This window comes from Streptomyces sp. NPDC048331 (genome assembly GCF_043201215.1).
In the GTDB taxonomy this organism is placed as follows: Bacteria; Actinomycetota; Actinomycetes; order Streptomycetales; family Streptomycetaceae; genus Streptomyces.
On record NZ_JBICYT010000050.1, the window covers coordinates 1 to 46641 of the forward strand.

Annotated in this window: 43 protein-coding genes; 25 read left to right on the plus strand and 18 right to left on the minus strand. The window is 72.2% G+C overall.

The annotated features are described in order from the left end of the window. The first annotated feature begins 446 nt into the window (after positions 1-446). Entirely contained in the window at positions 447-1193 is a 747-nt protein-coding gene (locus ACGFYY_RS37625) for an enoyl-CoA hydratase family protein (RefSeq protein WP_393716548.1), read from the plus strand. Further along, complete coding sequence (locus ACGFYY_RS37630) at positions 1181-1768, plus strand: TetR/AcrR family transcriptional regulator (protein WP_365275903.1); 588 nt, start codon at positions 1181-1183, stop codon at positions 1766-1768. Before ACGFYY_RS37625 ends, ACGFYY_RS37630 begins: the two co-directional genes overlap by 13 nt. Positions 1769-1833: 65 nt before the next feature. Here ACGFYY_RS37630 and ACGFYY_RS37635 read toward each other — a convergent pair whose 3' ends face one another. Next, a complete protein-coding gene (locus ACGFYY_RS37635; RefSeq protein ID WP_365275901.1) occupies positions 1834-2940 on the minus strand; it encodes a citrate synthase 2 in 1107 nt (368 codons plus the stop codon). A gap of 200 nt (positions 2941-3140) precedes the next feature. Here ACGFYY_RS37635 and pdxH point away from each other — a divergent pair, with 200 nt between their 5' ends. Continuing rightward, positions 3141-3803 (plus strand): pyridoxamine 5'-phosphate oxidase, encoded by a 663-nt coding sequence (gene pdxH, locus ACGFYY_RS37640; protein ID WP_393716551.1) that lies wholly within the window; start codon positions 3141-3143, stop codon positions 3801-3803. A 417-nt stretch (positions 3804-4220) separates the two neighbouring features. Then, positions 4221-5552 (plus strand): PAS domain-containing protein, encoded by a 1332-nt coding sequence (locus tag ACGFYY_RS37645; RefSeq protein ID WP_393716553.1) that lies wholly within the window; start codon positions 4221-4223, stop codon positions 5550-5552. A gap of 18 nt (positions 5553-5570) precedes the next feature. On the opposite strand, the gene ACGFYY_RS37650 is transcribed toward ACGFYY_RS37645, so the two are convergent. Further along, the gene (locus tag ACGFYY_RS37650) at positions 5571-6326 is read right to left on the minus strand and encodes an SIS domain-containing protein (protein ID WP_393716555.1); all 756 of its coding nucleotides are present in this window, start codon (positions 6324-6326) and stop codon (positions 5571-5573) included. 257 nt (positions 6327-6583) lie between these two features. On the opposite strand from ACGFYY_RS37650, the gene ACGFYY_RS37655 reads away from it, so the two are divergent. From ACGFYY_RS37655 to ACGFYY_RS37665, 3 genes are all read left to right on the plus strand, one after another. Further along, a complete protein-coding gene (locus tag ACGFYY_RS37655) occupies positions 6584-7276 on the plus strand; it encodes a metal-dependent transcriptional regulator (RefSeq protein WP_365275889.1) in 693 nt (230 codons plus the stop codon). A gap of 374 nt (positions 7277-7650) precedes the next feature. After that, complete coding sequence (locus ACGFYY_RS37660; RefSeq protein WP_393716557.1) at positions 7651-8529, plus strand: alpha/beta fold hydrolase; 879 nt, start codon at positions 7651-7653, stop codon at positions 8527-8529. Between the two features lie 168 nt (positions 8530-8697). Next, entirely contained in the window at positions 8698-9216 is a 519-nt protein-coding gene (locus tag ACGFYY_RS37665; RefSeq protein ID WP_393716559.1) for a hypothetical protein, read from the plus strand. A 108-nt stretch (positions 9217-9324) separates the two neighbouring features. Here ACGFYY_RS37665 and ACGFYY_RS37670 read toward each other — a convergent pair whose 3' ends face one another. From ACGFYY_RS37670 to ACGFYY_RS37680, 3 genes are all read right to left on the minus strand, one after another. Beyond that, positions 9325-11037, minus strand: coding sequence for a transporter (locus ACGFYY_RS37670; RefSeq protein WP_393716561.1), 1713 nt, complete (start codon positions 11035-11037; stop codon positions 9325-9327). Beyond that, entirely contained in the window at positions 11034-11873 is an 840-nt protein-coding gene (locus tag ACGFYY_RS37675; RefSeq protein ID WP_365275862.1) for an ABC transporter ATP-binding protein, read from the minus strand. The genes ACGFYY_RS37670 and ACGFYY_RS37675 overlap by 4 nt, the downstream gene beginning before the upstream one ends. A gap of 186 nt (positions 11874-12059) precedes the next feature. Continuing rightward, entirely contained in the window at positions 12060-12740 is a 681-nt protein-coding gene (locus ACGFYY_RS37680; RefSeq protein ID WP_365275909.1) for a bifunctional DNA primase/polymerase, read from the minus strand. Positions 12741-12962: 222 nt separating this feature from the next. Here ACGFYY_RS37680 and ACGFYY_RS37685 point away from each other — a divergent pair, with 222 nt between their 5' ends. Together ACGFYY_RS37685 and ACGFYY_RS37690 are read left to right on the plus strand one after the other, a co-directional pair. Beyond that, entirely contained in the window at positions 12963-14342 is a 1380-nt protein-coding gene (locus ACGFYY_RS37685; protein WP_365275859.1) for a transcriptional regulator, read from the plus strand. A 131-nt stretch (positions 14343-14473) separates the two neighbouring features. Next, positions 14474-15808, plus strand: a complete 1335-nt coding sequence (locus tag ACGFYY_RS37690) for a hypothetical protein (RefSeq protein ID WP_393716564.1) — start codon at positions 14474-14476, stop codon at positions 15806-15808. Positions 15809-15868: 60 nt separating this feature from the next. Here ACGFYY_RS37690 and ACGFYY_RS37695 read toward each other — a convergent pair whose 3' ends face one another. Then, positions 15869-17158: an ABC transporter substrate-binding protein gene (locus ACGFYY_RS37695; protein ID WP_393716566.1), complete on the minus strand. Its 1290-nt coding sequence runs from the start codon at positions 17156-17158 to the stop codon at positions 15869-15871. A 201-nt stretch (positions 17159-17359) separates the two neighbouring features. Here ACGFYY_RS37695 and ACGFYY_RS37700 point away from each other — a divergent pair, with 201 nt between their 5' ends. Together ACGFYY_RS37700 and purU are read left to right on the plus strand one after the other, a co-directional pair. After that, positions 17360-17806 carry a hypothetical protein gene (locus ACGFYY_RS37700; protein ID WP_030774087.1) on the plus strand — a complete coding sequence of 149 codons (447 nt, stop codon included), beginning with the start codon at positions 17360-17362 and terminating at the stop codon, positions 17804-17806. 14 nt (positions 17807-17820) lie between these two features. Further along, positions 17821-18699 (plus strand): formyltetrahydrofolate deformylase, encoded by an 879-nt coding sequence (gene purU, locus ACGFYY_RS37705; protein ID WP_365275851.1) that lies wholly within the window; start codon positions 17821-17823, stop codon positions 18697-18699. A gap of 209 nt (positions 18700-18908) precedes the next feature. Here purU and ACGFYY_RS37710 read toward each other — a convergent pair whose 3' ends face one another. Further along, positions 18909-19427 (minus strand): EF-hand domain-containing protein, encoded by a 519-nt coding sequence (locus ACGFYY_RS37710; protein WP_030774093.1) that lies wholly within the window; start codon positions 19425-19427, stop codon positions 18909-18911. A 301-nt stretch (positions 19428-19728) separates the two neighbouring features. Here ACGFYY_RS37710 and ACGFYY_RS37715 point away from each other — a divergent pair, with 301 nt between their 5' ends. Then, positions 19729-20292, plus strand: coding sequence for a sigma-70 family RNA polymerase sigma factor (locus ACGFYY_RS37715; RefSeq protein ID WP_030732432.1), 564 nt, complete (start codon positions 19729-19731; stop codon positions 20290-20292). Beyond that, positions 20289-21593, plus strand: a complete 1305-nt coding sequence (locus ACGFYY_RS37720) for a zf-HC2 domain-containing protein (RefSeq protein WP_393716569.1) — start codon at positions 20289-20291, stop codon at positions 21591-21593. The genes ACGFYY_RS37715 and ACGFYY_RS37720 overlap by 4 nt, the downstream gene beginning before the upstream one ends. Positions 21594-22968: 1375 nt before the next feature. On the opposite strand, the gene ACGFYY_RS37725 is transcribed toward ACGFYY_RS37720, so the two are convergent. After that, a complete protein-coding gene (locus ACGFYY_RS37725; protein WP_393716571.1) occupies positions 22969-24534 on the minus strand; it encodes an AMP-binding protein in 1566 nt (521 codons plus the stop codon). Between the two features lie 145 nt (positions 24535-24679). Between ACGFYY_RS37725 and ACGFYY_RS37730 the strand changes: the two genes are divergently transcribed. The 4 genes from ACGFYY_RS37730 (at position 24680) to ACGFYY_RS37745 (ending at position 28805) form a co-directional block, all read left to right on the plus strand. Then, positions 24680-25885 (plus strand): amidohydrolase family protein, encoded by a 1206-nt coding sequence (locus ACGFYY_RS37730; protein WP_365276687.1) that lies wholly within the window; start codon positions 24680-24682, stop codon positions 25883-25885. Beyond that, on the plus strand, positions 25885-27042 hold the full coding sequence (locus tag ACGFYY_RS37735) for an acyl-CoA dehydrogenase (protein ID WP_393716573.1): 1158 nt from the start codon (positions 25885-25887) through the stop codon (positions 27040-27042). The genes ACGFYY_RS37730 and ACGFYY_RS37735 overlap by 1 nt, the downstream gene beginning before the upstream one ends. A gap of 5 nt (positions 27043-27047) precedes the next feature. Further along, positions 27048-27944, plus strand: coding sequence for an acyl-CoA dehydrogenase family protein (locus ACGFYY_RS37740; protein ID WP_393716575.1), 897 nt, complete (start codon positions 27048-27050; stop codon positions 27942-27944). A gap of 384 nt (positions 27945-28328) precedes the next feature. Next, a complete protein-coding gene (locus tag ACGFYY_RS37745) occupies positions 28329-28805 on the plus strand; it encodes an ATP-binding protein (protein WP_314251800.1) in 477 nt (158 codons plus the stop codon). Positions 28806-29032: 227 nt separating this feature from the next. Here ACGFYY_RS37745 and ACGFYY_RS37750 read toward each other — a convergent pair whose 3' ends face one another. The 3 genes from ACGFYY_RS37750 to ACGFYY_RS37760 all read right to left on the minus strand — a co-directional run bounded on the left by ACGFYY_RS37750 (position 29033) and on the right by ACGFYY_RS37760 (position 31641). Further along, positions 29033-29650, minus strand: coding sequence for a TOPRIM nucleotidyl transferase/hydrolase domain-containing protein (locus ACGFYY_RS37750; protein WP_393716578.1), 618 nt, complete (start codon positions 29648-29650; stop codon positions 29033-29035). Positions 29651-29886: 236 nt separating this feature from the next. Then, positions 29887-30573 (minus strand): hypothetical protein, encoded by a 687-nt coding sequence (locus ACGFYY_RS37755; protein ID WP_393716580.1) that lies wholly within the window; start codon positions 30571-30573, stop codon positions 29887-29889. A 141-nt stretch (positions 30574-30714) separates the two neighbouring features. Next, a complete protein-coding gene (locus ACGFYY_RS37760) occupies positions 30715-31641 on the minus strand; it encodes a cyclase family protein (RefSeq protein WP_393716582.1) in 927 nt (308 codons plus the stop codon). A 120-nt stretch (positions 31642-31761) separates the two neighbouring features. Between ACGFYY_RS37760 and ACGFYY_RS37765 the strand changes: the two genes are divergently transcribed. Genes ACGFYY_RS37765 through ACGFYY_RS37775 form a run of 3 tightly spaced genes read left to right on the plus strand, consistent with a single transcriptional unit; the run spans position 31762 to position 35006 of the window. Then, entirely contained in the window at positions 31762-32673 is a 912-nt protein-coding gene (locus tag ACGFYY_RS37765; protein WP_393716584.1) for an SDR family oxidoreductase, read from the plus strand. A 30-nt stretch (positions 32674-32703) separates the two neighbouring features. Then, positions 32704-33942, plus strand: a complete 1239-nt coding sequence (locus ACGFYY_RS37770) for an acyl-CoA dehydrogenase family protein (protein WP_393716586.1) — start codon at positions 32704-32706, stop codon at positions 33940-33942. Beyond that, positions 33939-35006 (plus strand): Zn-dependent alcohol dehydrogenase, encoded by a 1068-nt coding sequence (locus ACGFYY_RS37775; RefSeq protein ID WP_365276710.1) that lies wholly within the window; start codon positions 33939-33941, stop codon positions 35004-35006. The genes ACGFYY_RS37770 and ACGFYY_RS37775 overlap by 4 nt, the downstream gene beginning before the upstream one ends. A gap of 144 nt (positions 35007-35150) precedes the next feature. On the opposite strand, the gene ACGFYY_RS37780 is transcribed toward ACGFYY_RS37775, so the two are convergent. Next, a complete protein-coding gene (locus ACGFYY_RS37780) occupies positions 35151-36083 on the minus strand; it encodes a serine hydrolase (protein WP_365276713.1) in 933 nt (310 codons plus the stop codon). A 173-nt stretch (positions 36084-36256) separates the two neighbouring features. After that, on the minus strand, positions 36257-36874 hold the full coding sequence (locus ACGFYY_RS37785; protein ID WP_393716607.1) for a flavin reductase family protein: 618 nt from the start codon (positions 36872-36874) through the stop codon (positions 36257-36259). Between the two features lie 257 nt (positions 36875-37131). Here ACGFYY_RS37785 and ACGFYY_RS37790 point away from each other — a divergent pair, with 257 nt between their 5' ends. From ACGFYY_RS37790 to ACGFYY_RS37800, 3 genes are all read left to right on the plus strand, one after another. Then, positions 37132-37953, plus strand: coding sequence for a hypothetical protein (locus ACGFYY_RS37790; protein WP_393716589.1), 822 nt, complete (start codon positions 37132-37134; stop codon positions 37951-37953). Between the two features lie 38 nt (positions 37954-37991). Beyond that, positions 37992-38747 carry a hypothetical protein gene (locus tag ACGFYY_RS37795; RefSeq protein ID WP_393716591.1) on the plus strand — a complete coding sequence of 252 codons (756 nt, stop codon included), beginning with the start codon at positions 37992-37994 and terminating at the stop codon, positions 38745-38747. A 97-nt stretch (positions 38748-38844) separates the two neighbouring features. Next, complete coding sequence (locus tag ACGFYY_RS37800) at positions 38845-39630, plus strand: VOC family protein (protein WP_365276722.1); 786 nt, start codon at positions 38845-38847, stop codon at positions 39628-39630. A 19-nt stretch (positions 39631-39649) separates the two neighbouring features. Here the strand turns inward: ACGFYY_RS37800 and ACGFYY_RS37805 are convergent, their stop codons facing one another. The 4 genes from ACGFYY_RS37805 to ACGFYY_RS37820 all read right to left on the minus strand — a co-directional run bounded on the left by ACGFYY_RS37805 (position 39650) and on the right by ACGFYY_RS37820 (position 44607). Beyond that, positions 39650-40441, minus strand: coding sequence for an enoyl-CoA hydratase/isomerase family protein (locus ACGFYY_RS37805; RefSeq protein ID WP_393716593.1), 792 nt, complete (start codon positions 40439-40441; stop codon positions 39650-39652). Between the two features lie 91 nt (positions 40442-40532). Continuing rightward, positions 40533-42767: an acetate--CoA ligase family protein gene (locus ACGFYY_RS37810; protein WP_393716595.1), complete on the minus strand. Its 2235-nt coding sequence runs from the start codon at positions 42765-42767 to the stop codon at positions 40533-40535. A gap of 200 nt (positions 42768-42967) precedes the next feature. Next, positions 42968-43414 carry a hypothetical protein gene (locus ACGFYY_RS37815; RefSeq protein ID WP_393716597.1) on the minus strand — a complete coding sequence of 149 codons (447 nt, stop codon included), beginning with the start codon at positions 43412-43414 and terminating at the stop codon, positions 42968-42970. Further along, positions 43411-44607 carry a flavin-containing monooxygenase gene (locus ACGFYY_RS37820; RefSeq protein WP_393716599.1) on the minus strand — a complete coding sequence of 399 codons (1197 nt, stop codon included), beginning with the start codon at positions 44605-44607 and terminating at the stop codon, positions 43411-43413. Before ACGFYY_RS37820 ends, ACGFYY_RS37815 begins: the two co-directional genes overlap by 4 nt. A 237-nt stretch (positions 44608-44844) precedes the next feature. Between ACGFYY_RS37820 and ACGFYY_RS37825 the strand changes: the two genes are divergently transcribed. After that, positions 44845-45297, plus strand: a complete 453-nt coding sequence (locus ACGFYY_RS37825) for a DoxX family protein (RefSeq protein WP_393716601.1) — start codon at positions 44845-44847, stop codon at positions 45295-45297. After that, positions 45294-45725, plus strand: a complete 432-nt coding sequence (locus ACGFYY_RS37830) for a Zn-ribbon domain-containing OB-fold protein (protein ID WP_393716603.1) — start codon at positions 45294-45296, stop codon at positions 45723-45725. Before ACGFYY_RS37825 ends, ACGFYY_RS37830 begins: the two co-directional genes overlap by 4 nt. A gap of 13 nt (positions 45726-45738) precedes the next feature. Here the strand turns inward: ACGFYY_RS37830 and ACGFYY_RS37835 are convergent, their stop codons facing one another. Continuing rightward, entirely contained in the window at positions 45739-46449 is a 711-nt protein-coding gene (locus tag ACGFYY_RS37835; protein WP_393716605.1) for a pyridoxal 5'-phosphate synthase, read from the minus strand. Between the last annotated feature and the right edge of the window lie 192 nt (positions 46450-46641).

A 46641-nucleotide genomic window follows, 5' to 3' on the forward strand; every position in this document is an offset into this window, starting at 1 on the left:
CGCCCCTTCGGCCCGTGGCGGTCGAAGTCGCCCGTGGGGCGGGGACACGGAGGAGGGTCCCCGCAGGACGAGGCGCGACCTGGGCCGTCTTGCCGGGACAGGCCAGCACGCGCCGAGCCGAGGAGACCCTCCTGCGGGGCCCCGGCCCACACCACCAGCCCCGCCGGCGTTTGAGGCGCAGCCCCGGGCGCAGCCCAAGTCGTACCGCACACCGCCGAGCACCCCGCAGGGGCACGGCGCAGCCCGAGCCGTACCGCGCACCGCCGAGCACCCCGCAGGGGCACGGCAGCCCGAGCCGTACCGCATACCGCCGAGCACCCCGCAGGGGCACGGCAGCCCAAGTCGTACCGCACACCGCCGAGCACCCCGCAGGGGACCCCGCAGGGGACACGTACCCTCCCCGGAGGGGCGAAGTACCCCCATCCGCAGACCACTCCGGAGGAGACATGGCCTCACTCGTGCACGCCGCCCGGGCGACCGGCATCGCCACCCTCACCCTGGACTCCCCGGGCAACCGCAACGCCCTCTCCGCCGACCTCGTCGCAGAACTCCGTACCGCCCTCGCCACCGCCTCCGCGGACCCCGGCGTCCGGGCCGTCGTCCTCACCCACACCGGCAACACCTTCTGCGCGGGCGCCGACCTCAAGTCCCCCTGCGATCCGGCCGACTTCCTCGCTCTGCTCCGCGAGATCGCCGAGCTGCCCGAGCCCGTGGTCGCCCGGGTCACCGGACACGTCCGGGCCGGCGGCCTCGGGCTGCTCGGCGTCTGCGACATCGCCGCCGCCGGGCCGCGGTCCTCGTACGCCTTCACCGAGACCCATCTGGGCCTGGCCCCCGCGGTGATCTCCATGCCGCTGCTGCCGCGCCTCGACCCGCGTGCCGCCTCCCGCTACTTCCTCACCGCCGAGGCCTTCGACGCCGCCGAGGCCGCCCGGATCGGCCTGCTCACCCTGCACGCCGCCGAGGGCGAGGACGTGGACGCGGCTCTGGAGCCCGTACTCGCCGGCCTGCGCAAGGCCTCCCCGCAGGGACTGGCCGCCACCAAGGCGCTGACCTCCGCGGCCGTGCGCGAGGCCCTCGCCCGCGACGGCGCCCGACTCACCGAGCTGTCCGCCGGACTCTTCGCCTCCGCCGAGGCCCGCGAGGGCATCACCGCCCGCTTCGAGCGCCGGGAACCGTCATGGTCGCTGTGACGGGCCCCAAGCAGGCGCGTAGCCGCGTCACCCGCCGCCACCTCCTGGAGGCGGCCGTGTCCTGCCTGGCGGAGCACGGCTGGGCCGGATCCACCGTCTCCGTCGTCGCCGAGCGGGCCGGGGTCTCCCGTGGCGCCGCCCAGCACCATTTCCCGACCCGCGAGGACCTGTTCACCGCGGCCGTCGAGTACGTCGCCGAGGAGCGGTCCACCGCCCTGCGCGACCTGTTCCACGCCGGCCCGGCCGCCCGCCCCGTCGTGGTGGAGGCACTGGTCGACCTGTACACCGGCGCCCTGTTCCGGGCCGCGCTCCAGTTGTGGGTGGCCGCCTCCAACGAGGAGCAGCTGCGCCCCCGGGTCACCGAACTGGAGGCCCGGGTCGGCCGCGAGACCCACCGCATCGCCGTCGAGCTGCTGGGCGCCGACGAGTCGGTGCCGGGCGTACGGGAGACCGTGCAGGGCCTGCTGGACATGGCGCGGGGCCTCGGCCTGGCCAACGTGCTCACCGACGACACGGCCCGCCGGGCCCGGGTGGTCGCCCAATGGTCGCGGATCCTGGACGCGGTCCTGGGCTGAAGCGGCGGGAACGCGCAGGGCGCCGCACCCCGCACGCGGGATACGGCGCCCTGCTCGTGCACCTGTCAGGCGGTGTCGGCGATGTCCGCGTAACCCTCGATCTCCTGCGGGTTGCGCCGGCCCGGTCCGATGTAGCGGGCCGAGGGCCGCACGAGGCGGCCCGTGCGCTTCTGCTCCAGGATGTGCGCCGACCAGCCGGCGGTCCGGGCGCAGCTGAACATCGACGTGAACATGTGCGCCGGAACCTCGGCGAAGTCCAGCATGATCGCGGCCCAGAACTCGACGTTCGTGGCGAGCACCCGGTCGGGACGGCGCGCGTGCAGCTCCTCCAGCGCGGCCTTCTCCAGCGCGGCGGCAACCTCGTAGCGCGGCGCGTCGAGCTCCTTGGCCGTGCGCCGCAGGACGCGGGCGCGCGGGTCCTCGGCGCGGTAGACGCGGTGCCCGAAGCCCATCAGCCGCTCGCCCTTGTCGAGGGCCTTCTTCACGTACGCCACGGCGTCGCCGGTGCGCTCGATCTCCTCGATCATGCCGAGTACGCGGGAGGGCGCCCCGCCGTGCAGCGGCCCCGACATGGCGCCGACCGCGCCGGACAGCGCGGCGGCGACGTCCGCGCCGGTGGACGCGATCACCCGCGCGGTGAAGGTGGAGGCGTTCATGCCGTGCTCGGCGGCCGAGGTCCAGTACGCGTCGACGGCCTTGACGTGCCGCGGGTCCGGCTCGCCCCGCCAGCGGATCATGAACCGTTCGACGACGGACTCGGCCTTGTCGATCTCCCGCTGCGGCACCATGGGCAGGCCCTGGCCGCGGGCGGACTGGGCGACGTACGACAGGGCCATCACGGCCGCGCGCGCGAGGTCGTCCCGGGCGGTCTGCACGTCGATGTCCAGCAGCGGTTTCAGACCCCACACGGGGGCGAGCATCGCGAGTGCGGACTGCACGTCGACACGGATGTCACCGGAGTGGACCGGGATGGGGAAGGGCTCGGCGGCCGGCAGGCCCGGGTTGAAAGCACCGTCGACCAGCAGGCCCCAGACGTTCCCGAAGGAGACGTGGCCGACGAGGTCTTCGATGTCGACCCCCCGGTAGCGGAGCGACCCGCCTTCCTTGTCGGGCTCGGCGATCTCCGTCTCGAACGCGACGACCCCTTCGAGCCCGGGTACGAAGTCGGACATCAGGCGGCTCCTCAGATAGTGCGAACACGCGCGGCTCCCGGCGTGACTCGCGGTCCGGCGCGGTCATCCCCGTTGATGCCCGGCACGGCCGTCGGTCACCCACTCGGGGACCTTCGGACCGGCCCCAAGATTTTGGCCGTTCCGCCCCGACTGCGGAAGCGTGACATACGGCACACCGTCGCCGGTCCGGCTGCGGCAGGATGGCGAGCGTGACCGATCAGGACATTGACCCCGCCATGATGCGCAAGCAGTACCGCTCGGAGATCGTCGACGAGGGGAGCCTCGCCGAGAATCCGATGGACCAGTTCGCCCTCTGGTTCCAGCAGGCCGCCGACTCGCACCTCTTCGAACCGAACGCGATGGTGGTCTCGACGGCCACCCCCGACGGGCGACCGAGTTCGCGGACGGTGCTGATGAAGCAGTTCGACGGCCGGGGCTTCGTCTTCTTCACCAACTACGCCTCCCGCAAGGGCCGCGAGCTGGCCGAGAACCCGCACGTCGCCCTGCTCTTCCCCTGGCATCCGATCGCCCGCCAGGTGATCGTCACCGGTACGGCGGCCCGGATCGGCCGCGACGAGACGGCGGCGTACTTCCGCTCCCGCCCGCACGGCTCCCAGCTGGGCGCCTGGGCCAGCGAGCAGTCCAGTGTGATCGAATCCCGCGCGGAGCTGGACCGGCGCTACGCCGAGCTGGAGGCCCGCTACCCGGAGGGCGAGCAGGTGCCGGTCCCGCCGGAGTGGGGCGGCCTGCGCGTGGTCCCGGAGGCGGTGGAGTTCTGGCAGGGCCACGAGAACCGCCTGCACGACCGCCTGCGCTACGTCCTGGACGGCGACACGTGGCGCATGGAGAGGCTCTGCCCGTAGGGCCGATCGGCCCGGAGAACGCAGACGACCCGCGGGCTCGGGTTTCTCTCCTGCAGTGAGAGAAGCCGGCCGGACGTACCGGCGAGCCCGCGGGTCGGGTGACTGCTTGGGATTGGCGCCGGGCGATCCGCCGGGCACCGCACTGGGTGCGCTACTGACGACGGGCCCTAGCCCGCAGCCACCTCACGCGTCCGGTTTCCGTGCATTGCGGCAACCACCTCCCTTCTCGTGTACGTCCGAGCCTAGGCAGGCACCGCGGTCGCCACAACCGTTTTATTTCTCCGGCGGGAGGACCCGCTCCTACGTCGCCTGAGCGGATTTCCCGCACCTAATCCGCCGAAAGCGGTGTGGGGTGCGTCACGTTCCAGTTCAATGATCTGACGTGCCGCACACGCGAACACCTGCAGGGGGTCCCAGGTGAGTGCTTACGGACGTGACGAGACCGCCGACGATCTGCTCGCCGCGCTGTTGGACGGGATGGACGCCGCCTTGTGCGCGTTCGACTCCGACGGGGTGATCACCCACTGGAACCGGGAGGCCGAGCGGATCCTCGGCTGGACCTCCGCCGAGGCCGTGGGGCGCAAGGGCTTCGAGGGCTGGGCAGTGCGGGCCGCCGACGCGCACGACGTCCAGGACCGGCTGATGTCCGCCCAGCACGTGCCCGGCCGCCAGGTGCACGAGTTCGCGCTGCTGACCAAGGACGGCGGGCGCGTCCTCGTACGGACCCAGTCCGCCGGGGTGCCGGGCGCGGACGGGAAACCCGCCGGGGTGTACTGCGCCTTCAGCGAGGTGCACGCCCAGATCGACCTGGAACGCTCCATCGCGCTGAGCGAGGCCCTGATGGAGGACGCCTCGTGGGGCGTCGTCCTGGTCGACGTAGACCTGCGGCCCGCCGTGGTCAACGCGCACGCCGCCCGCGCCTTCGGGAGCGGCCGCACCGCACTGCTCGGACGGCCCCTGGGGGAACTGCTCACCCAGGGCGTCGAGGAGCTGGAGGGCGCGCTGCAGCACGTGCTCGCCGAGGGGGCCCCGCCCGCGCCGGTCGAGATGTGGGTGTCGGTGCGCACGCCGGAGGGGGTGCGGCGCAGGTGCTGGCGGTGCGGGTTCCTGAGGCTGGCGTCGCCGCTCGCGGAGGAGCCGGTACCACTGGGTGTGGGCTGGCTGTTCCAGGACGTCACCGAGGCCCGTCAGGAGCAACTGGACACCGCGCAGCTACGGTTCCGTTCGCACCAGCTCCATCGCGCGGGGCGGGCCGCCGCCGAGTGCGAGGACCCGGCCGAGGCGGCTGCCGTACGCCTGGACTTCGCCCTCGCCGGCTTCGCCGAGTACGCGCTGCTGGACGTACTGGATCCCACGGCCGACCCGGAGCGGCGCAGGCTCGTACGGTCCGCGGCGTCGCCTCCGGGGCTGCCGGGGCCCGGATCGATCCCGGTCCGGTACGTGGCCGGGCACCCGGCGTTGCAGGCCCTGGACCGGATCGGTTCGGTGCGCACCAGTGCCCCGCGGGGGGAGGCGGACGCGGAGTGGGCGCGGGTCCGCCGGTGGCCCGAGGGCGCCGCGCACGTGCTGTGCACGGTGCTGCGCAGCCGGGGGCGGACCCTGGGGGTGCTGACGTTCGTGCGCGGGCCCTCGCGGGTGGCCTTCGAGCGCCCCGACGCGGAGTACGCGGAGGAGGTCGCGGCCCGGGTCGCGGCCGATCTGGACCTGGCGGCGCCTCCGGACGGCCGCCGCCCGGAGGGGACGGACTGAGGGACGGGCGAGGGCGGCTCAGTGCCGGAAGAAGATCCGGTCGCCGTACTCCTGCATCACGCGGCCGTTCCACTCGTGGCCGCCGTCGACGTTGCCCGAGCGCAGCAGCGGGGGTTCCACCCCGCGGGCGGCGAGCTCGCCGGCCGCCGTCGCCATGACCGCCTGCATGATCGCGCTGGTCACGACGGTGGAGGCGGGGGCGAAGGGTGCGTCGATGCCGTCGATGCTCAGCTCGGCGTCACCGACCGCGATCTTGCTGTCGAGGACGACGTCGCAGTGGTCCTTGAGGAAGGTGCCGGAGAGGTGTCGGGACTTGGTCTCGGTCGCGTACGCCACCGAGGTCACGCCGATGACCTTGAGGCCGATGGCGCGGGCGTTCATCGCCATCTCGACGGGCAGGGCGTTGCGCCCGGAGAGGGAGATGATCACGAGGACGTCGCCGTCGGAGGCGGGACTGCTGTCGAGGACGGCGCCGGCCAGGCCGTCGACCCGTTCCAGGGCGCTGCCCAGGGTCGCGGGCATGACGTCGATACCGGCGGTGCCCGGGACGGCGAGGAAGTTCATCAGGGCGAGGCCGCCGGCCCGGTAGACGACGTCCTGGGCGGGCAGCGAGGAATGTCCGGCGCCGAAGGCGAAGAGCCTGTTGCCGGCCGCGACCGCGTCGGCGATGAGGGAGCCGGCCTCGGCGATGTGCGGGGCCTCCTCGTCCCGTACCCGCTCCAGCAGACCGATGGCGGCATCGAAGAACTGACCGGCCAGCTTGCTCTCGCTCATACGCCGATGGCCCTTCCAGGGGTGGGGGAGCGTCCGTGTCCGCCGCTCACCGTGCGGTCTGGACCAAGGGCGTGTCAATACGAACGTCAATCCCGCGCCGAATGCTCTGGTCGCACGCCCCGGACAACCCCGGACGATCTTCCCGGGGATGTCCGGGAGATGTCCGGGAGCGGTCTTGACCCACGGCACGGGACGGTTGTCGGCCCGATGCGTCAGAATTGGGGGCAGGGCCAGCGCACGCAATCCGAGGGGCACGAATGTCCGGACTGATCGATACCACGGAGATGTATCTCCGCACCATCCTCGAGCTGGAAGAGGAAGGCGTGGTCCCTATGCGCGCCCGGATCGCCGAGCGGCTCGACCAGAGCGGTCCGACGGTGAGCCAGACGGTGGCGCGCATGGAGCGCGACGGCCTGGTGGCCGTCGCCAGCGACCGTCACCTGGAGCTGACGGAGGAGGGCCGCCGACTGGCCACGCGTGTCATGCGCAAGCACCGGCTCGCGGAGTGTCTGCTCGTCGACGTCATCGGCCTGGAGTGGGAGCAGGTGCACGCGGAGGCCTGCCGGTGGGAGCACGTGATGAGCGAGGCGGTGGAGCGGCGGGTGCTGGAGCTGCTGCGTCACCCGACCGAGTCGCCGTACGGGAACCCGATCCCGGGGCTGGAGGAGCTGGGTGAGAAGGCCGAGGCGGACCCGTTCCTCGAGGACGGCATGGTCTCGCTGTCCGAGCTCGCCCCGGGCACCGAGGGCAAGACGGTGGTCGTCCGGCGGATCGGCGAGCCGATCCAGACGGACGCCCAGCTGATGTATACGCTCCGGCGGGCGGGCGTGCAGCCCGGCTCGGTGGTGAGCGTGACGGAGTCCCCGGGTGGTGTGCTGGTCGGCAGTGGCGGTGAGGCTGCCGAGCTGGACGTCGAGGTCGCCTCGCACGTGTTCGTGGCGAAGCGCTGACCCCCGGCGCGTCGGCGTTCGCGTCGGCGTGGAGCGGATGTGTCCGATGGACGGTTCCGTACGGGCCGTGATCCAGGGGTCCTGCCCCACGGGTCGTGACCCGTACGGATGACCAGCCCTTGGTGTGGGCGGTCCCGGCGCCTTTCGGCGCCGGGACCGGTCCTCCCCTTGTGACCTGGAGCCCCGAGCTCTCAAGGTCGTCCCCTTCGGACCGTCTTCCCCGAGCGGCCCGCCTCCCTGTTGAAAGGATCTCCATCGGCAGCGGCGGCCAATCCTTGAGCAAGGTCACTCGAAAGAGCGGTGTTGTGGGCGAGAAACCCGTTTTCGAATACGGGTTCGATAGTCTGGCGGGGAGCGAAGGGGGTGCATCTGCGGTGGTACAGCGCGTCGATGTGACAGGGGCCGACGGAGTCCGCCTGGCCGCCTGGGAGTTCCGCGAAGCGGCGGCCGAGCCCGACACCCGCCCCGGGGTGCTGTTACTGCACGGCCTGATGGGGCGTGCCTTCCACTGGGCCGGCACCGCCCGCTGGCTCCGCGAGCGCCGCCGCGTCGTGGCCCTGGACCAGCGCGGACACGGCCAGAGCGCCCGCCCGCCCGCCGCCCCCGACGGCACCCCCACCTCCCTGGGCCGCGACGCCTTCGTGGCCGACGCCGAAGCGGCCGTCGAGCAGCTCGGCCTCGCCCCCGTGACCCTCATCGGCCACTCCATGGGCGCCCTCACCACCTGGCAGCTCGCGGCCCGCCGCCCGGAGCTGGTGGAAGCCGTGGTCATCTGCGACATGCGCGCCTCCGCCCTGGGCGCGGCCTCCCAGCAGGAATGGGAGGACTGGTTCCACCACTGGCCCCTGCCCTTCCCCACCCAGGACGCGGCCCGCCGCTGGTTCGGCGAGGACGACCCCCGGGTGGAACGCCCCGATCCAGGCCGTGGCGCCTTCTTCGCCGAGGTCATGCACGAGGCCTCGGACGGTTGGCGTCCGGTCTTCTCCCGCCGCCAGATGCTGACGGCCCGCGAGACCTGGGTCCACGACGCCCACTGGGAGGAGCTCGCACAGGTCCGCTGCCCGACGCTGGTGGTCCGAGGCCTGGACGGCGAGCTGGGCCGGGCCGAGGCCCAGGAAATGGTCCGCGTGCTTCCGGCCGGCCAGTACGCGGAGATCCCCGACGCGGGCCACTACCTCCACTACGACCAGCCGACGGCCTGGCGCGAAGTCCTGGAACCCTTCCTCGACGGCATCAAGGCCGAAGCCCCCTGACCACGTCGACGGTTCCGCCCCCTCTCGCACCGGCAGGGGGCGGAACCGTGCGCAACGGTCCGCGGCCCGGCTGTCAGCGATCTGTCAGCGGGGTGTTCGGGTGCTGTCAGGGGGCGGCCTCATGGTGACGGCGTCGCCAGGCAAGCACCGAGAAACGAGGAACCCCCGATGAACGCCGTCGCCGCCCTGCAGCTCCTGATCGCCCTCGCCTTCCTGAGCATTCCCGTCGTCCGCAGCCGCTACGGCGCCGGCGCCCAGGCCGCCGTCGAGGCCGAGCTGGGGCGCCAGGGGGTGCGCACGAGCGTCATGGCCGAGAACGGCATGCGGCTCGACGCGGGTGGGCACGAGACCTGGGCCCCTGTCGGGATCGCGGTGGCCCTGGTCCTGCCCGCCGTGCTCGCGCTCGCCGGGAACGCGTGGAGCGGGACGCTCTCCTGGGTGGTCCAGCCGCTCGTCATCCTCGTGAACTGCGTGATCCTCTACTCGAACCTCACCGCGGTGCCGTCCGTGACCGCCGCCTTCGCCCGGTCCGAGGACGCCGAACTGCGGCGCATCGACGTCCGGGCCATGCTCCGCGCCGCCGAGGACGGCTTCCCCGACTGGGTGATGCCCTACCTCCAGAACCTCCGGCACGTCGTCGTCTTCGCGGGCTCGATCGCCGTACTCGTCCTGCTCGTCGCCCACTGACCCCGGACCCACGGGAACGGGCCGGCCTCCACCCCCGCGAGGGGAGGGAGGCCGGCCCGTTCCGGCGTCGTCGGCTTCGGCAGGCGGTCGGCCGACGGTGGTCAGCGGTCAGCCCTTGCTGACCGCCCACAGGATCTCCGGGAGCTTGCGCGCCACCGTCGGGGCCGCGAGCCGCAGGCCCGCCCAGGTGGCCAGGGTGCCCCAGGCCACCCCCAGCGGGAGCACGATCCAGGAGAGGTCCTGGTGGTCACCCGCCTTGACCCAGATCGTCAGGGCGATCACCGGGGTGGCGATCACCGCCGAGACCAGCATTCCGGAGAAGATGCCGCCCCAGGCGAGCCCGCCCTGCCCCGGGGCGACGTTCTTGAAGGCGCCGTCCGACGGGATCGAGTAGGGGAAGCGGGCCGAGGCCAGTGCCCCCGTGCAGAGCATCGAGCCCAGCAGGGCCAGGGCCAGGCCGGTGGCCGCCGGTAGGGCGGACCAGTCACCGATGATCGCGGCCGTGATCGCGGTGACCAGGATCGTGTACGGGACGGTGACCAGGGCCAGCGCGGCGGCCCGCGCCCGCAGTTCCACGTACGCGTCGCGCGTGGACGAGATGGTCTGCGCGACCATCCAGAACGCGGAGGTGTCCTGGCCGAACTGGTTGTACATCTGCATGCCGAGCATGCCCGCGCCGAAGCAGCCGAGGTAGACGGATCCCGTGCCCTGGAGGGCGTTGAAGACCGGGACGATCAGGCCGATCGCCAGCGCGGTCACCCAGGACGCCTTGGTCTTCGGGTCGCGGACGGCGTAGCGCAGCGTGCGCTGCATGGTCGCGCCCGTCCGGCCGGCGGGCAGCAGGGACCCCAGGCCGCCCGCCCCGCGGTCCTTCATCGGCCGGGCCGCCGCGATGGTCGATCCGTCCGGGGTGACCATCAGCTTGGTCAGGGTCCGCTCCCAGAACCACAGGAGGCCGGCCACGGCGGCCAGGGTCAGGGCCAGTTGGGCGGCCGCCACCCCGTACGCGCCCTCGCTCGCCGAGTCCACCATGCCGACGGCGGTCGCCGGCGGCAGCCAGCGCAGCACGGCCTCGGCGGGTTCCAGGGCAGCCAGGCCGCCCGCCTCGAACAGGCTCTGGCTGGCGAAGTTGGCGAGCTGCCCGCCCACGGCGATCAGCAGCCCGCTGAGCACGGCCAGGTCGCGCCCCTTGCGGCTGGTCAGCAGCCGCACGTTGGCCGTGGCCACGGCCCGCGCGAGGGCCACGCAGCCGAGCACCAGCAGGGGCGCGGCCACCACGCCCGCCACCGCGCCGGCGACGCCCCGCGCGACGGCCAGTACGGAGCCGACGGCCAGGCACAGCGTGAACAGCGGCCCGATGCCGATCAGCGAGGAGACGAGGAGGGCCCGTACGAGCGGACGCGGGCGCAGCGGCAGCATCACCAGCCGGCTCGGGTCGAGGGTCTCGTCCCCGGTGGGGAAGAACAGCGGCATGAAGGTCCAGCCGAGGGCCAGGACGGCGGCCAGTACGACGACGACGGTGCCCGCGTGGGCGTTCCCGTGCAGCAGGGCCAGGCCGAGCGTCACGAAGAAGCCGACGACCAGGGCCAGGGCGAGCGTCGAGAAGTAGGCGGCCTTGCGCTTCGAGGAGCCCTTCAGGCCGTTGCGCAGCAGCGACAGCTTGAGGCGGACGAAGACCGGGGTCAGCGGGATCGACGCGCCGGACGAGGCGGCTCCGACGGTACCGGTGGGCCCGCTGGACCCGGCGGGTCCCTTGGCTCCGGTGGCGGAGGCGGTCACGGTGCCGGCCGGGCCGGCGGCGGGGTCGGCGGGCGAGGTCATCGCGATCCCGCCCCGGAGCCGCCGAGCCACTCCAGCGATTCCCCGGCCGCGTCGCGCCCGTGCGCGCCGACCAGTTCGAGGAAGGCGGCCTGTAGCGAGGGCGCGGAGCCCCGTACGTCGGCCAGCGGGCCCGCGGCGCGGATCCGGCCGGCGGCCATCACGGCCACCCAGTCGCACAGCGACTCGACGAGCTCCATCACGTGGGAGGAGAAGATGACGGTGGCACCGGAGGCGGTGTAGCGCTCCAGCACCCCGCGGATGGTCTGCGCCGACACCGGGTCGACGCCCTCGAACGGCTCGTCCAGGAAGAGAACTTCGGGGTTGTGCAGCAGGGCGGCCGCCAGGCCGATCTTCTTGCGCATACCGGTCGAGTAGTCCACGACCAGCTTGTGCTGCGAGCCCGCGAGGTCGAGGACCTCCAGCAGTTGCGTCGCCCGCTTGTCGGTCTCCTCGCCCGGCAGCCCGCGCAGCCGGCCCATGTAGCCGAGCAGTTCGCGGCCCGACAGCCGCTCGAAGAGCCGCAGCCCCTCGGGCAGTACGCCGATCCGCGCCTTCACCTCGGTCGGGTCCGCCCACACGTCGTGCCCCGCGACGTGGACCCGCCCCATGTCGGGGCGCAGCAGGCCGGTCACCATCGACAGCGTGGTCGTCTTGCCCGCCCCGTTCGGGCCCACGAGTCCGATGAACTGCCCGGCGGGCAGCTCCAGGTCGATCCCGGCGACGGCCACCTGCTCGCCGAACCGCTTCCACAGACCTTCCACCCGCACGGCGGGCGGCGCGGATCGCGCGCCACCCGTGCCGTACGTCCCACCCGTCGCATCGCCCTGGTCCGGCATGCGCCTGCCTCTCATTACGTCCCCGTTGGTCGTTCCTTCTTCACCATAGGAGGAGGGGGAGAGGCTTGAGCAGTTACTTATGTCATCAGTTTCCGCCCTGATTTCGCATGTCCGGCGGGCGGTTCAGGAGGCCGGTTCAGAGGTCGGTTCAGAGGCCGGTTCCGGCGGGCGCGTGTCGTGGATCGCTCAGCCCTGGCGGCGCTTGCGGTCCGCCGCGGCCTCGCTGCCGCACGCGTACGCCAGCGCGTCGATCAGCTCCTCCGTGTCCGGCAGCCACCGGTTGGCCGGCGTGGGCCGGCGCGCCCACTGGACGGAGCCCCGGCCGCCGAAGCGGGTGGGCGGCGCCGCCACGTACTCGCCCTCGCCCCGCGCGACGAGGTCGATCGTGGCGGCCGGCCAGCCCAGCTTGCGCACCAGGTCGGGCACCTTGACGCCGGCGCCCGGCAGGACGAAGAACAGCATCCGGTGGTCGGGGGTGAGGGTGACCGGCCCGAGGGTGCGTTCCATCCGCTCCAGCCGGGCCAGCGCGAGGAATCCGGCCGACTCGGGCACGTCCAGCGCGTCGAACGTCCGGCCCGTGGGCAGCAGGATCGAGGCCTGCGGGTGCTTCGCCCAGATCCGTCGGACCTGCACCGCGCTGCCGGTGGCCTGCGCCGCCCAGTCCTTCACCGCCGGGTGGGCGCCGGGCGTCGGGCAGTCCGCGGCCCCGCAGGAGCACAGCTCGCGGCCGTCCGCGGGTTCCAACCAGGTGCCGGCGAAGACATCCCAGTGCCGTTCTTCCGCGTACCGCACGGCATGGTCCAGCAGCTGCTCGCCGCGCTGCTTGGGGATGGGTGCGGTCTCCGTGACTCCGATGGTCTCTTCCACGCCCATCACAACTCCTCGGGTCACCCGGGGTTACGGGCGTAAACCGAGGGGCGGCCGGAGCATCGATCCTGCATACGGGGCGCACTGATGCACGCGTGGGGGCGCGTAGGAGGCCGGGGCGCCGGAGTTGGGTAGCGACACGACGCAGAGCGGAAGATTCTCCGCACATCAGGCGGGAAGTGATCATTCCAACGGATCACCCGCGGTCAGCAGGGGGTTTTCATGGCAGCCAGGCCTCTCGTCGCCCGCCAGCCGAACGAACGGCTGCAGGCGCTCATCCAGGAAGCCGGGTGCTCCAACGCCGGGCTCGCCCGGCGCGTGAACATGTGCGGGGCCGAGCACGGCCTCGATCTCCGCTACGACAAGACCTCCGTGGCCCGGTGGCTGCGCGGCCAGCAGCCACGCGGTCGGGCTCCCGGAATCATCGCCGAGGCGCTCGGGCGCAAACTGGGCCGGACCGTCACCATCGACGAGATCGGCATGGCCAACGGGAAGAACCTCGCCTCCGGCGTCGGCCTGCAGTTCTCCCCGACCGTCATCGGCGCCATCGAGCAGGTCTGCGAGCTGTGGCGCAGCGACGTCGGCCGGCGCGACTTCCTCGCCGGCTCCAGCGTGGCCGCCTCCGCGCTCGTGGAGCCGAGCCGGGACTGGCTGATCACCGGGGCCGACACCCAGGTGGCCCGCAGCGGCGGCTCGCGCGTCGGCATGCCGGACGTGGAGGCGGTCCGTGCGACCACCGAGGCCCTCAAGGACCTCGACCACCGCTTCGGCAGCGGGCACGTCCGGCCGGTGGTCGTGCACTACCTCAACTCGGTGGTGTCCGGGCTGATCGGCGGCTCGTACCGGGAGCCCGTCGGGCGGGCCCTGTTCGCGGCGGTCGCCCGGCTGACCGAGCTGGCCGGCTACATGGCGGTGGACACGGGCCAGCCGGGTCTGGCCCAGCGCTACTACATCCAGGCGCTACGCCTCGCCCAGGCGGCGGGGGACCGGGCGTACGGGGGCTACGTGCTCGCGGCGTCCATGAGCCACCTCGCCGCCGAACTGGGCAATCCGCGGGAGATCGCGCAGCTGGCCCGGGCCGCCCAGGAAGGGACGCGCGGGCAGGTCACCCCGCGGGTCGAGGCCATGTTCTACGCGGCCGAGGCGCGCGGGCACGCCCTGCTCGGGGACACCCGGGCGACGGCGGTGCTGTCGGGGCGGGCGGTGAGCGCGCTGGAGCGGGCGGAGCCGGAGTCGGGGGACGACCCGGTGTGGATCCGCCACTTCGACGCGGCCTACCTCGCGGACGAGCTGGCGCACTGCCACCGCGACCTGGGGCAGGCGGACGCGGCGGCCCGGCGGGCGGAGGAGGCCCTGCGGGGCCTCCCGGCCGGCAAGGCGCGCCGCCGGGCCATCGGGCTGCTGCTGCTGGCGGCGGCGCAGGTGCAGCAGCGGGAGGTGGAGCAGGCCTGTCTGACGGCGACGCGGGCGGCGGAACTGCTGGAGGGGCTCCGCTCGAACCGGGGCGTGGAGTACCTGGACGACTTCCGGACGCGGCTGGAGCCGTACCGGGAGGAGGCGGCGGTGCGGGAGTTCGCGGCGCGGCTGGAGGTGACGGCGTAGCGGCGACCGCCGGAGCTCTCGACCCGGACCCCGGCCGGACGGGGTTCGGGGTGCTCTCCCGGTGGCGGTGCGTGACCGGGTAGCGTGACCGACGGTTCCGTAGGGTCGGGCGAGTCGGAGAAGGAGTCCCGGTGACGCAGAACGGACAAGGGGGCGCCCCCCAGCCGGGTGGCCCGTGGGGTCCGGACCCGGCGTCCGGGTATCCGGCGTACCCGGAGCAGCAGACGCCCCAGCAGGCGCAGCCGCAGTATCCGGAGCAGCAGCAGGCGTACCAGCAGCAGTCGCCGACCGGGGCCGCGTACGGATATCCGCCGGCCCATCCCGGCCCGGAGGCCACGCCCGGTCATGTGCTCGGGCCGGGCTACGAGGGGCCGGGGGAGCCGCACGGCTACGGCTACCCCCCGCTGCCCGAGGCCGCGACCCAGTACATCCCGCCGGTCCCGGCGGCTCCCGCCCATGAGGAGGCGGCGACGCAGTACATCGCGCCGGTTCCGGCGGCTCCCGCGCACGAGGAGGCGGCGACGCAGTACATCGCGCCGGTTCCGGCGGCTCCCGCGCACGAGGAGGCGGCGACCCAGTACATCCCGCCGGTCCCCGCCGCTCCTGCCGACGGGTTCGACGGACTCTTCCGGGGCGACGACTCCGCCGGGCACACCCAGCACCTGCCGCCCGTGCAGGAGCCGGTGCTGCGCCAACCGCCGCCGCGCCCCCACCCGCAGCGCCCGCAGCGCCCGCAGCAGCCCCAGTACCAGCAGCCGCATCCGCAACAGCCGCAGTACCAGCAGTCACACCCGCAGCAGCAGTACGCCCCGCCCCCGCCGCCCTCGGAGGCGGGGCGCAAGGTCTCGCCCGCGATCATCGCCGCGGTGGTCATCGGCCTGGCCGTCGTCGGGCTCGGCGTCGGTTCGCTGCTCGCCGACGACAAGCCGCAGAACAACGATCCGGGCGCGGTCGCCGCCGCTCCGACGGCGAGCGGCGGTTCCGCGGCCCCCGGTGGCGAGGCTCCGGTCGACCCGGCCCGCCCGCAGGCCGTCCAGCTGGACAAGCTCCTCGCGGACAGCAACGACAGCCGAGCCGCGGTGATCAAGGCCGTGGAGGACATCAAGGGCTGCAACAACCTCGACCAGGCGGCAGCCGACCTGCGCGACGCGGCCCGCCAGCGCGAGGAGCTGGTCACCCGCCTCCAGGAGCTGAAGCTGGACCAGCTCCCGGACCACGCGAAGCTGTCCGCGTCCCTGACCAAGGCCTGGCAGTCGTCGGCGGACGCCGACGACAGCTACGCGGCCTGGGCGGACGACGTGGACGACGACAAGTGCAAGGACGGCAAGGCCAAGGCCACCAAGAACGCCAACGACGGCAACCGGTCGAGCGGCGAGGCGACGAAGGCCAAGGAGTCCGCCGCGACCATGTGGAACGCGATCGCGGGCAAGTACGGGCTCACCAAGCGGGACAAGTCCCAGCTCTGAGACGGGTCACGGGTCGACCCGGGTCCCGGGGGCGGGTCCCGGGTCGGGGCCGGGCTCGCGTCAGGCCGTGGGCGGGGCCGTCACCAGGGTCGGGGTCATGTCCAGGGACCGCTCGCCGGGCTGCGCCACGAGCCGCCCGGCCTGCACGATCTGGAAGGTGACCTGGCCGTTGACGATGCGGGGGAAGCCGGCGACGGCGCGCATGTCCTGGTAGCGCCAGCTCAGCTTCGGGGTGAGACCGCCGGTGTCGACCGGCTGCGACTCGTTCAGGGCGCGCTTGACCTTGTGGCCGGTGAGCTGCTCGCCCTCCTCGAACCGCTTGAGGACCTCGCTGAGCACGGTGTACGCGATCCAGGTGGTCTGCGCCCCGCTGTCGTCGGGGTCGACCGTGTCGTCGCCGAAGGCGAACTCGGAGACCACCTTCCGCATGGGCTCCCAGAGCGGATCGGCGGCCACCGGGTACCAGCTGGTCAGGTACGCGCCCTCGAAGGGGCTCTCCTTGCCGCCCGTGCGGTCCACCAGGGCCTGGCTGACGCTGCCCAGGACGGAGGAGATCTGCGGCTTCTTGCGCTGGGCGTCGGTCCGGCGGAAGGCGTCGAAGAAGGTCTCGGTGCGCTCGCCGAGGACGGCGGTCACGCAGCCCTTCTCCTTTTCCTTCTCCTTGCCGGTGCCGCTGGTGTGCGCGAGGGCCTCGCGGGCCTCGGGGCCGAAGTCGGCCGAGTCCTCGGCGGCCCGGATGTCGTAGGCGTCCGCCATCTTGTTGGCCCGCAGCCCGGCGTTGAGCAGGACCGGGAGGGTGTCGCCCGCGAGGGTGTCGGGACGGACCAGGGCGACCTGGTTGCAGGCGCGCCCCAGCTGGTGGCCGGCCCCGGCGATCAGGACGGGCTGGCCGCCGTTGATCGGGTAGGACAGGGGGGACTGGAACTCCTCGGAGGAGACTCCGTAGCCCCCGATGAAGGGGATGCCCTCCGCCTCCAGCGGTGCCATGAAGGCCCGGCCGTGCTGACTGTAGGAGCCGACGACGGCGACGGCCTTCTCGGCGACGGCTTTGCGGGCGCAGTCGGCGGCGCCGGAGGCGGAGTTCTTCTCGTTGCAGGTCAGTACGCGAAGTTTGCGGCCGTTGATCCCGCCCTTGGAGTTGACCCAGCGCTCGTACGCCTTGGCCATGCCGGTCATTCCCGGCATGTTGGTCGCCTTGGTGTCCTCCGGCGCGAAGGTCAGGACGGTGACGGTGGCCCCGGAGCCCCCCGAGCCCCCGGGGAGCGCCCCGCACCCGCCTATGAGACACATACCCAACGCCGTGGCCACGAAGGTGCGGGAGAGGGACACGGCGCGTCGCGAGTTGGTCATGTCCATGCACCATTCCGCCCCACCGGTAACTGTCGAGTGAGATGGACACAACATCGGGTGACGTCCAGGTGAATTACGGGGGCACGTCCCCGCTCCCCGTGGGCGCTTCAAGATCGCGCTGACCAGGAACGTACGATCGAAAGCGTGACATTCGCCCAAGGTTCGACGAACCCTTCCCGACGCGGTGGCCGCTCCTCCACCATGGGCGGCATGCCCCTCAACGACATGCCCTGGTGGCGCTGGCGCAGCAACGTGCGCTCGGCGCTGCACATGCTCTCCGACCCGGTCTTCCACGAGGACACCTGGCTGACCGGCGACGAGGCGTACGGCGACATCACCGACGCCGTGTACCGGCTCGTCGAGGACACCTGGCTCGACAGCTGGTCCGCCGAGAAGTACGTCGGCACGATCTTCCGCGACTCGCAGGAGGCGGCCGTCGTCGACCTCGCCGTGCTGCGGGTGCTCCGCATCCTCCACCAGGTCGGGCCCGACGCCCCCGTCTCCGCCTACCTGGAACACCACGCGTGGCCCGAGGCGGTACGTGCCGCGCGCGAGGCCCACGTACGGTTGGCGGAAGCCGACGGGGACGACCCCGATGTGCGGCCCACCTCGCTGGATGCGTTGAAGATCCTCACCCGCGCGGTGTGAAAGGCTGTGCGGTCATGAGCGACCCGCACACCGAGGCCCAGGCCCAGCCCCAGTACGTCCTGACCATGTCCTGCCCCGACAAGCAGGGCATCGTGCATGCCGTGTCGAGTTACCTCTTCATGACCGGATGCAACATCGTGGACAGCCAGCAGTTCGGAGACCGGGAGACCGGGCTCTTCTTCATGCGGGTGCACTTCGAGGCCGAGCCCCCGGTGACGGTCGAGAAGCTGCGCGCCAGCTTCGCCGCGATCGGCGACTCCTTCAAGATGGACTGGCAGATCCACCGCTCCGAGGAGCGCATGCGGATCATCCTCATGGTGTCCAAGTTCGGGCACTGCCTGAACGACCTGCTGTTCCGTTCGAGCATCGGCGCCCTGCCGGTCGAGATCGCGGCCGTGGTCTCCAACCACACCGATTTCGCCGAACTGGTCTCCTCCTACGACATCCCGTTCGTGCACATCCCCGTCACCAAGGACACGAAGGCGGAGGCGGAGGCACAACTGCTGGAGCTGGTGCGCGCCGAGAACGTCGACCTGGTCGTCCTGGCGCGTTACATGCAGGTGCTCTCCGACAAGCTGTGCACCGAACTGAGCGGGCGGATCATCAACATCCACCACTCGTTCCTGCCGAGCTTCAAGGGCGCGAAGCCGTACCACCAGGCGCACGCGCGAGGTGTGAAGCTGATCGGCGCGACCGCGCACTACGTGACGGCGAACCTCGACGAGGGGCCGATCATCGAGCAGGAGGTCGAGCGGGTGGGCCACGAGGTGACGCCGGACCAGCTGGTGGCGATCGGCCGCGACGTGGAGTGCCAGGCGCTCGCGCGCGCGGTGAAGTGGCACAGCGAACACCGCGTCCTCCTGAACGGCGCCCGCACGGTCGTCTTCGCGTAGCGAGCCCAGCCCGGCCGCACCACGCCGGGCAATTCAGCCCCGCCGGCGTTCGAGGCGCGGGGTCCGGGGCGGCGCCCCGGAAGGCCGGGCCGCACAGATCCACCGAGCCTCGCACCAGCGGGTCCGGGCGGGTCGGGGCAGGTCCGGACGGTCCGCCCGGGTCGGCGGGGCCGAGGCCCCGCCGTCCTCCGCCGAGCGCGCCGCAGGCGTCACGCGTCGGGGGCCTCCACACCGCAATAGCCCGCGAAGGCCGCCAGGATCTCGTCCTCCGAGATGCGGCCGTCGCTGTCCGCGTCCAGGGCGGCCGCCACCTCGGTGGCCAGCTCCGGGGCGGTGCCCAGCACGCGCAGCACCCGGGCCGCGTTCGGTGGGGTCGCGCCGCCGCCGTCCTCGTCCGCCACCGCGATCACGGCCCGCAGGAACGGCCGCGCGATCTCCGCGAACCGCTCCGGGTTGTCGCGCAGCCGCTTCGCGGCCCCGGTGATGAACTCCTCGCGGGACACCCGCTGGTCCCCGTCGACGTCCGCGATGCCGGCCATGCCCTGCCAGAAGGCCTCGGCGCCCGCGAAGACGGCCTGGCCCTTGTCCGACCGGGCGGTGGTACCGAATTCGGCCAGGACGGCCTTCGCGGCAGCGCTGAAGTCCTCCCGGTCGATATAGCCGGACCCGTCCTGGTCGAAGGTGGCGAATCGGGCGGCGATCTTGCGCTCGTATTCTGCGCTGTCCATTTCGGCGTTCCGCCTTCACATGTGCAGTGGGGTTCAGATCAAGACAAGGCAGGAGCGTAAGGCCTACGTGGCCTGTGCGTTAAGCGAAGTGGTCAAGGAGGCGGCCGCATCGAACCCGCGCACGGGGAGCGCGGTGGGGCGCGTACACCTGTCCCCATGTGCCGTCACCCGTACCACCGTTCACGCCCTGCCACGCACCTATCACGCAGGGCGCACTTCCAGGGTGAGGTTCTTCCAAAACAGGCGCGATACGCCATGTGCCCACTACATTCGATGCGTCGACACACGGCTGGGGGCATTCATGCCGAAGGACGCACCACCGCGCTGGGACCGCCGCATGCAGCAGCGACTCGCCCGTGGCGAGGCCGCCGCGCTCGGGGAGCTGTACGACCGCTTCGCCTCGCTCGTGCACAGCCTGGCGCACCGGGTACTGGGCGACGAGAAGGCGGCGGACCGGATCACCCGAGAGGTCTTCGGGTACATCTGGGAGAACCCGGACGCCTACGACCCCAAGCAGGGCTCCATGCGCTCCTGGGTCGCCCGGATCACCCAGGGCCAGGCGGTGGCCCGGCTGCGCCAGGCCGAACTGGGCCGGGGCTCCCGCGAGGAGCTGGAGCAGAAGGTGCGCAGCGCCAACGCGGCCGCCCGCGCCGACTACATCGTCACCTCGATGCCCGCGCCCCTGCGCGCCGCGCTGGAACTCGCGTACTTCAAGCGGCGCGACTACCGGCAGGCCGCCGCCGACCTGCAGATCAGTGAGGACGAGGCGCGGCGCAGGCTGCGGCTCGGACTGCAGCTGCTGTCGACGGCCAACGCCCTCCCGCAGGAGGAAACCGCCCGGTCCGGATATGGAACGCCTCGATGAACGGCCCTCCCCAGTCGCCCGATGACGGATACGAGCGTCTCGGCGGGCAGGCGCGGATACCTGGTCCGCGCGGGGCCGCCGACGACCTCGACCCGGGACGCGCGCCGAGGTCGGTGCCGCCGCTGCCCCCGATGCCGTCGGCTCCGATGCCGCCGACGCCTCCGCCGACGCCGGCCGAGCTGCCGCCGGTCGCGCCGCCTCCGCCCTCCCACGCCGTGCTGAAGTCCCTGCTCGGGGCGTGGGCCCTGGCGGCCTGCTCGGCCGAGGAGACCCAGGCGGTGGAGGACCACCTCACCGAGTGCGCGCCCTGCGCGGAGGAGGCCCTGCGGCTGCGCGACGCGGTGGGGCTGCTGCACCCGGAGGAGAACCTCGACCTGAAACCGCTGCTGCGCTCGCGCGTCCTCGAGGACTGCCTGGGCAAGCGGCCGGCCCGCATTCCGGTGCCGGTGTGGGCGAGTCCGTACGACACCGAGACCGCGCGGCTCGACGCGCTGCTCCAGGACTTCGGGGACTCGGAATGGCACACCCCGGTACGGCTCAAGTGGTTCGAGGAGGAACGGCGCCGGTCGCAGCGGACCACGGTGGCGGGGGTGATCGGCCACCTGCTCACGGTCGACGGGTTGATCGCCTCGGCGCTCGGGCTCGACGACCCGCTGGGGCCGGACGCGCCGAAGGGCGGTCCGACCGTGCGCACGGAGCACTTCTGGGGCGCGTCGGTGAACCCGATCACGCGGCAGGTCCGCGACCCGTGGCGGGAACAGGGCCACACGCTGGTCCGTACCGTCTCCTTCGCCGGCCGGGGAGTCGCCGAGCTGGCCGTGGACTACGGCGGCTTCGCCCTGCCGCTCGGCGACGCGTTCCTGGAACGCGCCTTCGAGTGCTGGGTACACGCGTGGGACATCGCGGAGGCGGTGGACTACCCGTACGAACCGCCGTCCGGGCCGCACCTGCACGGGATGATCGACCTGGCGGCGCGGCTCCTGCCGGGCGCGCTGGCGCAGCGTCGGCGCGCGGGTCTGGCGGCCCCGGTCCGGGGCCTGGTCGCGGCGGGCGCGCCGGGGCGGACCCTGCACCTGGAGATCGAGGGCTCGGGCGGCGGAGGTTGGGACATCGCGCTGGACTCACCGGGAGCGAAACCGTCGCCGGAACGCACGGTGGCGGAGATCGCCCTGGACGGCATCGAGTTCTGCCAGCTGGCCGCCGGGCACATCTCCCCGGAGGAAGCGGCGGTGGGCCAACACGGCGACCGCGAGGCGATCCGCGACGTCCTGTTCGCGGCGGCGTCGCTGAGCAGGCTGTAGGGGGTCGGGGGTACGGGGCCTTGCGCGGGACGGGGCCTTCACCCCCGGGTGCGGGATGGGTCCGGGGCGGCGGGGGCCGCTCGGGCGGGACCGTGAAGCCGGGCGGGGGTGTGGTGTGCGGAAGCCGGCCGGGCGGCATCAGGGGTGGGTATGGGGGTTTCCCGTCAGTCCCATCGTCCCTCCGGGTCGGGCCGGTCCCTCAAGGGCGCTCCTCCTTCGTCGTCGCGTCGCTTCGCGATGGCCTACGGCCACCCTTGACCGACCGTCCCGCCCCGGAGAAACGAAAGCCTGCCGAGAAGCCCCCAAAAGAACGAGCCGGTCCAAGGTCATAGGGACGGGGCGATCAGAGATGTCCGACCCGGTCGGGCGTGGGGGCGTTCCCGAGACGGGGCCCATGGGAGCAGCGCGCGGTGTCGGGGGAAGCGCGTCCGATCGCTACGCGCTCCTCACCTCTCGGCGTCCGCCGACCGTCTTGGGCTGGACATAGGCCGCCCACGAGCTCGGTCCGTTGCCCGACCTGCGTCCGACGACCGTCTTGGGTTGGACATAGGCCGCCCACGCCCCTGGGGTGCTCCCCATGCGGGGCGTCCGACGACCGTCCGGGGTACACGGGCGTGGAAGCACGGCTGTTCCGTGGTGGATGCGGGTCAGCGCGCGTGGGCGGTCCGGAAGACCGAAAGATTGCCCTTATTGCCCCACTTTGAGGGTGGGTTGGTGGTGCCGGGCTCGCGCTGACCCGGATCCACCACGGAATAGCCGAGCTGTCGGCCGTCCGCCCCTCTCATCGCCTCTCGTCAGCCCCTGACGGCCGCCGGTCGCGGTCACCGAGAAGCACCCAAGGGGGATGGCGGCCTATGTCCGGCCCCGGTCAGCCTTCAGCCGCCTCCCATCGGACGCGCCTGCGGGTCGTGGGCGGCCTATGTCCAGCCACAGACGGTCGTCGGACGCTGAGAGGTGGGGAGCGGGTAGCGATCGGGCGCGCCCCACCCGACCCAGGGCAGGAACTGGATGGGCCTCGTCTCGGGATCGCCCTCACCGGAGCAGGGTCGGGGGGCTGTGATGTCCCCGCCCCTCAGGCCTTGGACCGGCTCGTTCTTTTGGGGGCTTCTCGGCAGTCTTTCGTTTCTCCGGGGCGGGACGGTCGGTCAAGGGTGGCCGCAGGCCATCGCGAAGCGACGCGACGAAGGAGCGCCCTTGAGGGACCGACCCGACCCGGAGGGACGATGGGACTGACGGGAAACCCCCATACACATCCCTGATGCCGGTCGAGAGGACCCTGCCGTCCCCGCCCCGTCGCGTCTGCCTGATGCCGCCCCAGCAGCTCCCGCTGCCCGAAGCCGCCGCCCGGCTCCCGCTCCCCGGAGCCCCCGCCGCGTCACGCGAACCGCTCTCGCAGCTTGTATTTCAGGACCTTGCGCAGGGCCTCGTTGCGGGGGAGGGATTCCAGGAGTTCCAGTTGTTCCGGGAGTTTGTGGGTTGCCAGGCCTTGGGTGCGGAGGTAGGCCGTCAGTTGGGGGAGGGTGAGGGGGGCTGCTCCGTCGGGTTGTTCGACGACCGCGCAGACGCGTTCGCCGCGGGTCGGGTCCGGGAGGCCGATGACCGCCACGTCCGTGATGCCCGGGAGTTGGTGGAGGAGGTCCTCGATCTCCTTCGCCGAGATGTTCTCGCCCTTGCGGATGATGACGTCCTTGCTGCGGCCGGTGAGCACCAGGTAGCCGTCCTCGGTCAGGTGGCCGAGGTCGCCCGTGACGAGGTAGCCGTCGGGGTCGAAGACGTCCTTCGACCCGGGCCCGTTCAGGTAGCCCTGGCAGACGGCCTCGCCCCGGAGCCGGACCTCGCCGTCGGTGTTCGGGGGCAGCTCGGTGCCGTCCGGGGCGGTGATGCGGATGGACATGCCCGCCGGGGGGCGGCCCTCGGTGGTGGCGAGGTTCTCGGGGGTGTCGTCCGGGGCGCCCATGGTGATCATCGGGACCTCGGTCATGCCGTAGCCGTGGGTCAGCTGGCAGCGCAGCTCCCGTACGACGGCGTGGTAGATCTCGGGCGGCTTGGGGGCGCCGCCGCCCGCCAGGAGGCGCAGGGTGGGGATCAGCGGGATGTCCGGGGCCTTGCGCTGTTCGGTGAGGAACAGGGAGTAGAAGGCGGTCGATCCACCGGCCACGGTGACGCCGTGGCGGCGGTAGCCGTCGAGGGCGTCCGGCATGGCGAACTTCTCGAAGAGGACGGCGGGGAAGCCGTAGAGGAGCAGCATCACCAGGTAGTCCGGTCCGCCTATGTGCGCGTACGGGAAGGCGATGGAGCCGACGTCGGACGGGCGTAGGCGTAGGGCGTGGGCGAGGCAGGAGCCGCCGGCGATCAGGGAGCGGTCGGTGTGCAGGACGCCTTTGGGGTCGGAGGTGGTGCCGGAGGTCCAGTAGATCCAGCGGACGGAGGTGCCGTCCGTGGGGGGCGGGGGCAGGATGGTGGGGTCGCCGTCGGGGAGGGTGGCGTAGGCCTCGAAGGTGCCGCGCGCGCCGAGGCGGGCGGCCATGGCGGTGTGGTCGAAGCCGCGCCAAGCGCCGGGGACGGCGAAGTACTCGGCCTTGGATTCGCGGAGGGCGAAGCCGACCTCGCGGTCCCGGTAGAAGGGGATGACGGGGGTCTGGACGGCGCCGATGCGGGCGAGGGCGGCGGAGAGCAGCACGGTCTCGATGCGGGTGGGGAGCTGCCAGGCGACGACGGTGCCGGGGCGTACGCCCATGTCGTGCAGGCCGGCGGCGACGCGTTCGGAGCGGTCGCGCAGTTCGCCGAAGGTGAGCCGGCGGTCGTGTGCGGGGTCGGCCGTCGGGTCGTCCGTGGCTTCGACGAGGGCGGTGGTGTCCGGGGTCAGTGCGGCCCGGCGGGAGATCAGTTCCCACAGGGTGCGGGACCGGCTCAGTTCTGTCGCGGTCGTGGTGTCCGTCATCCCAGATCTCCCTTTGGCCGAAGGTTGAGCTGACGGATAGTCAGATCTGGCGCAGAGCGTAGAGCGCCGACGCTTGTCGGTCCAGGGGTGGCGGGGCTAGCTTGTTTCTGACGATCCATCAGATCGATGCATTGGGGAGACTGTCATGGAACCGGGACTGCCTCGGATCATCAGCGTCGACGACCACGTGATCGAGCCCGCGCACCTCTTCGACGTCTGGCTGCCCGCCAAATACCGCGATCGTGGCCCCAAGGCCCTCACCGCCGGCATCGGCGAGCTCGCCTACACCGGCGGCAAGTACGTCATCACCATGGACCCCGACGGCCCGCCGACCGACTGGTGGATCTACGAGGACCTGAAGTTCCCGTACAAGCGCAACATCGCCGCCGTCGGCTTCGACCGCGACGACATGACCCTGGAGGGCATCACCCGCGAGGAGATGCGCCGCGGCTGCTGGGACCCCAAGGCGCGCCTCGCCGACATGGACCTCAACCACGTCGAGGCCTCGCTGTGCTTCCCGACCTTCCCGCGCTTCTGCGGCCAGACCTTCGCCGAGGCCCACGACAAGGAGGTCGCCCTCGCCTGCGTCCGCGCCTACAACGACTGGATGGTCGAGGAGTGGTGCGGCGACAGCGGCGGCCGGCTGATCCCGCTGTGCATCATCCCGCTGTGGGACATCGACCTGGCGGTGGCGGAGATCCGGCGCAACGCGGCCCGGGGGGTGAAGGCCGTCACCTTCTCCGAGATCCCCACCTACCTCGGGCTCCCCTCCATCCACAGCGGTTACTGGGACCCCTTCTTCGCCGTCTGCCAGGAGACGGGCACGGTGGTCAACATGCACATCGGGTCCAGTTCCCAGATGCCCGCGGCCTCCCCCGACGCACCCCCCGCCGTCCAGGCCTCGCTCAGCTTCAACAACGCCATGGCCTCGATGATGGACTTCCTCTTCAGCGGCGTCCTGGTGAAGTTCCCGACGCTCAAGCTCGCCTACAGCGAGGGCCAGATGGGCTGGATCCCCTACGCCCTGGAGCGGGCCGACGACGTCTGGGAGGAGCACCGCGCCTGGGGCGGGGTCCGCGACCTGATCCCCGAGCCGCCGTCCACGTACTACTACCGGCAGATGTTCTGCTGCTTCTTCCGCGACAAGCACGGCATCGCCTCCCTCGACGTCGTCGGCCGCGACAACGCCACCTTCGAGACCGACTACCCGCACGTGGACTCGACCTTCCCGCACACCAAGGAGGTCGCCCTCGACCACGTGAAGGGCCTCGACGACGAGACGATCTACAAGCTCATGCGCGGCAACGCCATCCGCATGCTCGGCCTCGACCTGGACAGGAGCCGCCGCTGATGGACCTGACCTACACCGAGCAGGAGCGGGACTTCCGGGCCCGGCTGCGCGAATGGCTCGCCAAGGTGCTCCCCGAGCTGCCCGCCAGGCCGTCCCCCGACGACTGGCCGGGCCGACGCGCCTACGACGCCGGCTGGCAGCGCAGGCTGTACGAGGCCGGGTACGCGGGCCTGCACTGGCCGGTGGACGCGGGCGGCCCCGGCGCCACCCCGACCCAGCACCTGATCTTCCTGGAGGAGACCGAGCGCGCCGGAGCCCCCTACGTCGGCGCGAACTTCGTCGGGCTGCTGCACGCCGGCCCGACGATCGCCGCCGAGGGCACGGCGGCGCAGCGGGCGCGCTGGCTGCCGCCCGTCCTGCGCGGTGACGAGGTGTGGTGCCAGGGGTTCAGCGAGCCGGACGCGGGCTCCGACCTGGCCTCCCTGCGGACGCGAGCCGTGCGCGACGGCGACGACTACGTGATCACCGGGTCGAAGATCTGGACCTCGCACGCGGAGGTCGCCGACTGGTGCGAGCTGCTGGTCCGCACCGATCCCGCGGCGCCCAAGCACCGGGGGATCTCCTGGCTGGCCATGCCGATGGACGCGCCGGGGGTGACGGTACGACCGCTGCGCACGCTCGCCGGGTCGACGGAGTTCGCGGAGATGTTCCTCGACGAGGTCCGGGTCCCGGTGGGGAACCGGGTGGGCGCGGAGAACGACGGCTGGCGCGTCACCATGGTCACGCTGTCCTTCGAGCGCGGTACCGCCTTCGTCGGCGAGGTGGTCGCCTGCCGCCGGACCCTGGGGGAACTGGCCCGGACGGCGAAGGCGAACGGCCGCTGGGACGATCCGGTGCTGCGGCGCCGGCTGGGACGGCTGTACGGGGAGTTCGGCGCGCTGTGGCGGCTCACCCAGTGGAACGTGAGCGAGGCCGAGCGATCGGCGGGCGGGGTCCCCGGCATCGGCGGCTCGGTCTTCAAGCTCGCCTACTCGCACGCCCGCCAGGAGCTGTACGACACGGCGGCCGAGGTCCTCGGGGCCCAGTCGTTGGACCTGGAGCAGGAATGGGTCCTGGACCGGCTCTCGTCCCTCTCGTACACGATCGCGGCGGGCACCTCGCAGATCCAGCGGAACATCGTCGCCGAGCGGATCCTCGGCCTCCCGAAGGGCCGGTGAGGGGCATGGACTTCCAGCCGACCGAGGACCAGAAGGCTCTGCGGGCGGGCGTACGGGGCCTGCTGGCGGGCCGGTACGGACGCGACGCGCTACGGGCGTCGGTGGACTCGGGCGTGGGCGTGGACCGCGCGCTGTGGCGGGAGCTCGGCGAGGCGGGCTTCTTCGCGCTCCGCCTGCCGGAATCGGAGGGCGGTGTGGGGCTGGGGCTGCCGGAGGCGGTGCTGGTCTTCGAGGAGGCCGGGCGGGCGCTGGTGCCGGGCCCGCTGGTGGCCACGCACCTGGCCGCCGGGGTGGTCCCGGGGGCGGCGGCGGGGACGGCGGTGGTGAGCGCCTTCGACCTGGGCGGGCCGCTGGTGGCCCACCTGGGGGACGCGGACGCGGTGCTGGGGGCGTCCGAGGTGCCGGCGGGCGAGCCGGTGCGCTCGGTGGACCCGCTGACTCCGCTGCACCGGGTGGCGGTGGCGGGCGACTCCTCGGCGTACCGGGAGGCGGGGGCGCTGCTGACGGCCGCGCTGCAGGTCGGGAGCGCGCTGCGGACGGTGGAGCTGGCGGTGCGGTACGCGGGTGAGCGCGAGCAGTTCGGGCAGCCGATCGGGGCGTTCCAGGCGGTCAAGCACCTGTGCGCGCGGATGCTGGTACGGGCGGAGGTGGCCCGTACGGCGGTCTACGCGGCGGCGGTGACGGGGGAGGCGGGCGAGGTGGCCGCGGCCAAGCTCCTCGCCGACGAGGCGGCGGTGCGCGGTGCCCGGGACTGCCTTCAGGTGCACGGCGGGATGGGCTTCACCTGGGAGGCGGACGTGCACCTGCACCTGAAGCGGGCCTGGGTGCGGGCCGAGCAGTGGCGGACGGCGGCGCAGGGGGAGGAGGTGCTGGCGCGGGAGTTGTTGGACTCGACGGGATAGGCCGGGCCGGGCGGGGTATGTGATCAAGGCAGGGGGTCGGCCGGGCGCCCTCGGTGGGCGTAGCTCACCGTGATGCGGAGGCACGGGAAGGACGACGCGGGACGCATGTCCGATTACAGAGAGTTGATATCGGTTTGTGTCCTTCGCCCAACCCCTTGCGACCCGGAAGCGGGGGACCGCTCCGGTACGCTCCCACGAATGCGAGCGGTTGAGCGGCGCAGGCGTCGCACAGTATGCACCACGCCCACTCCTTCGCGCAGGAATATGCCCGAAGCGCTTGTCGTGGTGACTGTATGTCAACCATGCTGCTACGGAAGGGGGTCACAGTCGGTGATCCCGTCCTGTCGCGAGGCGAAGTGTCCGCCGGTTCGGATGGTGTGAGCGGTGCAGGTGCTTCAGGTTCAGCTGGAGGTCGGAGCGGATCCCGCCGAGGTCGGCCGGGCCCGCCGGTGGGCACGTTCCCGGTTGGCCGGGTCGGGCATAGGGGACGACGAGCCGCTCGCCGAGACGCTGATCCTGCTGATCTCCGAGCTGGTCACGAACGCGGTCGTGCACACGGGCTGTCCGGCCGTGCTGCGGATGCTGTTCGGGGGGCCGGGGGTGCGGGTCGAGGTGGCCGACGCGAGCGACCGGGCGCCGAACCGCCGGCAGGCGTGCGGCGAGGACACCGGCGGGCGTGGCCTGGAGCTGGTCGACGGCCTGGCGGACCGCTGGGGCTGGCAGCGCGAGGGTGCGGGCAAACGGATCTGGTGCGAGATCGACCGCGCGCAGAAATCGACGTCGGACTGCGCCTCCGAGCGGCCCTCGGACGGCCCGTCGGAATTTCATACCCCGCCCCGGGAACCGCGCGTGTACCTCTAACGAGGTGTTGACGGTTCGTCACATCTTGATCACCCTGGTGTGGAGCGATTCGACGCGAGGGGACGCCAAGGCAGGCCTTGACGAGTGCGGGTCGTGGGGTGGCGGCTGCCGTGCCGCGCTCGGGGCGTGCACGCGCGCCGCCGCCACCCGCAACACCTGCACGGCCTCCTCCCTGAGGGAGGAGGCCGGACCGGGGTTCACGGGCGGGCGGTTCGCAGGCGGGCCGTTCACAGGCTCGCGAGGAGGTCGTCCAGCGCGGCCGGTACCCGTGCGAGGTCGAGGGCCTCGACGAGGAGGCGGCCGTAGCGGATCTTGCGGCCCTTCGTCGTGCCGAGGAAGCGCCGCAGCTGCTGCTCCGCGGGCCGACCGCGCTGGGCGGGCTGGCGTACGAAGGTCTCCCAGGAGCGGAGCTCGCCCTCGGCCCGCAGGATCTCCTCGATCCGCGTGGTGCCCAGTGCACGGATGAGTTCGTCCTCCAGGTCCGCCACGCACACGAAGAAGCCCTCACGCGGTGCGCCGGCCCGCTCCAGTGCGCGGTCGTAGAAGGGTTGTTCGCGTTCGTCGCTCAGGCCCGTCAGGCGCAGGCCGAGGCCCGGCGGGCCGAGGAGCCCGGTGTAGCGGGCCACGCTCATCGCGCCGCCCATCGGTACGACGCACACGCCCTCGGCGGCCAGGTCGCGGCCGCGCCGCTCGGCGAGCGCCTCGACGGCCGCGTGGTCGCTGGGCCCTTCCAGCAGCACCGCCGTCCGTACGCCGAGGCGGGCGGCCAGCTCGCGTGCGGCCTCGCCGGTACCGCCGCTCGCCCAGTCGTCGACCGCTTCCCGGAATGCCCGCATGTCCGCCATGGGGTGAGTCTGCGCCTTCGTGGATGCCGGGGGCGCGGAATTTTCCGCCGGGGCCGGCTCCTGAGCCGGCGGTCAGGGTGGATCGGTCGCCGAACCGCCGTGTCGGCATGAGGTCTTTTCCATCGGCGGCAGCAGTGCCGCGAGCGGCGGGGGAAGTACGGACCGAGCCGGGGGCGGAGACGTCCCACGGCGGTGGCGTCGCAACGCACGCCACCGCCGCCAGGGTCGAGGGCCGTCTAGCCGTCGGTGCAGATCACGTCGTACGGGCGGCCGATCGCCATGGTCAGCTCGATCGGGTCGGTGGTGCCGGAGGGGCACTCGGACTTCGTCTTGACGAGGCCGAGGACCTTCTGGGCGCCCGAGCCGCCGCAGGCGACCTCCTTGGCCTGGGAGGTCACGCAGTCACCCTTGACCAGCTGGCCGCCACCCGCGCCGGCGTCGCCGGGGTGGTCGGCCGACAGGTTGCGGCCGCAGACGGTGTTGGTGGGGATGCCGCTGCCCTTGCCGCCGTAGGAGATGCTCACGTCGATCATCAGGTCCGTGCCGGGCGGGCACTGGACCGCGTTCGGCAGGATGCTGGCCTCCTTGATGTCGATGGCCTTGAAGGTGGCCCCGGAGTCGGAGCAGCCCGTCGGCTTGTATCCGTCGGGCGCCTTGGACGGGTCGGGGCCGCCGCAGTCGCCGACCTTCCAGGAACTGGAGGTGTCGGAGGAGGACTCGGGGGATCCGGGGTCCTTGGCGGTGGGCTTGGTGGACGGGGAGGCGGTGGGGGACGCCGTCGGCTTGCTGTCGTCCTTCTGCTGGGACCGCATGACGAAGTAGCCGCCGATGATGACCACGACGAGGACGATGACGGCGACGACGTTGCTGCCCGAGCGGCGCCTGGGGGCAGGGGGAGGCGTTACCTGGTACGGGTTGGCCATGCGAGCTTCTCCTGCGGGGAAGGGGGTGGGGACGGGGCGTGACGCGCGTACGGTGACGCGACATGTCCACCTCATGGTTCCACCGCGGACGGCTCGGGGGTGGCCGGGGTCCCGCAGGCCGGCGCCGCCCGGCCGTCGGGGTCAGAGGACGGCCACCGGGGCCACCGGGGTGCCGGTGCCGCCGACGAAGGGTTCGGGCATCGCGGAGAGGAGGAACGCGTACCGGTTCTCTTCTGCACAGGCTGTGGACAACTTTTCGAGATCCCAGTTCTGACCTTGGTGCATGCCCATCTCGACCAGGTGGAGGGCGTGGACCGGGAGCCACAGGTTCTCGATCTCCGGCGGGAAGATCTCGAAGGTCAGGGTGTCGTTGGCGACGGCCGCCACGTCCCGCGCGTGGAACCACTCGGGCGTGCGCACGGACAGCCCGGGCGAGGGGAAGCCGTAGCCGTGCTTGTCGCCCGCCAGGTAGGCCTGGATCTGGCCGGTGCGGACCAGGACGATGTCGCCGGGGCGGACGGTCACCCCGCCGAACTCCTCGGCCTCCGTGAGGTCCCCGGGGGTCACCGCGTGGCCGCCCGGCAGCCGGTCCAGCCCCTTGGCGCGCGCGACGTCGAGGAGCACCCCGCGCGAGACGATGGGGCCGGCCTTGTCGATGCCGCTGAACTCGGCGCGGCCGTGCGCCGTGATGGTGCCGGCCGGGCGGCCGTTGTAGATCTTCCCCGAGTGCGAGACGTGGGTGAGGGCGTCCCAGTGGGTGCCCGCCTGCAGTCCCATGCTCACGGCGTCGTCGCTGCACGCCACGGTGCCGGGCCCGAAGAGTTCCTGGTTGATCTGCACCATCGTGTGCAGCGGGTTGATCCGGCCGGGGATCATGCCGACCTGGACCCCGTCCTCCTTGAGCGGGAGCGCGAGCGGGATCCGGCGGCCGGTGCGGATCTCGGCCGCGGCCCCCCGGACCACCTCGTCGGTGATCAGGTTCAGGGTGCCGATCTCGTCGTCGGCGCCCCAGCGTCCCCAGTTGTTGACGCGCTTGGCGATGTCGTGGAACTCGGCGGGCAGGGTCATGGGCGTCGACAGCTCCTTGCGTGGATGCGGCGGTTACGGCGGCAACAGGGGCTTGTGCAGGTGCATCTGACTACCCATAGAATCTAACGGTCCGTCAGAAATCGCGGGAAGGGGCCGGACGTGGGGAACTTCTTGGCAGGCAAGGTCGTCGCCGTCACCGGCGCCGGCCGGGGCATCGGGCGGGCCGTGGCACTCGCCGCGGCCGCCGAGGGAGCCAAGGTCGTCGTCAACGACTACGGGGTCGGGATCGAGGGCGCGGAGCCCACCAGTGAGATCGCCGAGGCCGTGGTGAAGGAGATCGTCGCCCTCGGCGGGGAGGCCGTCGCCGTCGCCGACGACATCTCCACGATGGCGGGCGGCCAGCGCCTCGTCGACACCGCGCTCGCGCGGTACGGCAGCATCGACGGCGTCGTGTGCGTGGCCGGCAACCTGCGCGAACGCATGCTGTTCAACATGTCCGAGGAGGAGTGGGACCCGGTCATCGCCACCCACCTCAAAGGCACCTTCACCGTCTTCCGCGCCGCCTCCGCCGTCATGCGCAGGCAGGGCTCGGGCACCCTGATCGGCTTCACCAGCGGCAACCACCAGGGCTCCGTCGCCCAGGCCAACTACAGCGCCGCCAAGGGCGGGATCATCTCCCTCGTCCGTTCCGCCGCGCTGGGCCTGGCCAAGTACGGGGTCACGGCCAACGCCGTCGCACCCGTCGCCCGGACCCGCATGTCCGCGAACGTCCCCATGGAGCTCAAGGAGATCGGCGAACCCGAGGACGTGGCGGCGCTGGTCACCTACCTGCTCAGCGACCGGGCCAAGGCCGAGGACATCACCGGGCAGGTCTACACGATCGCCGGCCCGAAGATCGCCGTCTGGGCGCAGCCGCGCGAGCTGCGCGCCGGATACGCCGAGGGGTCCTGGACGCCGGAGAAGATCGCCGACTTCCTCCCCGGCACGGTGGGCATCGACCCCATGCCGATGCTCGCGCAACTGGAGGCCATGGCCAAGGCGGCGGCCGCCAAGGACCGCCCCAACGCGTAGGACCCACCGGACAGGACCAGGGGGAGCGGCGTGGACTTCAGCTTCGGGGCCGAGGACGAGGAGCTGCGCGGGCACGCCCGGGCGTGGCTCTCGGAGCACCTCGTGGGCCCGTACGCGCAGGCCGTCGGTCTCGGCGGGCCGGGCAGCGAGCACGAAGGGGCCGGGATCCGGCGGGCGTGGGAGCGCGAGCTCGGCCGGGGCGGCTGGATCGGGCAGGGCTGGGAGGCCGACGGGTGGGGCAACCGGCGGCTGTCCCTGACCGGCCAGGTGGTGTGGGCCGAGGAGTACGCGGCCCTGCGCGCGCCCGGCCGGGTCGGCCACATCGGCGAGAACCTCCTCGCCCCGACCCTCATCGCCTACGGGTCGCCCGAGCAGCGGGACCGCTTCCTGCCCGGGATCGCGCGCGGCGAGGAACTGTGGTGCCAGGGGTACAGCGAGCCGGGCGCCGGGTCGGACCTCGCGGGGATCCGGACGGCCGCGGTACGGGACGCCGCCGACGGGCTGTACCGGGTGACCGGCCAGAAGATCTGGACCTCGCTCGCCCACGACGCCGACTGGTGCTTCGTCCTGGCCCGCACCGAGCCCGGCTCGCGCCGCCACCGAGGGCTGTCGTTCCTGCTCGTACGGATGGACCAGCCCGGCCGCATCGAGGTGCGGCCGATCCGGCAGATGTCGGGCACGAGCGAGTTCGACGAGGTGTTCTTCGACGGGGCGGTCGCGGCGGAGGTCGTCGGTGCCGAGGGCGACGGCTGGACCGTGGCCATGGGGCTGCTCGCCCTGGAGCGGGGGGTCTCGACCCTGGTCCAGCAGATCGGGTTCGCGGCGGAACTGGAGCGCGTACTGGCGTCGTACGTGGCGCGGGCCGCCTCGGGCGCCGGGGACCCCGTCCTGCGGGAACGCCTCGTCCGCCAGTGGGCCGAGCTGCGCACGATGCGGTGGAACGCGCTGCGCACCCTCGGCGCCACGGGAGCCGCGGGCGGCCCGGGAGGTGCGGGCCGTGCGGCGGACGCGGGCGCGCCCAGCGTGGCCAAGCTGCTGTGGGGTGGTTGGCACCGGCGGCTCGGGGAGCTGGCGGTGGAGGTCCGCGGCGCGGCGGCCACGGTCGGGCCGGCGCTCTGGGCGCCCGAGGTCCCGTACGAACACGGACTCGACGAGGAGCAGCGCCTGTTCCTGTTCACCCGTGCCGACACCATCTACGGCGGCTCGGACGAGATCCAGCGGAACATCATCGCCGAGCGCGTGCTCGGCCTGCCTAAGGAGCCCAGGTGAGAGGCGTCGTGTTCGACGGCAAGCAGGCCCAGGTGGTCGACGACCTGGAGATCCGGGACCCTGGGCCGGGGGAGGTGCTGGTCGCGATCGGGGCGGCCGGGCTGTGCCACAGCGACCTGTCGGTGATCGACGGGACGATCCCGTTCCCGCCGCCGGTGGTGCTCGGGCACGAGGGCGCCGGGATCGTGGAGGCGGTGGGTCCGGGCGTCACCCACGTGGTGCCCGGAGATCACGTGGCCCTGTCCACCCTCGCGAACTGCGGGGCGTGCGCGGACTGCGACCGGGGCCGGCCGACGATGTGCCGCAAGGCGATCGGGATGCCGGGACAGCCGTTCTCGCGGGGCGGGAAGCCGCTGTTCCAGTTCGCCTCCAACTCCGCCTTCGCGGAACGCACGATCGTCAAGGCCGTGCAGGCGGTGAAGATCCCGGCCGACATCCCGCCGACCTCGGCGGCGCTCATCGGCTGCGGGGTCCTCACGGGCGTGGGGGCGGTACTGAACCGGGCGCGTGTGGACCGCGGTGAGACGGTGCTCGTCATCGGCACCGGCGGCATCGGGCTGAACGTCCTGCAAGGAGCCCGGATCGCGGGCGCCTCGACGATCGTGGCGGTGGACGCGAACCCGGCGAAGGAGGCGGTGGCCCGGCAGTTCGGCGCCACCCACTTCATCGACGCCTCCGCCGTGCCCGACTCGTCGGCGGCGGTCCGCGAGATCCTGCCGACCGGCGCCGACCACGCCTTCGAGTGCGTGGGCGACGTCAAGCTGATCCGCCAGGCGATCGACCTCCTCGACCGGCACGGCCAGGCGGTCCTGCTCGGCGTGCCGGGCTTCAAGGAGGAGGCCTCGTTCCTCGTGTCCTCCATGTACCTGGACAAGACGATCATGGGCTGTCGGTACGGGTCCTCGCGCCCGCAGCGTGACATAGCGCTCTACGCAGAGCTCTACCGGCAGGGCAGGCTGCTCCTGGACGAGCTGGTGACGGAGGTCTACCCGGTCGAGGACTTCGCCAAGGCCGTGGACGACGCCCACCACGGGCGGGTGGCGCGCGGGGTGCTGACCTTCTGACCCGCCCACCGGAAACGACTCGGCTCCTCCGCCGACGGAAGGGGACCGTCGGCGGAGGAGCCGTGGACATCGACCGGGTGACCGTGGGTCGGTCAGTCGGTCAGTCGGTCGGCAGGTCGGTCAGCCGATCAGCAGGGTGGCCGATCAGTCGAGGACGTCCGGGATCGGGTCGGTGTTGCCGCGCTGCAGCGCCGCCCCGGAGCCGGCGGTCGAACCGAGCGCCCAGTCCATGAGCTTCATCGCGTCCGCGTAGCGCTCCTCGTCGTTCAGCAGGACACCGATGACGGTCTTGCCGTTACGGGTCGCGGAGTAGACGAGGCACTTGCCCGCGGCGGTGCCGGTGCCGGTCTTGACCCCGGTGGCACCCGGGTACGCGTAGCCGGTGGGACGCTCGCGGATCAGCAGGTTGCTGTTGCCCCACGTGGCGTCGGTCGAGGTGCCGCCCGTGCTGTAGGTCGTCGCCGCCACGATCTTCGGGAAGGCGACGCCCGACATCGCGTACTTGGTGAGCTTCGCCAGGTCGCGGGCGGTGGTGAGGTTGTTGCCGGTCGGCGAGATGCCGTCGAAGGAGTCGTAGACGGTCTTGGTCATGCCCAGCGCCTTCGCCTTGGCGTTCATCTGCGCGATGAAGTCCGCCGTGCGGGCCTGGGTGGTCGCGCCCTTGCCGAAGGTGTCGGCGAGCGCGTAGGCCGCGTCGCAGCCCGACGGGAGCATCAGACCGTAGAGCAGCTGGCGGACCGTCGGGGTGGAACCCACCTTCAGGTGGGCCGAGCTGGCGCCCTCGCGGACGACGTAGTCCGCGTACTCCTGCTTGATGGTGACCTTCTGGTCGTAGTTCAGGTTGGCCGTACGCATCACGACCTGGGCGGTCATGATCTTCGTGGTGCTCGCCATCTGACGCTGGGTGTCGGCGTCCTTGCTGGTGAGCGTGGCCCCGCTGGTGCCGTCGATCAGGATCGCGCCGGCGGCGGTGACGGGAGGCGCGGCCACCGGGGCCGCCGACGAGGTCGGCGAGGCGGCCACCAGGAAGGCCCCCGTGGCGACCGTGACGGCGATGGCGCCGCGCGTGCGGCGCATCAGGTTGAGTATCAAATCGAATCCCCGCGTATCAGAAGAAGTCCGACGGGGTCGGAACGCCTGAGTGGTCCGCCCCCCGTGGGGAGCTTACGCAGCGGAGCCGACACCCGGACGTCGAAGTGCCCCGGCGGGGGCGGTGGGTCGAGCGTCCGCCCTGCTCGTCGGAGGTCCCGTCAGTCGGCGAGGCGCCCGAAGCGGCCCTTGTGGAACAGGAGCGGTTCGCCCTCGCCGGCCGCGCCCATGGCCACCACGCGGCCCACGACGATGAGGTGGTCCCCACCGGTGTGTACCGCCTGGATGCGGCAGTCGATCCAGGCGGGTACCGCGTCGAGCTGCGGTGATCCCGTGACGGGGGCGGGGGAGTGGGTCACCCCGGCGAACTTGTCGGCGCCGCTGACGGCGAAGGAGCGGCACAGCTCGCCCTGTTCGGCGCCGAGGATGTTCACGCAGAACACCCCGGCGCGGGCGATCCGCGGCCAGGTCGTCGACGTGCGGGCCACCATGAAGGTGACCAGGGGCGGATCGAGGGACAGCGAGGCGAAGGACTGGCAGGCGAAACCGGCCGGGCCCTCCTCGGCCTCGCCGGGGGGTGCGGTGATGACGGTGACCCCGCTGGCGAAGTTACCGAGGACGGACCGGAACTCGGCGGGTGAGACCGGCGCGCGCTCGTCCTCGCCGACGGCCCGCAGGTCGGGACGCGGCAGGGCATCGACGGACTCGGGTTCCCGCTGCGCCGAGGCGGAGGTGGGGGAGCCGACTGACCTGAGGTATCGGACGACGGTGGCCGCCATCCCTGCATGTCCCATCACATCCACGATTGAAACTGACGAGTCGTCAGATAGGAAGGGGTGGGGCGCCGGCCGCTCGCCGGGCCGCCCGGTGATGCCGGACCCACGGGTGCCGGGCGAGCTCGCGGCGCGACCACGCGTCGCACGCCGATTCTCGGCCAACCAGCCTGTGACGTAGTGAACATGAGGCACCGTCAAGGCCGCCCGACCCCGTGTGTAAGGTCGGGTCCAACGGCAACGGCGTCGGCGCTGGGGTGGTCATGGGCAGTGGCAACGGCTTTCGCTACCGGGCCGAACGGATATCGCTCGGAGCGATGGCGTCGGCAGGCATCCTGGTCCTGCTCGCCGACCTCTTCGGCTGGCTCGACAAGATGGCCCCCGGCGGCACCCTCCCGAAGATCACCCTGCTCATCCTCAGCACGGTCACGCTGTTCCTCCTGATGGAATTCGACCGCCTGAAGGTGCTCGACAACATCAACACACAGATCTCCGGCCTCACCCTCGACGGACTGACCGGCGAGCTCAGGCGGCAGCACTACCTCGGCGTGACCAAGGTCCACGCGGTCTTCTCCGACGAGGAGTTCAAACGGCTCCTGGGGGCGGCCCGCCACGAGGTCGCCATCCTCCAGACCTGGATACCCAACCTCAGCCGTCTCGAGGAAGAGCTGGAGCGAGCGGTCACCGAGCGGAACGTCCAGGTGCGCATCCTGCTGCTGCACCCGAAGTCCGCCGTCGCGGACCTACGGGACGAGGCCCTGCGCGCCACTCGCAGCTCCGTGGACGTCGGCGCGAGCCTGGACATCCTCAAGGCGATCCACGACCGCCTCGCACCGGAGCTCCGGACCAGGCTCAGCGTCCGGGTCTACAACTCCCTGCCGTCGATCGCCGTCTACAAGGCCGACGAGCACTACCTGGTCAGCTCGTTCCTGCACGGACAGCTCGCCATCGAGTCGCCCCAGACCGAGATCGACGGATCCGACACCGTGATGGGCCGGCAGGTACAGAAGGAACTGGACACCCTCTGGGGCATCGGCAGCGAGGTCGACCTCCGCGACCCGATGCGATCGATCGACATCCATTGATCACAAGACCGACCGGGAGAGAAGGGACGGGACACGCCGTGCGCGACCTGGACAGGTTCGAGGACGAACTGATCGAGCAGTACGAGCGTCATCCGGTGCTCGCGGACATCGCACGGCTCCCCGACGAGGACTTCGCCGAGATCCTGCTCCAGCGGCGCTTCCTCTCCCTCGCCTTCACCCCGGCCTACGACCTGGCGATCGACCTGCTGCAGGACGAGCCCGGGCTGCGGATCGCCCGCGTCATCCTCCGCGAGGAGTACCCCGACGGACGAGGACACACCCCCTCGCACCGCGAGGACATGACGCACGACATGCGCCGGCTCGGGATCTCGCGCGACGACATCGTCCGGTCGCGGCCGACGGAGGCGACGAGACGGGCCATCGAGGACACGTTCGCCCTGATCGCCGACGCGGGCGCCCACGAGCACCCTGACCTACGGCTCCTCACGATCCTGCGGTTCTGGGGCGAGATCCTGGTCTCCGTCGAGTACGGCCGGCTCTGGGAACGCATGGCGCCGCTGCTCACCGGGGACGGCGAGAACCGCTCGCGCTTCTACTACCCGCACCACGTGCACGATGCCAAGAAGCGATCCCTCGAGAGCGTCTCCCTGCTGTCCACCACCCACTCCGACCGCCTGGGCACCCGAGTACGGGAGCTGCTCACCGGCATGGACGAGGCGGCGGCGGCCGCGTGCTTCAGGGAGGCGGAGGAACACTCGCTGCGGCTCAAGGTGTCCTTCTACGACCAGTTCCGGGCCGCGGCGGTGCGCGCTTCCGTACACCCGCACGGGTGAAACCCCGGGCCTCCGTGGGTCCGTACGCCCGAGCGCGGGTGGAGGCTCGGCATCGTGGCAGCGACCTCGTACCGCCGCCGTACCCCGGGAGGACCCCATGCTCGGCACCGACTTCACCACCGGATCACCCAACTGGCTCGACCTCGGCAGCCCCGACACCGAGGCGGCCGCCGAGTTCTACGGCGCGGTCCTCGGCTGGCAGTTCGTGTCCGCCGGGCCCGAGGCGGGCGGGTACGGGTTCTTCCAGGTGGACGGCAAGACCGTCGCCGCGCTCGGGCCGCTCACCGAGGAGGGCGCCACGTCCGCCTGGATGCAGCACTTCATGAGCCCCGACGTCCAGGCGACCGCGGCGGCCGTCACCGCCGCCGGCGGCACGGTCCGGATGGAGCCCATGGACGTCATGGGAGAGGGCCGGCTGGCCCAGTTCACCGACCCGCAGGGCGCCGAGTTCGCCTGCTGGCAGCCCGGGAAGACCGGCGGACTCCAGCTGACCTCCGCCGACAACTCGCTGGTGTGGACGGAACTCCACGTGGCCGACCCGGTCGCCGCCGTCGCCTTCTACGCCGGGCTGTTCGGCTGGCGCAGCGCCGAGATGCCCGCGCCGGGAATGACGTACCGGGTGGTCAGCACCGCCGACGGAGACCAGCAGGACGCCTCCTTCGGCGGGGTCGCCCCCCTCATGGACGGCGGCGAGGGCGAGCAGGCGCGCTGGGTGCCCTACTTCGCTTCGGCGGACGTCGACGCCACCGTCGCGGCGGCCAAGGCGAACGGCGGCTCGGTGATCATGCCGGCCACCGACCTCCCCGAGGTCGGTCGGATGGCCTGGCTGGCCGACCAGGCCGGCGCGGTGTTCGCGCTGCTGAAGCCCGACCCGCGGATGTAGCGGCAGGCCTTCGCCGTTCTCAGCGGCCGAGGTACTTGGGCGTGCGGCGCTCCACGAAGCTCGCCACGCCCTCGTTCGCGTCGGCGGTGGTCATGTTGATCTCCTGAGCGGTGGCCTCGGCGGCGAGCGCGGCCGCCCGGTCGCCGTCCAGGGAGGCGTTGACCAACTGCTTGGTCATGGCCAGTGCTCGGGTGGGCCCCTGGGCGAGCCGCTCGGCCCATTCCCGGGCCGTCGCCTCCAACTCGTCGACCGGAACCACCCGGTTGACCAGGCCCAGGCGCTCGGCCTCGACGGCCGGGACGGCATCACCGAAGAACATCAGCTCCTTGGCCTTCTGCGGGCCGACGAGCCGGGGCAGCAGATACGCGCCGCCGCCGTCGGGGACCAGGCCGCGGCGGACGAACACTTCGATGAACCGTGCCGGTTCGGCGGCGATCACGAGGTCGCAGGCGAGGGCGAGGTGCGCGCCGATACCGGCGGCCGTGCCGTTGACGGCGGCGAGGACGGGCTTCTCGCAGTCGAGCACGGCGGTGATCAGACGCTGCGCGCCGAGCCGGATCATCCGGGCGACGTCCCCCGCGACCCGCTCGCCCGCCGGGGCGCCGGGGCTGCCGCGCAGGTCGGCGCCGGCGCAGAAGCCCTTGCCGGTGGCGGTGAGGACGACCGCGCGGACCGCCGGATCGGCGGAGGCGTCGGCGAGCAGCGCGATGACGCGCTCGCGCTGGTCCCAGGTGACGGCGTTCATCGCCTCGGGGCGGTTGAGGGTGATCCAGGCGACGCCGTTGTCGATGCGGTGGAGGACTTCGTCCATACGTGAACTCCCGTTCGGCGGGCGAGGCCGGAGGTTTCAGCCTCGCCGGCGTTTGAGGCGCGGGTCCGGGCGGAGCCCGGGAAGCGGCGGGTCAGCGGCAGATGGCCAGGGCGTCCAGGGCGACCGCGCCCTGGCCCCGCGGGAGCACCATCAGGGGGTTGATGTCCAGCTCGGACAGCTCGCCGCCCAGTTCCAGGGCCATCCGCTGGATCCGGAGCACGACCTCCACCAGGGCGTCCACATCGGCCGGGGGTGCTCCCCGGACGCCTTCCAGCAGTGCGTGCCCGCGCAGTTCCCGCAGCATCGCCCGCGCCTGGTCCTCGCCGAACGGCGGCACGCGGACCGCCGCGTCGTGCAGGACCTCCACGAGGACCCCGCCCAGTCCGACGGTGACGGTGGGGCCGAAGAGGTCGTCCTGGGTCACCCCGACGACCATCTCCACGCCCCGCTCGACCATCTGGCAGACCAGGATCCCGTCGAGCGGCACGTTCTCGTAGCGGGCGATGTCGGTGAGCTCCCGGTACGCGTCGCGGATCTGGCTCGCCGAGGTGAGGCCGATCTTCACGAGGCCGAGCTCCGTCTTGTGGCCCAGCTGCGGGCCCGAGGCCTTCATCACCACCGGGTAGCCGACCAGTCCGGCGGCGCGGACCGCCGCCGCCGCGCTGGTCACCAGCTGCTCGCGGGGGACCCGTATCCCGTAGGCGCGCAGGAGTTGCTTCGCCGCGTGCTCGCTGAGCTGCTGCGAGGGCCGCATGAGGGCCTGCGCCTTGCGGTACGAGGGTGAGGGTGTGCGCGGGGCGTCCTCGAAGGGGGAGCGGTAGCCGGCGGTGAAGCGGTGGTGGCCGAGGTAGGCGCGGACGGCGCTGATGCAGTTGCCGAAGGTACGGAAGGTGGCCACGCGGGAGGAGCCGAGGAGGGTGGTGCGGTAGGCGTCCTCGGTGCCGACGGGGGAGCCCCAGATCACGCAGATCAGCTTGTCGCTCTGCTCGGCGGCGTCCACGAGGTCCTGGGCGAGCTTGTCGCTCATGGGCGGGAACGGGCCGGTGATCGGGCAGATCAGGACGCCCACTTCGGGGTCCGCGAGGATCGCGTCGATGATCTTGCGGCCGCGCCAGTCGCCGACCGGGTGGCCGCCGTTGTCGACGGGGTTGGCGACGTTCAGGTAGCCGGGGATCCACTGGTGGAGTTCGTCCTGTTTGGCCTGCGACAAGGTCGGCAGGGTCAGACCGGCTTCGGTGGCCAGGTCGGAGAAGTGGGCGCCGGTGCCGCCGGAGATGGAGTAGACGACGACCCCGTCGGCCTTGGGCTTGCGGGCCCGGGCGAGCAGGGTGGCGGTGTCCTGGAGTTCGTCGAGGCCGTCGACGCGGATGACGCCGAACTGGCGCATGGCGGCGTCCACGACGGTGTCGGCGCCGGTCAGCTTCCCGGTGTGGGAGGCAGCCATGCGGGCGCCGGTCTCGGTGCGGCCGACCTTGACGGCGACGACGGGGACCCCGTTGTGGGCGGCCCGGTCGGCGGCGAGCAGGAAGGACCGGCCGTCCTTGAGGCCCTCCACATAGCAGGCGATGGCCCCGACCTCGGGCTGCTCGGCGAAGTAGGAGATGAAGTCGGAGGTCTCCAGGTCCGCCTCGTTGCCGGTGGGCGCCCAGTGGGAGAGCCGGATGCCCAGCTCCTGGAGGGTGTGGACGGGGCGGCCCTGGTGGCCGGACTGGGTGATCAGGGCGATCGCCGGGCCGTCGAGGTCGTCACGGAACTTCTCGAAGGCGTTGAGGTTGGTGTTGGGTCCCAGCAGGCGCAGGCCGGAGTCCCGGACGGCGGCGCCGAGCCGTTCCTGGGCGGCGGCGCCGGCGTCACCTGTCTCGGCGAAGCCGGAGGCGAAGACGACCGCGAACTTGACCTTGGTCTCGGCCAGTTCCTCGATGACGGGGAGCGGGTCGGCGACGAGGAGGACGGCGAGGTCCACCTCTTCGGGCAGGTCGGCCACGGACGCGTGGCAGGTCAGCCCGAAGACGGTGGGGCGGGTGGGGTGCACGGGGTGGATCCGGGCACCGACGCGCTCCGCCCAGGCGATGAGCTGGCGGGTGATGCCGGTGTTGGGTCGGCCCTCCGCGTCGGAGGCGCCGATGACGGCCACGGATTCGGGCCGGAAGAACCGGTCCAGATCGGGCACGTCGGCGTGCAGCGGTCGTCCGCTGACGTCCAGGGGGGCCGCGTCGTCGGCGGACGGGGCCGCGGACGAGTGGACGGCGGTCCTGGGAGACTCCCCGCAGGCCTCGACACGTGCGCGGAAGTCGGTGGTGAGGGTGCCGTGAGTAGATCCAAGCATCGTTGCCGCCCACTCCTGCTCGATGAACCTCGATGGAACTCAATAACTGACGTGTAGTCAGATTACTGAACTGACGTGCCGTCAGGAACAGGGCTGCGCAGGAAAGGTGTGGAGGTGGTGTGGTGAAGTGAACCGTGACAGATCCCGCGGGCACCGGTCCAGGGCGCGATTCGGCCGACCCGGACCGGCGGTCTCCGCGCTCAGACGTGCCAGAGCGCGAACACGCAGGCGAAGAAGGTCACGGTGAACATCGGCACCCACCACGGCGCCGAGCCCGCCTCCCGCGTCGAGCGCGTCACGCGGGCCAGCAGCCGGGCGTTCAGCAGGCCGGCGGTCAGGCAGTACAGGACCCAGGCCGGCTCGAACAGCCAGGGCGGGGCTTCGAAGTAGAAGCTGTAGCCGAGCAGCCAGGTGTCGACCTGGGTGAGGACGAGGAAGAGGTGCAGGACGAGGAGCCACGGCAGGGTGAGCACCACGGCGATGTTGCGGGCCAGGTAGCCGTTCTCGCCGAGTCCGACGCCGCCGGTCATGGCCCACACCGCGAACACCGCGAGCAGGATCAGGTACCCGCGGGACAGCGGCTCGCTCCACGCCGTCCGGGCGGCCTCCCGGATCCGGGCCGGAAGGCTCCTGCCGGGCAGCTTCACGCGGCACCCGTGCCGGAGCGGCGGGCGACCGCCTTGGCGATCTTCTCCGCGTCCATCGCCATCTCCCGGAACATGCCGCTGATGGGGTTCGAGAAGCCGGTGAAGTACAGGCCGCGTGCCTGCTCGGGGGAGCGGGCGCCGTGCGTACGGGGGCGGCCGCGCTCGTCGAGCACCCCCAGGTGGCCGACCAGCTCCTCCAGGGCCCGGCGGTAGCCGGTCGCCGCGATCACCACGTCCGGAGCGATCCGCGAGCCGTCCGCGAGCACCACCTCGGCGCCGTCGAAGGCCTCGACGGCCGCCACCGGTTCCACCTTCCCGCCGCGGACCGCGTCGATCAGACCGACGTCCTGAACCGGTATCGACCCCTGCTTGACCCTGCTGTACAGGCCGGTGGTCGGGCGCGGAAGCCCGTACGCCGACAGGTCCGGCACGGAGACCTTCGCCACGAGCGCGCCCAGCCGGTCCACGAGCCGCGCGGGCAACCGGCGTACGAGGATCCCGCTGCGCTGGGCCGGCCAGCCGGCGGTGGAGCGGCGCAGGATGTGCGGCGCGGTGCGCACGGCGAGCCGCACCCGTGCCGCGCCACCCTCGGCGAGGTCGACGGCTATCTCGGCGCCGGTGTTGCCGACGCCGACGACGAGGACGTCCTGGCCCGCGTACGGCTGGGGGTTGCGGTACTCGCAGGCGTGCAGCAGCCGTCCCTCGTACGCGTCCCGGCCCGGCCGGTCGGGGAGCGCGGGCGTGTGGTTGAACCCGGTGGCGACGACCACGGCCGCGGCCGCCAGCTCGCGGCCGCCGCTGGCGTGCAGGATCCAGCCGTCACCGCTTCCGTCCTCGGCGGGTGTGGCGCGCTCGATCCGGGTCACCTCCACACCGGTGACCAGCTCCAGCTCGTGGAACTCGGCGTACTTCTCCAGATAGCGCACGACGTCGTCGCGGGAGACCCAGCGCCCGAAGCGGCGCGGTATGGCCAGACCCGGGAGGGCGGAGAGCCGGCGCGTGGTGTGCAGGTGCAGCCGGTCGTAGTGCCGCCGCCAGGAGGCGCCCACCCCGTCGGACTTCTCGACGACCACCGCGCGGACCCCGCGGGCGCGCAGTGCGGCGGCGGCGGCGAGGCCGCCGGGGCCGGCCCCGATCACGTACACGGGGCGGGGCTGGGTGGTCAGATCGGGTGCTGTGGGGTCTCCGGGCATGAGGTGTGATCGTATCGCCACGCTGGGTTCATGGGTCTCGGTCGGGCGGGGAATCGATTGCGGATCGATCACGGGCGCCCGGAGCGCCCGCGCGGCCGTGCGCCCGTACCGGCCGGGGCCTTGCGCGATCGCTCCGGATCGGCTCAACTGACGTACCGTCAGATAGGGCGGCCGTGTGCGTGCGCGCGTGTGCGGGTGCACGCGTGGACGCCGATCGCGAGAGGGAGGGGGCTTCCGATGCAGACCATCTGGCTCAGCGGGGCCGAATGGCTCGCCGTGCTCCGGATAGGCCTCGGCCTGTGGTGGCTGGAGAGCTGGCGGCACAAGGACAAGAAAGGCTGGTTCGAGCGCGGCACCGGCATCGCCTGGGCCGCCGACGTCGCCGGCAAACACCGCTGGACCTTCGTCAAGGGCGGCTTCGAGCTGGTCGTCGCACCGCGGCCGAAGGCGATGGCGTACATCGTCGTCTACGCGGAACTCGCACTCGGGCTCGGCCTCGTACTCGGCTTCCTGACCCCCGTCGCACTGATCGGCGGACTCCTGCTGAACCTGCTCTACCTCATCCTGATGATCCACGACTGGGCCGAGCAGGGCCAGAACGCGATGATGGCGCTCATCTCGCTCGTCGCGCTCCTCGCGATGTCCTGGCAGACCTGGTCCCTCGACGCGGCGATCGGACTCTTCCTGTGAGCGGCACCGCGCGGTACGACCTCCCCGAAGCCGACGAGTTCACCCGCCCCTACTGGGACGCGGCGGCCGACGGCCGACTCCTGCTACGACGCTGCGCCGACTGCGGGCGGGCCCACCACTACCCGCGCGAGTTCTGCCCGTTCTGCTGGGCGGGCGAGGACCGCGTGACATGGGAGACGGCGAGCGGCCGGGCGACCCTCTACACATGGTCGGTGATCCACCGCAACGACCTCCCGCCGTTCGGCACGCGCGTCCCCTACGCGGCGGCGGTCGTCGACCTCGCCGAAGGCCCGCGGATGATGACCGAGGTGGTGGACTGCGAGGCGGCGGAGCTGCGCATCGGCATGCCGCTGACGGTCACCTTCCGCGAGGCGGCGGACGGGGTGTGGGTGGCGGTCTTCCGGCCCGCGCCCGCGCCGCCGCACTGACGGTCGGGCGTGCTCAGGGCCAGAGCAGCTCACGGCCCCAGGACCCGTCGGCGGTACGGGAGTACCGCAGGCGGACGTGCCGACGCGCGGCGTCCCCCTGGAAGAACTCCACCTCGACGGGTTCCAGAACGTACCGCGTCCAGGTCGGAGCCGGCGCGTCCGGCTCGGCTCCGGCCCGCTCCCAGGCCGCCGCCGAGACCCGCGCCAGCTCCTCCACGGAACCGAGCACCTCGCTCTGCCGGCCGGTGAGCGCGGCGGCGAGCGCACCGCGCGAGCGGACCGCGAGGTCCGCCCGGCTCTCCTCGGGCCCGCAGGCGGCGACCCGACCCCGGACGCGGACCTGACGGCCCACGCTCGGCCAGTAGAACCCGAGCGCCGCCTCCGGGCATCCGGCCAGCTGCACGCCCTTGGCGCTGGTGGCGTGCGAGGCGAAGTGCCAGCCGCGCGCGTCGGCGTCGTGCAGCATCAGCGTCCGCACATCGGGCCGCCCCTGACCGTCCACCGTCGCCAGACTCATGGTGTGCGGCTCCAACTGCCCCGCCCGCGCGGCATGCACGAACCACTCCCGGAAGAGCGGCAACGGCTCGTCGGGCGCGGCTGCGGGGTCGAACCCGGGGAGCGCGGAGTCCCACACGCGCAGGGAGTGGAGGGTGGCGTGGAACGCGTCGGGGCGGGCCTCGCCGGCCGGGTCGGTGCTGCCGGTGCTGTTGCTCTCGCTGCTCATGGGCCCCATGGAACAGCAGGGCGGGGGCGGGGGCCAGGGGGGTGGTGGCTTCGGGGAGCGGGGGCTTCGGGGGGCGGGAGCCGGCCGGGCGGCATCGGGGGTGGGTATGGGGGTTTCCCGTCAGTCCCATCGTCCCTCCGGGTCGGGCCGGTCCCTCAAGGGCGCTCCCTGCGGTCGCGTCGCTTCGCGATG

Coding starts and splice junctions, on each gene's coding strand:
- ACGFYY_RS37720 (WP_393716569.1), top strand. CDS start 20,289: ATGAACGGCCCTCCCCAGTCGCCCGATGACGGATACGAGCGTCTCGGC.
- ACGFYY_RS37805 (WP_393716593.1), bottom strand. CDS start 40,441: ATGGACGAAGTCCTCCACCGCATCGACAACGGCGTCGCCTGGATCACC.
- ACGFYY_RS37625 (WP_393716548.1), top strand. CDS start 447: ATGGCCTCACTCGTGCACGCCGCCCGGGCGACCGGCATCGCCACCCTC.
- ACGFYY_RS37785 (WP_393716607.1), bottom strand. CDS start 36,874: ATGGCGGCCACCGTCGTCCGATACCTCAGGTCAGTCGGCTCCCCCACC.
- ACGFYY_RS37655 (WP_365275889.1), top strand. CDS start 6,584: ATGTCCGGACTGATCGATACCACGGAGATGTATCTCCGCACCATCCTC.
- ACGFYY_RS37750 (WP_393716578.1), bottom strand. CDS start 29,650: ATGGCGGACATGCGGGCATTCCGGGAAGCGGTCGACGACTGGGCGAGC.
- ACGFYY_RS37790 (WP_393716589.1), top strand. CDS start 37,132: ATGGGCAGTGGCAACGGCTTTCGCTACCGGGCCGAACGGATATCGCTC.
- ACGFYY_RS37710 (WP_030774093.1), bottom strand. CDS start 19,427: ATGGACAGCGCAGAATACGAGCGCAAGATCGCCGCCCGATTCGCCACC.
- ACGFYY_RS37810 (WP_393716595.1), bottom strand. CDS start 42,767: ATGCTTGGATCTACTCACGGCACCCTCACCACCGACTTCCGCGCACGT.
- ACGFYY_RS37780 (WP_365276713.1), bottom strand. CDS start 36,083: ATGCGCCGCACGCGCGGCGCCATCGCCGTCACGGTCGCCACGGGGGCC.
- ACGFYY_RS37685 (WP_365275859.1), top strand. CDS start 12,963: ATGGCAGCCAGGCCTCTCGTCGCCCGCCAGCCGAACGAACGGCTGCAG.
- ACGFYY_RS37755 (WP_393716580.1), bottom strand. CDS start 30,573: ATGGCCAACCCGTACCAGGTAACGCCTCCCCCTGCCCCCAGGCGCCGC.
- ACGFYY_RS37635 (WP_365275901.1), bottom strand. CDS start 2,940: ATGTCCGACTTCGTACCCGGGCTCGAAGGGGTCGTCGCGTTCGAGACG.
- ACGFYY_RS37725 (WP_393716571.1), bottom strand. CDS start 24,534: ATGACGGACACCACGACCGCGACAGAACTGAGCCGGTCCCGCACCCTG.
- ACGFYY_RS37760 (WP_393716582.1), bottom strand. CDS start 31,641: ATGACCCTGCCCGCCGAGTTCCACGACATCGCCAAGCGCGTCAACAAC.
- ACGFYY_RS37665 (WP_393716559.1), top strand. CDS start 8,698: ATGAACGCCGTCGCCGCCCTGCAGCTCCTGATCGCCCTCGCCTTCCTG.
- ACGFYY_RS37800 (WP_365276722.1), top strand. CDS start 38,845: ATGCTCGGCACCGACTTCACCACCGGATCACCCAACTGGCTCGACCTC.
- purU (WP_365275851.1), top strand. CDS start 17,821: ATGAGCGACCCGCACACCGAGGCCCAGGCCCAGCCCCAGTACGTCCTG.
- ACGFYY_RS37650 (WP_393716555.1), bottom strand. CDS start 6,326: ATGAGCGAGAGCAAGCTGGCCGGTCAGTTCTTCGATGCCGCCATCGGT.
- ACGFYY_RS37715 (WP_030732432.1), top strand. CDS start 19,729: ATGCCGAAGGACGCACCACCGCGCTGGGACCGCCGCATGCAGCAGCGA.
- ACGFYY_RS37630 (WP_365275903.1), top strand. CDS start 1,181: ATGGTCGCTGTGACGGGCCCCAAGCAGGCGCGTAGCCGCGTCACCCGC.
- ACGFYY_RS37670 (WP_393716561.1), bottom strand. CDS start 11,037: ATGACCTCGCCCGCCGACCCCGCCGCCGGCCCGGCCGGCACCGTGACC.
- pdxH (WP_393716551.1), top strand. CDS start 3,141: ATGGCGAGCGTGACCGATCAGGACATTGACCCCGCCATGATGCGCAAG.
- ACGFYY_RS37740 (WP_393716575.1), top strand. CDS start 27,048: ATGGACTTCCAGCCGACCGAGGACCAGAAGGCTCTGCGGGCGGGCGTA.
- ACGFYY_RS37820 (WP_393716599.1), bottom strand. CDS start 44,607: ATGCCCGGAGACCCCACAGCACCCGATCTGACCACCCAGCCCCGCCCC.
- ACGFYY_RS37675 (WP_365275862.1), bottom strand. CDS start 11,873: ATGCCGGACCAGGGCGATGCGACGGGTGGGACGTACGGCACGGGTGGC.
- ACGFYY_RS37825 (WP_393716601.1), top strand. CDS start 44,845: ATGCAGACCATCTGGCTCAGCGGGGCCGAATGGCTCGCCGTGCTCCGG.
- ACGFYY_RS37835 (WP_393716605.1), bottom strand. CDS start 46,449: ATGAGCAGCGAGAGCAACAGCACCGGCAGCACCGACCCGGCCGGCGAG.
- ACGFYY_RS37695 (WP_393716566.1), bottom strand. CDS start 17,158: ATGACCAACTCGCGACGCGCCGTGTCCCTCTCCCGCACCTTCGTGGCC.
- ACGFYY_RS37700 (WP_030774087.1), top strand. CDS start 17,360: ATGGGCGGCATGCCCCTCAACGACATGCCCTGGTGGCGCTGGCGCAGC.
- ACGFYY_RS37730 (WP_365276687.1), top strand. CDS start 24,680: ATGGAACCGGGACTGCCTCGGATCATCAGCGTCGACGACCACGTGATC.
- ACGFYY_RS37735 (WP_393716573.1), top strand. CDS start 25,885: ATGGACCTGACCTACACCGAGCAGGAGCGGGACTTCCGGGCCCGGCTG.